The sequence below is a fragment of the Bradyrhizobium sp. CCBAU 53340 genome (genome assembly GCF_015291645.1).
GTDB lineage: Bacteria > Pseudomonadota > Alphaproteobacteria > Rhizobiales > Xanthobacteraceae > Bradyrhizobium.
Map to the genome: position 1 here is coordinate 114,942 of NZ_CP030055.1, position 56,912 is coordinate 171,853.

Genomic DNA, 56,912 nt, shown 5'->3' on the forward strand with positions numbered 1-56,912 from the left:
GACGGTCGTCTGATCGGCCGGTGAATTGGCTGGCCCGGGATCCCCCTCGGGCCGGCCGCTTCCGCGAGATTTCCCACGCCGCGGGATTGCGCGGCGACGCATACGCCCCCACGCGGCAAGCCATTGCTGGCGCGCACGAACCTCGCTAGGCCTGTGATCAATATCGATACAGGGGAAGCGAAGGCATGACTGAAGCGGCATTGGGCGCAATGAGCGGACTGCGCGTCATCGATCTCACGCGCGTGCTCGGTGGTCCCTACTGCACCCAGATCCTCGCCGACCATGGCGCCGACGTGATCAAGGTCGAGCCGCCGGCGGGCGACGAGGTGCGTGAATGGAGGCCTCCCTTCCACGAGGACGATGCGGCCTATTTCATCGGCATCAACCGCAACAAGCGCTCGATCGGCCTCGACCTCGCTTCCGAGGGCGGCCGTGTCGTGCTGCTCAAGATGCTGGAGACGGCGGACGTCCTGATCGAGAATTTCAAGCCGGGCACGCTGGAGAAATGGGGCATCGGCAACGAGGTGCTCAGCGAGAAATTCCCGCGCCTCGTGCATTGCCGGATCTGCGGCTTCGGCGCCGACGGCCCACGCGGCGGCAATCCCGGCTATGACGCCATCATCCAGGCCATGACCGGCATGATCGCGGCGACCGGATCGGCCGAGAGTGGCCCGATGCGGATCGGCGTGCCGCTGGTCGACATCACCACCGGCCTTTACGCGGCGATCGGCATCCTGATGGCGCTGTCGGAGCGGCAGCGCTCGGGCAAGGGCCAGTTCCTGGAGACGACGCTGTACGAAACCGGCCTTGCCATCATGCATCCGCACACCGCGAATTATTTCATGCACGGCAAGCCGCCCGGCCTCACCGGCAACGAGCATCCCAACCTCGTGCCTTACGCCATCTTCCCGACCAAGACCGACAACATCTTCATCGGCGTCGGCAATGACGGCACCTTCCGCAAGCTCGCCAAGGAAATCGGCAAGCCCGAGCTCGGCACCGATCCGCGCTTTGCCCGCAACAAGGACCGCATCGCCAATCGCGAGGCGCTGCGCGCAGTGCTTGCCGCGGTGTTCAGCCAGCATGAGGCCGAGCCGCTGTGCAATCGCCTGCTCGCCGCCGGCCTGCCTGCAGGCCCCGTGCAGAAGATCGACCAGGCGCTGACCAACCCGCACACGATCGCCCGCGGCGATGTCATCGAGAAGGACTGGTACAAGGGCGTGGCCTCGCCGATCCGGCTCGACCGCAGCAAGCCGAGCCTGCGTCGGCTGCCGCCGAAGTTCAGCCAGCACTCCCAGGAGGTGCTGGGCGAGTTCGGCTACTCAAAGGCGGAGATCGACGCGATGATCGCCAAGGGCACGGTCTGTGGGCCCGAGCGCAAGCGCTAGGACGCGATCAGAACAAGACCGAGCGGCAGCGCAGGTGCGCTCCCACTCCCGCTTGCGGGAGAGGGTCGGGGAGAGGGTATCTCCACGGCGGGACAATCCCCTAGAGGAGAAAGCCCTCACCCGCGCTACGCGCGACCTCTCCCGCAAGCGGGAGGGGTTTTCGAGCCCGCGGCCCCATCGTCCTGACATCACGCGATTCCGCAGTGCGGCGCGGGCACACATGTGCGCCGCGAACGAAGCAGGCCGCGCGCGCCGCCTCCGCCTATTTGATGGCTTCCCTTTTCCAGCGCTTGCCGCTTTCGTTTCGGCCGCTTACACAGTCATGTGAACGTCATATGGCGCTGCTAGCGCAAGCGCTTCTTTATTGACGGCTGAGGGAGGTTTTCTTGATGGCTCTTCGATTTCTTGGGACAGCTGCCGCTGTTGCACTCACTGTCGGCATGACGGCTTCGCCGGCACTGGCCGTGACCGAAATCCAATGGTGGCACGCGATGACGGGCCCGAACAACGATGTCGTGGTCAAGCTCGCGAACGATTTCAACGCGTCGCAGAGCGACTACAAGATCATCCCCACCTTCAAGGGCAGCTATGCCGATACGCTGAACGCGGGCATCGCGGCGTTTCGCGCCGGCAGCGCGCCGGGCATCATGCAGGTGTTCGAGGTCGGCACCGCGACCATGATGGCAGCCAAGGGCGCCATCAAGCCGGTGTCCGATCTGATGAAGGAGCAGGGCGAGAAGTTCGATCCGCAGTCCTACCTGCCCGCGATCACGGGCTATTACTCTACCGCGAAGGGCGAGATGCTCTCCTTCCCCTTCAACTCGTCGAGCATGGTGATGTGGGTCAACCTCGACGCGCTGAAGAAGGCCGGCATCGAAAACCCGCCCAAGACCTGGCCGGAAGTGTTCGAAGACGCCAAGAAGCTGCACGCGACGAGCCCGACCTGCGGCTTCTCGTCGAGCTGGGTCACTTGGGGCTTCATCGAGCAGTTCTCGGCGTGGCACAACGTCGCGATCGGCTCCAAGGCCAACGGCCTCGACGGTTTCGACACGGTGCTGGACTTCAACAACCCGCTCGAGACCAAGCTGCTCGAGAACCTCGTCGAGCTCCAGAAAGACAAGAGCTACGATTATTCGGGCCGCACCAACACCGGCGAAGGTCGCTTCACCTCCGGTGAATGCGGTCTCTATATGACGTCCTCGGCGTTCTATCCGAACGTCAAGGCCAACGCGAAGTTCAACTATACGGCGGTTGCGATGCCGTACTTCCCGGACGCCAAGGACGCGCCGCAGAACTCCATCATCGGCGGCGCTTCGCTGTGGGTGATGGGAGGCCGGTCGGCCGAGGAATATAAGGGCATCGCGAAGTTCTTCACCTTCCTCTCCGATACCGATCGTCAGGTTTATCTGCATGAAGTCTCGGGATACCTGCCGATCACCAAGGCGGCCTATGAGAAGACCAAGGCGTCGGGTTTCTATGAGAAGAATCCGATCCTCGAAGTGCCGCTGAAGGAGCTCACCAACAAGCCGCCGACCGAGAATTCGCGCGGCCTGCGCTTCGGCGGCATGGTTCAGATGCGCGACGTCTGGTCCGAGGAAATCGAAGCGGCGCTCGCCGGCAAGAAGCCGGCCAAGGCGGCGCTCGATGCCGCGGTCTCGCGCGGCAATCAGATGCTCCGTCAATTCGAGCGGACCGCGACCAAGTAAGGCCGCTTCAATCGTGGCTGCGGCCCTTCCGCAGCCACGATCTCGCACGACACGATCTCTCGAGATGAGGCGGGGGGCTTCATGGAGAACCGGGCCATCTTTTCAGGCAGGCTGCTCGCCTGCCTCCTGGTGTTTCCGCAACTTGCGATTTCGCTGATCTTCTTCTACTGGCCGGCGGCGCAGGCGCTCTGGCAATCCTTTCTGGTGCAGGATGCCTTCGGACTCTCGACCGAGTTCGTGTGGTTCGAGAACTATGTCAATCTGCTGAACACGCCCGAATATTATCAGGCGATCGGCACCACCTTCTTCTTCTCGCTGCTGGTCGTGTTCTTCTCGCTCGCCATTGGCCTTCTGCTCGCCGTGATGGCGAACCGCAACATCGCGGGCGTGCAGATCTATCGCACCTTCCTGATCATCCCCTACGCGGTCGCGCCTGCGGTCGCGAGCGTGCTCTTCATCTTCATGTTCCAGCCGGGCCTTGGCATGATCGCGCGCGCCCTGCAGCGCAACGGCGTCGACTGGAATCCCGTGCTCAACGGCAATCACGCGATGATCCTGATCGTCATCGTCGCCGTCTGGAATCAGATCAGCTACAATTTCCTGTTCTTCCTCGCAGGCCTGCAGGCGATCCCGAGGAGCGTGATCGAGGCCGCCGCGATCGACGGCGCGAGGCCGATGCGGCGGTTCTGGACCATCGTCTTCCCGCTGCTGTCGCCGACGACGTTCTTCCTGATCATCGTCAATATCACCTACGCCTTCTTCAACACGCTCGGCATCATCGACACCGCGACCGAAGGCGGCCCGAACGGCTCCACGGCAACGCTGGTCTACAAGGTGTTTCTGGACGGCAAGGCCGGCTCCGATCTCGGCGGTTCGGCGGCGCAATCGGTGATCCTGATGATCATCGTCATCGTGCTGACCGCGATCCAGTTTCGCTACGTCGAAAAGAAGGTGCACTACTAGCCATGGTCGAGCATCGGCGCTTTGGAAATCTGTTGCCGCACCTCGTGCTGATCGCCGGGGTGATCGTCGTCGCCTTCCCGGTCTATCTCGCGATCATCGCCTCCACCCACGACAATTCCGTCATCGCCAACGGACAGATGCCGCTTTATCCGGGCAGCCACGGGCTCGAGACCTACTGGAACACGATCATGTCCGGCACGGGCAAGACCACCCGTGAGCCCGTCGGCGGCATGTTGCTCTCGAGCTTCATCATGGCGGTCGGCATCGCGGTCGGAAAGATCGCGATCTCCATCATCTCGGCCTACGCCATCGTGTTCTTCAACTTCCCGTTCCGGATGGCGACGTTCTGGACCATCTTCATCACCCTGATGCTGCCGGTCGAGGTGCGCATCTTCCCGACCTACAAGATCACCTCCGACCTGCACATGCTGGATTCCTATTCCGGCCTGATCCTGCCCCTGATCGCCTCCGCAACCGCGACGCTCCTGTTCCGGCAGTTCTTCATGACCGTGCCGAAGGAGCTGGTCGAGGCCTCGAAGATGGACGGCGCCGGCCCGATCCGCTTCTTCTTCGATACGCTGTTGCCGCTCTCGGTCACCAACATCGCCGCCCTGTTCGTGATCCTCTTCATCTACGGCTGGAATCAATATCTGTGGCCGCTCCTGATCACGACGCGCGACGACATGCAGACCATCGTGATCGGCATCAAGAAGATCATCGACGTCAAGGACGCGCTCACCGAATGGTCGGTTGCGATGGCGACGGCGGTGCTCGCCATGCTGCCGCCGGTCGCGGTCGTCGTCCTGATGCAGCGCCTGTTCGTCAAGGGCCTGATCGAAACGGAGAAGTAGGCCGATGGCCAATGTAACGCTGCGCAACGTCCGCAAGGCCTATCCGAACGGTTTCGAGGCGATCAAAGGTGTCGATGTCGACGTCGCCGATGGCCAGTTCTGCGTACTGGTCGGACCAAGCGGCTGCGGCAAGTCCACGCTGCTGCGCATGGTCGCGGGACTCGAGACCATCACTTCGGGCGAGATCGACATCGGCGGACGCATCGTCAACCAGGTCGAGCCCGCCGATCGCGACATCGCGATGGTGTTCCAGAACTACGCGCTCTACCCGCATATGAGCGTCTACAACAACATGGCCTACGGCCTGCGCAATCGCGGCATGAAGGAAGACGAGATCAAGATGCGGGTCGAAGAGGCCGCGCGCGTGCTCGAGCTCGGCACGATGCTGACCCGCAAGCCCGGACAATTGTCCGGCGGCCAACGCCAGCGCGTCGCGATGGGCCGCGCCATCGTGCGCCAGCCGAAGGTCTTCCTGTTCGACGAGCCGCTCTCCAACCTCGACGCCAAGCTCCGCATCGCGATGCGCGTCGAGATCCGCAAATTGCAGCGCCGGCTCAATGTCACCTCGATCTACGTCACCCACGACCAGCTCGAGGCGATGACGCTCGCCGACGTCCTCGTCGTGATGAACGGTGGCCAGGTCGAGCAGATCGGCAATCCGCTTGATATCTACGAGAAGCCGGCGACGACCTTCGTCGCCTCCTTCATCGGTGCGCCGCCGATGAATCTGATGTCGACGCGTGCCGACGAGATCAAATCGCAGCTCGGCGGCAGCGCCGGCGGATCCGGCATCCTCGGCATCCGCCCGGAGGATTTCGTCGTCACCGACCAGACGCCGCCGGGCGGCGTTGCGCTTGGGCTTACCGTGGAAGCGATCGAGCGCGTCGGCGCGGAGACCTTCGTTTACGGCGCGCGGGCGCAGGAAGACCAGCGTGTCGCCGCCACGCCTGGCGAGCTGCCGCCGGGCGAGGTGATCGTCCGCATCCCCGGCACCGAGGCTCCCGCCATCGGCGCGAGGATTCGTGTCGCCGCAGTCCGCGCCAAGCTGCATCTGTTCAGCTCCGACGGCCGCAAGCGAATCGAGGCCTGACGGGTTCCAGCCCTATCGGCGAAAACAACCCCATGCACAGTAGGAGGGGGTCTGTTTTCATTGGGATAATCGCCCGGCAAATCCGACAGTGCCGCGCGAGGGCGGAAGCAGTGAATCCGCAGCCCTCTGCTACGTCCTTGAACCACCAAGGCGATATGCCCATATTGCTGACCAAGGGGTGCCTTGATCGGGCCCCGAAACACCAAAGTCGCTTCGAGAGGACTTTGTAAACTATGTCTCGTGTTCCCACGCTTTCCAGTCCGTTCCTTCTGGGCTTCGACGAAATCGAGCGCGTGCTCGATCGCGTCGTCAAAGGCGCCGACGGTTATCCTCCCTACAATATCGAGAGGTGCGGCCAGGCCGACGGCCAGCCCGAACGTTTGCGCATCACGCTGGCGGTCGCCGGATTCACCCGCGACCAACTCGATGTAACCATTGAGGAAAACCAGCTCGTGATCCGCGGGCGGCAGCAGGACGACAAGACCCGGCAATACATCCATCGCGGCATCGCCGCGCGCCACTTCCAGCGCACTTTCGTGCTGGCGGAGGGGATGCTGGTGCTGGGTGCGGATCTGAAGAACGGGTTGTTGTCGATCGACCTGGCCCGGCCTGAACCGGAGAGGATCGTTAAGACAATCGCTATCAATGAGCACGAATAATGGAACGAGTAGCGGACTCGACCGCTTAGTTTCTGTGAAGGAGTCGAGACCATGAGTGAAGGTCACGTTGTATTCGAACACGAAGCCAGGAACGCCTCGCCCGAGACGCTGGCGAACCTTGGCGAAGGCCACATCGCCTATGTGAAGCAGATCCGCTCCGAGGATGTGCCCGGCCTGTTCCCCGAAGCCCCGAAGATTGCGCCCGGCCTCAAGCTGTTCGCGCTCCACGCCGCCGACGGCACGCCGATCATGCTGACCGACAGCCGCGAAGCCGCGGTCGCCAACGCCTGGAGCAACGAGCTGCAAGCCGTCAGCGTGCACTGAGCGCACGTCGCACGAAGAGAGTTTCAAGCGGGCATTCCTTCAGACGAAGGCATGCCCGTTTTCATTTTGGGCAATGAAGCTTCCACGTCGTCATTGCGAGGAGCTCGCGACAAAATTGCGTAGCAATTTTGCGCTGATGCGACGAAGCAATCCAGAATCCCTCCGCAGAAAGATTCTGGATCGCTTCGCTGCGCTCGCAATGACGGTGTCGAGAGACCTGCACTGGCAATGACCGTAGACATGGTCGCAGCCATGCAACGATTTTCGCCTCACTTCAAAAACCCCAGCCCCTCGCGCGCCGTATCCACGGCCCATTTGTCGGTCGGCGGCAGTGCGAGGACGCTATTGAAATCCGCGCGTGCGCGTTTGGCGTCGGATAGTTTCATGTAGAGGATGCCGCGATTGGCCAGCGCGAGCTGGTTGCCGGGATCGAGCCGGATCGCCTCGTTGAAGTCGGCGAGCGCGCGATCGCTCTCGCCCATGTCGCGAAACACGGAGGCGCGATTGTTGTAGGCGGTCGAATTTCCCGGCTGGAGCCGGATCGCTTCGTCGTAATCGGCAATGGCGCGTTTGTCGTCGCCCTTTCTGTGCCAGGCGAGGGCGCGAGCGAGATAGGCCTTCTCGAACGACGGCATGATCCTGGCGACGTCATCGAGCTCTTGGATGGCGTTGTCGGTGTCGCCCTTTTTCAGCAGAACGACGGAGCGGCAATAGTGGCCGCCGGCACTGCCGGGCTCGAGGCGAACGGCGGTGTTGCAATCGTCGAGAGCCGCGTCGATCTCACCCTTGTCGAAATGGATGGTGCTGCGCAGCTCATAAGGCAATGCTGCGGCGGGATTGCGTTGCATCGCCTCGTTGTAATCGGCCACGGCATGATCGCTGTCGCGCTTCTCTGCGTACGCCTCGCCCCTCTTGATGAAAGCAAGATAGGCTTGCTTGGGATTGCGTTCGATCGCCTCGGTGAAGCCGGCGATGGCGAGATCGAAGTCGCCTTTGCTGTAATATTCGAGCGCGCGCGAAGTGTAGGACGGTCCGTAAGCAGGATCGAGGCGAATGGCCTCGTTGTAGTCGGCCAAGGCGTGATCGCGGTCGCCTTTGGCGGAATGGGCGCGGCCGCGGCAATGATAGGCGCGCCCGAAATTCGGATCGATCCGGATCGCGGCGCTGCAATCCTCTAAGGCGCGATTCCAATCCCGCTTGAGATAATAGGCCTCGCCGCGCTTTTCAAAGGCCGCCGCATTGCTCTGATCGGCGGCGATGATCTCGGTCATCTCCGCGATGGTGCGATCGTTCGACGCGTCGTCGGCGCGGGCCGCGGCGGTGACGGCGAGCGCGACAATGCAAATCAGGCCGAAGAAGCGCCCCGCCGAATCGCAATTCATGGCTCGATATCCCCGCATCGGCCCCGCGCCGTTTGCGGGATGCCTGATCGAGCCGGGCGAGGAGAAATCCTCGCGGATCGCATCACGGCCCGGCTGTGACATTAGTCGCAACCGGCGCAGCTAACGTTCGATCCGGAACGAGAAATCAGGCCGCAGCCGAGACCGGCTACCAGGCGTAGCGGATCGCGGCCTTGCCGGCATAGCTGCGCGTGAGATTGGAGAACTCGCCTTCGAAGCTCGCTGCCGCGGACCAGCCGCTGCTCCACTTCATTTCGGCAGAGGCCGTCGTCAGCGCTGAGTCACTTGCCTGCGCCGCGCCGCCAACAACGAAGCTCGCGGCCGGCAGCGACTGGAAGGTCGCCCCGATGGAGCGGTCCGAATTGAAATCATGGGCCCAGGCGAGACGCCCGCGCAGCGTGAGAATGCCGTCCGTCATCGCGAAAGACTTGTCGGTGCGCAGACCAAGCTCGCTGCGCGGATCGGTGACGCTTTTTGCCCCGTAGGCGAGCGCGAAGTTCGGCGTGCCCGTCACCGCGCTTTCGGCATAGGCCGGCAGATCGAACGTCGTGAACTGTCCCGCGACATAGGGCGTGATTCCGACGCCGCCGATCCAGGGCGCAACAAAACGATAGCCGCTTTCGAGCCGGCCGGAGAAGGCATTCGCCTTGAACTCGGCGCGGAGCTGATCGAGTCCAGCGATAGTTACCGTGCGGTTGGTGGTGATGTCCTGCCAGCCGTAGGCGAGGGCGCCAGTGACATAGGCGGCCTCATTGGTGTGGCGCATGTAGGCGCCGGCCTGGAACAGATCGGAGCGTCCGCCACCGAGATTGTTGACGCTGAAATTGGTGCCGCCGCCGGCAAGCGCAAAGCCCGCGAGCGTATTCGGCGAGATCTGATAATTGGCGCCGACGGCGGTTCCGAAAATGCTGCTGCGCGTGTCGTTCGATCCCGTCAGCGCATTGCCATCGGCGGTCTGCGAGCCGCCGTAGCCCGCCGCCCACACGCTCCAGCGCGGCGCGAAGGGGATCGGCCGCGCCTTGGTGAACATCGCAAACGCATCCTTCGGCGTCCGGCTCGCCGCATAGGCGCTGCTCTCCTCCACATATCCGGGCGTAGAGGTCGCGCCATTGATGGCGTTGCCGCGCCCCGCGTGGGGATCGGTCAGGAAGCCCATGAACTGGGTCATGGCGTTGAACGTGGTCTGCTGCGAGCCGGTCGCACTCTCGCCGGAGGCTTGCGACAGCGCATTGAGCAGAGGATTGCCCGACAGGGCGAAGAGCGCATTGAACGCGGCCGGCAAGGACGCGCCACCGACGAGCGCGTTGTCGATGGCTGTCGCGATTCTCATCTGATTGAGGTTGGCATTGCCAGGCAGAGAGGGCGACAGCAGGCTGGGGTCGAGCATCAGCAGCACGTCATTGCCGACATAGCTCAGCCGCGCGTTACGGGCAAAGTTGTTCGCAATTTCCACACCGGAGTAGGTGCCGCTGACGGTGCCGGCCGTCATGATCGTGTAGCTCGTCGTCGTCGTAACCCATGCCAACGGATCGACGACCACCTTCCCGCCGAGAGTCGCAAGGCCTGTGACGATGGTCTTGTCGGCGCTGCCGCCAGACACCTGCACCAGGTAAGCCGATGCGGCGGTCATTGTCAGGTTGCCGATCGTCAGCGTGCCGATCGAATGACCCGGCGCCAGTGTACCGCCGTTGACGAGGACGGTGCCGAGGATGCCGTTGCCTCCGAGGGTCGCGCCGGCATTGACCGTCAGCAGGGTGGACGTTGCGATCGAGCCGTCCACCGTCAGCGTGCCCGCATCGACCGTGGTCGTGCCGGTATAGGCGCTGACGCCGGACAGGGTCAGAGCACCGGCACCAGTCTTGGTGAGGGAGCCGCCGGTGCCGCCGCCATCACCGCCATCCTGGATGACACCGGAAAACGTGGTGGAGAGATTGTTGCTGCCGACCACGAATTTTTTCGAGCCCAGAAAGACGCTGCCAGTGCCCTCGATCGAGCCGGCCGTGGTGCCGCCGGTCGTGAGATATGAAAGGTCGAGAAAACCAATGCTGGTCAGGATAAACCGTGCAGCTCCTCCGCTGGCGCCGTCCCTTATCCAACTGTAGCCAGTGTTGATGATGGTGGCACTACCGGCCGTGCTTGAGTTCTTGAAAGTTATTCCGCTGAGGATGGTGGCGCTGCCGGCCGTGCTGGTGTCGGAGAAGGTGAAAAGGCCGCTGCTGGTGATGTTGGCGTTGCCGGCCGTGCTGCTGTTGGTAAAATTCAGAATACCGGCGTTGGTGATGCTGGCGTTGCCGGCCGTGCTGCTATCGGCGAAATTCACAGCACCGGGCCAGGTGTTGGTGATGCGGGCGTTGCCAGCCGTACTGCTATTGGTGAAGTTTACAGTGCCGGTGTCGGTGTTGGTGATGCTGGCGTTGCCGGCCGTGCTGCTATTGGTGAAGTTCACAGTACGCGTGTTGATGATGTTGGCACCGCCGGCCGTACTGTTATTGGCGAAGTTCACAGTCCCGCTGTTGGTAATGCTGGCATTGCCGGCTGTGCTGCTGTCGGCGAAGGACACATAGCCGCTGTTGTCAAAGTTGGCGTTGCCGGCCGTGCTGGTGTCCCGGAAATGCACACCCAATCCGTGGGCGGCGGCAGTGTTGATGAAGCTGGCGCTGCCTGCTGTGCTGGAGTTGTCGAACTCAATGTAATAGTCGTTAGTGAAGGTCGCGCTACCACCATTGATGATGATGCCGGCGCCGGTGAAGATCACGCTGGCGCCCGTGATCCACGGGAGGTCGAACGTGTAATTCGACGCTCCAGCATTGAACGTCCAGCCATCGACGAAGTTTGCGCTGAGCAAGCCGAACTGCAGCGTGGTTACCTTGGCCGAGCCGAAGAAGGCGGTGTCGCCATAGCCTGGCGCGCGGTTAGTCCAGTTTGCATCGACAGGATAAAAGTTGTTCCCGAGGCTGGCGAGGCCAGTCCAGGTCGTATCGTCCGCCCTCGCCGCGGTGGCGCCAAGCCATACCCCGGAGAGCAGCGCCGCAGCGGCGCTCGTGCGCGCGAGCGCGGTGCTCGACAGCAAGCTGCGGATTCTCGCGCCTAAGGCAGGCATCAACGAGGGGAGAAAGAGCGGAGCGCGACTCGTCGCCCGAGATCTACCAAGAGTTGCGATCCGGCGCTGCAACTGGACTGAACGAACGACCATACCCGCCCCTTGCGCGTTGACCGGCAAGGTTCCCGCCGGTCAGCCGTCGCTAGCAGGCAATTGTTTGGACAATATTTGAGAGGTTCGAGAGGTGCCCTGTTCGGGCTGCTTGTAGACAAGATCAGCGCGCCGATGCGGCGCGCGTGCAACAGCTCAGGCTGCGACGATTGAACCGATGCTCCTGAGAACAAACGCGGGAATTGCCTGCTCTCCGTGCAGCCTTCTCGCATGCGTGATCAGACCGCGCATGACATTGGCCCGCGCCTGCTCCGAGACGAGGTGACGCGCCGAGGTGAAGTAGAGATATTCGATCGCATTGCTGGCACCGGCCGAGCTGATCGCGGCCAGCGCATCCGCCGATGCCGCCGGCAGTGCCTGGACCGGCGAGGCGACCATCCAGCCGATGGTCAAGCCGATGTCGCGCGGGCAATGCGGACTCTCCCTGGCCGCATCGGCAACGGCGGTGTCCAGCGACGCGCGGTCACCGGATGCCAGCACGGCAATGGACTTCAGGACGCGCATATGCAGATGCAGGTTGGAATCCGGTGTGGCGATCGCGATGCCGCGGTCAAAAAATCCGACAGCTTCGTCGAACCGGCCGCGCGCATAGCGCAATTGCCCCAGGATCGGCAAAGCCGCGGCAAAGTCCGCAGTCCGGGCAAACGCGCGCTCGGCAATGTCCTCCGAAAGATCGAGATGACCCCGATCGATGAAGTAGAGCAGCTTGGCGGCCGTCAACATCAGCAGCGGGTTCGCCTCGATGGCGGGCAGGCACTCCAGGACCGTCGCGTCGATCTCGCTTTCAATGCGGTAGCGCTCTTCCAGGCTGATCACACCGAACGGGCTGGTATGCACAAGGCGCGCGAACAGATGCAGGCACCATTGCAGGGCGATGTCCGCATTGAGCGGATCCTCCTCGCGCGCCCTTTCCAGCCGTTCGCCGCTTGCCAGCCATCCTCGATTTGATGCCGACAGCAGGCTCGACGCCTTGTGAAGGCGCGTCTCGAGCGGCTCGTCCTCGGGGATGCCAAGACCGGTGGACGCGTCGATGAGCCCTTGCGACAGGATCCCGACGATACCATTGGCGACCCTGCCCAATTCGGCCGTGGATGATGCGGCGTCCGTCATGTCGAGCCGGAGCCGGAACGCCTTGGCGATCCGCTTCGACGGCATCTCTCGCAAAGTGGCAGCACAATCCAGATGGTCGTTGCCGGCGAGAAAGCTCATCTGGAGGAGATAGCGCAGCTTGTCGGTGGCGCCGGCGGACCAGTTCTCGGCAACCACCACCTTGCGACCGCCGCCGACGCCAACGGAGATCATGTCACCAAGCTGAGCGAGCAGCGATGAGGTTTGCTGGCTGAAGGGATGTGCCTGCTGTGCGAGGCTCGCCCCGATCACCAGGAACGCATCGATTGGCGCCGCTGGAGATGGCGCGGCGATCCAGACATAGCCCTCGCCATATTGCGTGGCGATGTACCTTGGCGATTTGGCGCTGTCGCCGAGCTTGGTGCGCAACCTGTTCACCAGAAAGTCGATGTTGCGATCGGATATGTCGGACTCGGAGGCGATCTCGTCGAGCAGACGGGCGCGGCGCATGAGGCGATGCGGATTGCGCGTCAGGGCCAGCAGCAGCGCGCGCTCGTTTCTGGTGAACTTGATCGTCTGGCCGTTGCGGCGCGCGAACAGGCACGTCTCGTCGAGGATCAGATCTCCAAAGCGGAGATCCGGCACTTTGCTCACTGCTACCCCCATCAGGCAATCGGTCGCCGGCTGGAGACAGCTACCCTCTCGAACGGCTCCGCCGCAAGTCTTGCTTGGAACGGCACGCGTTCGCTGGCAGGACGGCTTGGTGAGGAGCGTTACGCCGCGGTCGCCGGCGGCAGCGCCAGCACAGAATAGATCGCCTGGGCATCGCGCGAGGCGCGCAGCTTTTTGGCAATGTCCTGATCACGCAGCAGGCGGGCGATGCGGGCGAGCGCCTTCAAGTGATCGGCGCCGGCGCCTTCGGGGGCGAGCAGCAGGAAGACGAGGTCGACCGGCTGGCCGTCCATCGCCTCGAAATCGATCGGGCGATCAAGCCGGGCGAACAGGCCAAAGATCTTTTCCAGCTTGGGCAGCTTGCCGTGGGGAATGGCAACGCCATAGCCGACCGCAGTGGTGCCGAGCTTCTCGCGCTGGAGCAGCACCTCGAACACCGCGCGCTCGTTCTGGCCGGTCAGTTCGGCGGCCTTGGCCGCGAGCTCCTGGAGCGCCTGTTTCTTGCCATTGACCTTCAATGCCGGGAGAATCGCCTCGGGTGCGACCAGATCGGTAATCGGCATGGAGGTGTTCCGAGGTGAATTAAACCGTCAGGTTCCGAAATGGCCGGCTCGCGAGACGCGAGCCCGACCGGCGTCAAGAAGGTGAAGCAGGAGGCGGACTTAGCCCCGTTCCTGATGTGGGGCGCTTCTACTCCAACGCAATCCCGGTGCCAACTCCCGCGTACGGCTTTGCCCCGGTCATTGTTAAGGGCTGTGGTTGATACGGGGTTGCACCCGCGCAGCCCTAGCCCCCGGTTTTGGCGCCCGGCGGGTCGATCCAGCCGACATTGCCGTCGGCCCGGCGGTAGATGATGTTCACCCGGCCCGAGGAGCCATGCTGGAATACCAGGCAGGGCGCCCCGCTGAGGTCAAGTTCCATCACCGCCTCGCTGACCGACAGCTGCTTCAGCGATGTCGTGGACTCCGCGATGATCACCGGGCTGTAGCCGGTGACTTCGTCCTCGTCCTCGCCTTCGCCCGGCGCCTCCAGCACGTAGCTGGTGGCATCGAGGGCCGCGAGGGCGGCGGAGGCGACATGGGCCTTGCGCGCCGAGCGGTCCTTGAGCCGGCTCTTGTAGCGCTTGAGCCGCTTCTCGATCATGATCAGGGCTTGGTCGGCGCTGGCATAGGCGTCCTGCGCGTTCGAATCGGCTTCCAGCGTGATGCCGGAATCCAGATGCAGCGCGCAGTCGGTGCGGAAGCCGAAGCCGTCCTTGCTGAGCGTGATGTGGCCGGAATAATTGCCGTCGAAATATTTGCGAAGGACCTCTTCGGTCCGGTCGGTCACGCGGCCGCGGAGGGCCTCGCCGACGCTAACGCTCTTGCCCGAAATCCGAAGAGTCATGTGATGCCTCGCTTGGTTCAATTGGCCTAGCTTGGATCGGTCGCAGTGGGGGGAGGAGAGTAGCGCGATTTCGCGCCAGCGCAATCAGGCCGGTTCGGTGTTGCGGGAGCGATCGGACATTGCGGTGGAAAGGACGTTACCAAGAGCGCTCTGCTTGTCGCGACGGCGTTGCACCGAGGACGGAATGCGCATGGCTTCGCGGTACTTCGCGACCGTGCGGCGGGCAATATCAATGCCTGAAGCGCGTAACCGTTCCACGATCGTGTCGTCGGACAGGATCGCCGCGGGCTCTTCCGAATCGATCAGCTGCTTGATGTGGTGGCGTACCGCTTCGGCTGAATGCGCCTCGCCGCCATCGGCCGAGGCGATCGAGGCCGTGAAGAAATATTTCAACTCGAATGTGCCGCGATTCGTCGCCATGTATTTGTTGGCGGTGACGCGCGACACCGTGGATTCATGCATCTGGATGGCGTCGGCCACCGCCTTCAGATTCAGCGGCCGCAAATGCGCGACGCCATGGGTGAAGAAGCCGTCCTGCTGGCGCACGATCTCGGTTGCGACCTTCAGGATGGTACGGGCGCGCTGGTCCAGCGCGCGCACCAGCCAGGTCGCGTTCTGCAGCGCGTCGGTGAAATAGGACTTGTCACCGTCCTTGCCGATCTTCTTCGACAGCTCGGAATAGTAGGTCTGGTTGACCAGCACGCGCGGCAGGGTGTCGCTGTTGAGCTCGACATGCCAGCCGCCGTCCGGACCCGGGCGGACATAGACGTCGGGCACCATGGTCTGCAGCCGCGCCGAGCCGAACTTCATGCCGGGCTTGGGATTGAGCCTTCGGATCTCGCCGATCATGTCAGCGATGTCCTCGTCGTCGACGCCGCAGAGCTTGCGCAAGGACGCGATGTCGCGCTTGGCGAGGAGGTCGAGATGCTCGACAAGCGCCTGCATCGCAGGATCGTAGCGGTCGAGCTCGCGCAGCTGGATCGCCAGGCATTCGCTCAAAGATCGCGCGCAGACGCCGGGCGGATCAAATTTTTGCAGCACGGCAAGAACGTCCTCGACGTCCTTTTGCGTTGCGCCAAGACGTTCGGCCGCCTGGCCGAGATCGGGTGGCAGATAGCCGGCCTCGTCGACGAGGTCGATCAGGTACTGCCCGATCATGCGCTGCGCGGCGCCGGTGAAGGCGACCGAGAGCTGCTCGGCAAGATGGTCGCTGAGGGTGGTTTCCGCGGCGACGAAGGCTTCGAGATTGTAGTCCTCGTCACCGGAGGCGCCGCCGCCCCATTCGGTGTAGGTGGTCGGCGCGGCGTCCTGGGCATTGCGCGCGGCCGCCTCGGCCGGCTCCTCGGAGAAGACGTTGTCCAGGCCGGTGTCCAGGGTCTGCTCGATCTCGGCGCGGGTGCCGAGATCCTTGCTCATCCATTCTTCCTGGCCGGGCTCGAAGGCATTGCCGCCAAAGCCGTCGGCGTCGCCCTGACCGTCCCCCTGGCTGCCCGATTCCTCGCCATCCCGGTCGCCGAACTGGGCGGCCTCGGCCGGGGCTTCGCCGCCAGCCTCGTCATTGGCCCGTTCCAGCAGGGGATTGCGCTCGAGTTCCTCCTCCACGAAGGTCGTGAGATCGAGATTGGACAATTGCAGCAGCTTGATCGCCTGCATCAGCTGCGGCGTCATGACCAGCGACTGCGATTGCCGGAACTCTAATCTCTGCGAAAGCGCCATCTAACAAGAACCGTTCCCGAAAATTGGTCCGATTCTTGCTTATCCTAGTCCCGGCCCGATGTACACGTCTTGACGAAACGGAAAAAAGGGCTAGAGGCGGAATTCCTCGCCAAGGTAAAGGCGGCGGACATCGGGATCGGCGACGATCTCGTCCGGGGTCCCCTCGGTGAGGATTTCACCGGCATAGACGATATAGGCGCGATCTGTGAGGCCGAGCGTCTCGCGCACATTGTGGTCGGTGATCAGGACGCCGATGCCACGATTGGTGAGATGGCGGACGAGGTCCTGAATGTCGCCGACCGCGATCGGATCGATGCCCGCGAAGGGCTCATCGAGCAGCATGTAGTTCGGACGCGTCGCGAGCGCGCGCGCGATCTCGACGCGGCGGCGCTCACCACCGGACAGCGCGATCGACGGTGATTTTCTGAGGCGCGTGATGTTGAATTCGTCGAGCAGCGAGTCGAGCTGCTCCTCCCGCTTCTTGCGCGAGGGCTCGACCACTTCGAGCACGGCGCGGATGTTCTGCTCGACGGTGAGGCCGCGGAAGATCGAGGCTTCCTGCGGCAGATAGCCGATGCCGAGCCGTGCGCGCTGATACATCGGCAGCTTGGTGACGTCGTGGCCGTCGAGCTCGATCGCGCCGCGATCGGCCTTGATCAGGCCGGTGATCATGTAGAACACGGTGGTCTTGCCGGCGCCGTTCGGGCCGAGCAGACCGACGGCTTCGCCGCGGCGCACATAGATGCTGACACCCCGCACGACCTGCCGGCTGCCAAAACTCTTTTCCACGCTATGCACAGCCAGGAAGCCTGGCCGCCGCAGCAGCTGCGGTCCGCCCGATCCATTGGTCTTGGAACCGGACTTGGAATCGGATTTGGCTTTGGGAGGCTGCGCCGGGGCCGGCCGCGGCCGCGGCGGCGCCTCGACGCCATAGGGATCCGAGGCCTGCATGGGCTGGTTGCGGGCGATCGGCGGGGCGTCCCTGACAGGGCTCGCCACCAGACTGCCGACGCTGTCACCGAGCGCGGTGATGTCCTGACGGGCAAATCCTGGCCGGCCGCGCTTGGCGGGGCGCCGACGGAACATGCTGAAGAGATCGACCATCCCCGCCTTCTAGCCTTCTACGCTGACCCTGCGCGGTGCTCGCGCGGTCTGCCGCGCCGGCCTGTTCGATTCGCCGACGCAGCATGAATGAAGGGATGTCTCATGCCCAGTGAAACACGCCCGAAAAGCGGCGGACCCCGCTTCGAAAGCCCTGCGCGCTAGATACAGTCTCGTCGCGCAAGCTTCAACCTCGGATCGGCCGCGTCAGAGCCAAGCCGTTGAAGTTCCTTTTGGAATTTACTTTTGCTTGGTCAGGCCGGGCAATTGCAGCGGAGGGGGCGTGGCCGGCTTTCCGGTGCCGGCGGGACCACAATCATCCTTGCCCCCCTGCGGCAGCAGGACCTGAACCCGGCCACTGTCGGACTCGACGCGAGACACGCCGGTCGTCATGTCGACCTTGAGCCGATCGCCGCGCATCACGTTCTTGCATTGGGTCATGACCACCTGGCCCGAGCCGCCGCCGAACATCGTGATGAGGTTGGACTTGGTGTCGAACACGGCGGTCTCGCCTGTGACCACCTGATCCTTCTGGGTGACCACGACATTGCCATGCGCTTCCAGCCGCTTGATCGAGGAGGCGCCGCCCGGCCCCGGCGTCGCCGATTGCATCGGTGCGGCCTTCGCGCCCTTGGCTGGCGCTGCCTGCGGCGCGGCCGGCTTGTCGCTATTGGATTCGTAGAACACCACCAGCGTCTTCGAGGTCATGGTGGTGTCGCCCTGGACGACCTTCACATTGCCGGAGAAGGTCGCCTCCTTCTTCTTGTCGCGCATCTCGAGCGTGGCGGCTTCGATCTGGATCGGCTGATCACGGTTCTGCGTAAAGCCTTGCAAAGCGTTGTTGGGCGCAGTCGCCGAGCTCTGCGCGCGGCCTTCACCGGACGCGATCAAGACAGCAATGGCAAGCGCGGCTGCGCTGACGATGGCCCTGCGCTTGTTGTCGTGGCGCGAGAAAAACCCGATCATGAAAATCACTTTGAGTTCGCAGATTTGTTCTTCTTCGCCGGCGGCGGTGCCGGCTGCTCGGCGGGCGCTGGCTGGACGGCCGGGTCGTCCAGCTTGTCCAGATGCATCACCACATTGCCTTCGAAACGAATGACGTCGCCGCCCTCCGTGATGCGCAGACGGTCGGCGGTGAGCGTGCCGTTGGTCAGCTTGACGTCGACATGCTCGTCCGAGGAGACCGTGCCCTTGTTCATGTCGACGAAGGCCGAGTTCAGCCGCGCCTCGTAGCCGGTCGAGGTGCGCACGAAGACGTCCTTGTGCAAATCGAGCTGCTGCTGCTTGTTGTCGAAGCGGCCGGTGCGGGCATCGAGGAACACGGTCGACTGGTCTTCCATCAGCACTTTCGCACGCAGATCGGCGAGATCGACATGGTCAGGGTCGGTGATGTCCTGCGTCGCGGTCTTGGCCCAGAGCTCGTAGGGCCGCTGGTCCGGCGTGAAGCCCGAGAGGTGCGGCGATTCCATCGTGATCTTGGTGCCTGTCACCACGAGGTTTCCGGAATCGACCTTGATCGGGATCATGGTGAAGGGGTTGAGGAAGGTCGAGATCGCGACCAGCGAGGCCATGGCCAGAACCACCGTCACCGGCACGGCGATGCGTAGAATCCGCACCAGGCGGCTGTGGCGCGCCGCGCTGGCAAACTTCGCCGCAAGCGCGGCGTCGTAGGTGGGATTCTGGGCCGAATTCACCTGGGCTCCTGAGGTGTCGCTCGCCTTGTCCTGATAAAGGCCGCGCCATTGTACCCGGCAGCGCCCGAATGTGCAGCCTTGGACAGGCCGCAGGAAAGTGTCCGAAACGGGGCGGTTGCCCGAGCCTGGTCGCCCCTGACCGGGTCTTTAGTTATTGTTTGAGCATGATCTTTTCGGAAAACCGCCGCACACTTTTCCGGATCATGCTCTAGGAATGCGCGAAAATGTCCTCTTCCTCCCAGCCCTGCAGGTCGAGCAGGGCGCGGGTCGGCAGGAAGTCGAAACAGGCCTTGGCGAGCGCGGTGCGGCCCTCCCGGACCAGCATCGTGTCGAGCCGCTCGCGCAAGGCATGCAGATGCAGCACGTCGGAGGCGGCGTAGGCCAGCTGCGGCTCGGTCAGGCTGTCGGAGCCCCAGTCGCTGGATTGCTGCTGCTTGGAGAGGTCGACATTGAGGACCTCGCGGACGAGGTCCTTGAGGCCGTGGCGATCGGTATAGGTGCGGGTCAGGCGGGAGGCGATCTTGGTGCAGTAGATCGGCCCGGTCATCACGCCGAAGGTCTGGTACAGCACCGCGACGTCGAACCGGGCGAAATGGAAGATCTTGGTGTTGGCCGGATTGGCCAGCAGGGCCTTCAGGTTCGGCGCGTCGGTATGCCCCTTGGGGATCTGGACCACGTCGGCGCTCCCGTCGCCCGGCGAGAGCTGGACCACGCAGAGCCGGTCGCGGTGCGGGTTCAGACCCATGGTCTCGGTGTCGATCGCCACCGCGCCGGTATAGCGGGAGAGATCAGGCAGGTCGCCGCGATGCAGGCGTACGGTCATGGCGTTTCAAAACCTCGGGTCGAATCGGTCGCGTCGGCATCATAGGCCAATCGGATGGTCCGCGATTTAGCCACTAGGGGGGCCCTGCGCAAGCGGCCTCAGATCGCCGCCAGCATGATGCAGACCATCGCCGCCACGGTTAAGCGACTCGCGCCATCCCGGAAGGCGTAGATGATGGGGTCATCGGGCATCTCGCGGCGATGCGCGATCATCAGGGCCCGGCCGAACCAGTAGAGCAGCAGCGGCGCGAGCAGCCAGAGCATCCAGGGGCGGCTGTAGAGCGGCGTCACCGCGGAGGAGGAGACGTAGAGCGCGAACACCGTCACCGCATTCATGGCGCTCGCCGCGGCCATCGCAGCGATGATGTGGAGATCGCTGATGCGGTAGTCGCGGTTGGAGGGATCGGCAAGGCCCTCGCCCTGACGCATGCTGAGCTCGCTGAAGCGCTTGATCAGCGCGAGCGAGGTGAACACGAACAGCGAGAACACCATCAGCCATTCCGACAGCACCACGCCAGCCGCGACGGCGCCGGCAACGATGCGCAAGGAATACAGACCGGCGAGCGTGACGACGTCGACCAGCATCTTGCGCTTGAGCGCGAGCGAATAGGCGATGGTGGTGGCGAGATAGGCGGTGAGCACACCAAGAAACAGCGGCGAGATGCAGAGACTGGCGACCAGCGCGAAGCCCCACAGCGCAGGGATCGCCGACAGCGCCGACGAGATCGGCAAGTCGCCGGCCGCAAGCGCGCGATGGCGCTTGGTCGGGTGCTGACGATCGGCGGCGAGATCGAGCAGATCGTTCATCAGATAGGCGCCCGACGCACAGGCCGAGAACGCCAGGAATGCCAGCAGCGTCGCACCGAGCGTCGCCAAATTCATCTGGTGCGCGGTGATCACGGGCACGAACAGCAGCGTGTTCTTGGCGTATTGATAGACCCGCAGCGCCTTCGCCCAGGTCTTCAGGCTCGCGCGGGTGCGGCTGACGCTGTCGATGCGCTCGATCGATGCGCGATCGAACGGCAGATGATCACTAGCGGCAAGGCTGGCCGAAGTCACCACGCCGTCGAAGCCGAGATACGCGGCGATGCCGGCGGCATGGTCGGCGAAGCGGTCCGCGACCAGAAAGATCCTGGCGCCGCGCGCGCGCGCTGCGAGCGCCTGGTTCAGCACGTCGGCATCGTAGGGCAGGTGGGCATAGTCGAGTTCGGCGCGCGCCAGGACGTCCGTGAGCGCCGCCATGCCGGCGCGTCCGCCGGCGCCGAAGCGGGCCAGCAGGCGGGCAGGGGCAGAGAACAGCGCTTCCATAAGCAGCTCGGAGCGCAGCAGCGCGCCTTCGAGATCGATGACGAGGGTGCGGGCCGGCGCCGGGGCAGAACCCGGCGCGGCCTCACTCCGATCGACCTGCCTGACGGGCTGCTCCATCCGAAAACGCTCTGACTGATCGCAACAGGCCGCCCAATGGGCTGGCCGGATGGCGGAAAAGGACGGCCGCGAGCCTAGGCGGCATTGGCTAAGGGCGGCTTAACCCGACTGGAAGCCGGCCCGCCGCCAAGCTGTTGCAGGGATCCCACAATTCCTCGCGGTCGCGATATACCAGCGGAACTTGATGCACGCGGCGGTGGAAATCGCTCCGATCCACCCTATCTGAGGCCAGCTTCTCATCACGCCTCAGGTGCCATGACAGACCAGACGCTCGCCGCACCGATCGACGATCAGCAGGAACGCCAGCGCGGCTTTACGCGCTATCAGTCGCTTCTCGTGGCGCTGCTCGCATTCGCGCAGTTCACCATCATTCTCGACTTCATCATCATGTCGCCGCTCGGCGCCATCATGATGCCATCGCTCAACATCACGGCCGGACAATTCGGCGTCGCGGTGTCGGCCTATGCCTTCAGTGCGGGATTGTCGGGCATCCTCGCCGCCGGCTTTGCCGACCGGTTCGACCGCAAGCGGCTGCTGCTGTTCTTCTATATCGGCTTCACGCTCGGCACGGCGCTCTGCGCGATCGCGCAGGATTATCATGTGCTGCTGCTCGGCCGCGTCGTGACCGGATTGTTCGGCGGCGTGATCGGCTCGATCGTGCTGGCCATCGTCACCGACCTGTTTCCGCTGCATTTGCGCGGCCGCGTGATGGGTTTCGTCCAGACCGCCTTTGCCGCGAGCCAGGTGCTCGGCGTCCCGGCCGGACTATTCCTCGCCAATCACTGGAACTGGCATGTCTGTTTCGCCGCGATCGTTGGCCTCGCGATCGTGACCATCGCCATCATCGCCTTCGCCATGGAGCCGGTCGACGCGCATTTGAAGCTGAAGCAGGACCGAAACCCGTTCCACCACCTGGTCGCGACCGTGTTGGAGCCGCGCTATACGCTCGCCTTCGCGGTCACGACCTTGCTGGCGACCGGCGGCTACATGCTGATGCCGTACTCAAGCGCCTTCACCGTGAACAATATCGGCATCGACATCGTGAACCTGCCGACGATCTATCTGGTCTCCGGCCTGTTCAGCATCGTCACGGGGCCACTGGTCGGCCGCGCCAGCGACACATTCGGCAAATATCCGACCTTCATGTTCGGCTGCGCCATGACCGTGCTCATGGTGCTGATCTACACCCATCTCGGCCACGTCTCGCTGGTGACCGCGATCACCGTCAACGTGCTGCTGTTCGTCGGCATCTTCTCGCGCATGATCCCGTCGCAGGCGATCATGTCGGCGATCCCCGATCCCACCCAGCGCGGCTCGTTCAGCGCCATCAGCGCCTCGCTGCAGCAGCTCTCCGGCGGCATCGGCTCGGTGCTCGCGGCCGCGATCATCTCGCAGCAAGCGGACGGCTCGCTGCTGCATTTCGAGCGGATCGGCTACGTCGTCGTCACCACCACGATCGTCACGCTGGTGGCGATGTACTTTGTGCAGAAGGGGGTGGCGGCGCGGACGGGGAAGAGCGTCGTCTGAGGGCGAGACCCTCTCGGCGGCGAGTCGATATCGCCGCCCCGCCCAGGAAATCCTCGAGGCCTGTCTTATTGCAGGGCCGAGAAGCTTGTTGGGCTCATGAAAGAGCTCGTGATATTCGCGAGGATTGGCCCGTCGACCTCCGAGGCCGCGGCTGCCTCCAGCCATTCGGGATCTGCTGCGAAGGCATTCCAACGACGCTCCCGCTCCGCGAGCGAGTCCCAGACAAGGATGTAGACGAGATCAAGGTGTGACGGTCCGACCGTGGTCCGCCAAAAGCCAAGCTGGCGAATGCCCAATCGCTCCCAAATCTTCAGTGTCCGCGTTTCAAAGCGCTTCAGCAGTGCCGGCATCCGGTCCGGAAGGGTGCGATAGGTGCGCAACTCGTAGATCATCTGTCGTCCTCGCCTGGTTCAAACCTTGTCCGAGTTACGCCTGTTACGATTGGCATATTTGCCAAACTTGTCGTATTTTCTGCCAATGCTCACACCGGCCTCGGCAATTCCTCGGCATATTGTCTTTGTGGCCTTTGAGGGCTTCCAGGTGCTCGATCTCGCCGGCCCGATGCAGGTGTTCCTTTCGGCGAGCGAACATGCGCGGGATTCCACAACAGGGCTGCCGATCGATTACCGGGTCTCGGTCGTGTCGTCCGGTCCCAACAGGGTACAGGGCTCCTTGTCGCTGGCGATCAATGCCGAGCCTTTGCCGTCCACGTTGATGCCCGGAACGACGGTCATGGTGGTTGGAGGAAAGGGCGTCGGAGCGGCGTCGCGCGATCGCCTTCTGATCGACTGGTTGCGGAGCCACATGGACGAGGCGGAGCGGATCTGCTCCGTCTGCAACGGTGCACTCCTGCTTGCACGGGCCGGGTTGCTTGCGGGCAAGCGAGCAACAACGCATTGGGTCGAGTGCGACAATCTCCAACGGAACTTCCGCGATGTCACGGTCGACCGCGATGCCATCTATGTGCGCGACGGCAAAATCTGGAGTTCCGCAGGGATAAGCGCCGGCATCGACCTCGCCCTTGCGCTCGTCGCTGACGATCACGGTGAAGCAGCCGCCGCAGTCACGGCCAAGTGGATGGTCCTCTACGTCAAGCGACCAGGCAACCAGTCGCAATTCAGCGAATTCATCGAGACCATTGACCCTGACAAAGCGGGAGCCTTTGGGGAGCTGCACCAGTGGATCCTGGGCAATATCAGCCGCGACCTCAGCGTTCCCGAGCTTGCGGCTAAGGCGGGCATGAGCGAGCGGACATTCGCACGCAAATATCGAACGTTGATCGGCGTGCCGCCCGCCGAGACCGTCAAACGGCTTCGTGCCGATACGGCACGTCACTATCTTCGGACCTCGACATTGCCGCTTAAGACGGTTGCGGCCAGGTGCGGCTTCGGATCAGTCGAGCAGATGAATCGGGTTCATCTGAAATTCTACGGTCTGACCTCGCGTACATTACGCGACATCGGATAGCCGGGTGTTGTGCTGCTAACCGGACCACGTGAATGAATCTCGACTCCGGGAAGTCGAGGGGTGTCCGCGTCGTGAAGCTGTAGAACGAGGAGTCGGTATCTTTCGAGGTGGGCCGTTCGATAATTCTTCGCTGCAGATGAGCGATTTCAACCACTTGGGTTGGGGGTGGTGCCCAGGAAAGGACTCGAACCTTCACGGCCGTTAAGCCACTGGCACCTGAAGCCAGCGCGTCTACCAATTCCACCACCTGGGCATGCCGTTTGGGGCACGGAGGCGGTTACTACGGTTCGGTGACGCCGTTGTCAATTCATGGTTCTGGATGCCGATTGCGCAATGCAAACCGGGCCGTTAGAAGCCTGATATCACGCACCTCTTCCGCAGGAACGCAGCCATGGCATCGAATCTGGAAACGCTCGTCACGGTTTTCGGGGGATCGGGCTTTTTGGGCCGGAATGTCGTCCGCGCGCTGTGCCGGCGGGACTACCGCGTCCGCGTCGCGGTGCGGCGGCCGGAACTAGCCGGATACCTCCAGCCCTCGGGCAAGGTCGGCCAGGTCCACACCATCCAGGCCAATCTGCGCTATCCGGCCTCGGTCGAGGCGGCGGTGCGTGATTCGCATGTCGTGATCAACCTGGTCGGCATCCTCACTGAGGGCGGCGCCCAGACCTTCGACGCGGTCCAGGCCAAGGGCGCCGAGACCGTCGCCAAGGCGGCCGCCGCCGTCGGCGCCAGCCTGGTGCACGTCTCGGCGATCGGCGCCGATGCCGAATCGCCCTCGCACTATGCCAGGGCCAAGGCGGCCGGCGAGGCGGCGGCGACGGCTGCGGTGCCGTCGGCCACGATTGTCCGCCCCTCCGTGATGTTCGGCCCCGAGGACCAGTTCACCAACCGCTTTGCGGCCCTGGCCCGGATGTCGCCGGTGCTGCCGCTGATCGGCGGGAGTACCCGGATGCAGCCGGTCTATGTCGGCGACGTCGCCACCGCGATTGCCGATGCCGTCGACGGCAAGGCCAAGGCGGGCGCGACTTACGAGCTCGGCGGGCCGGAAGTGCTGACCATGCGCGAGATCATCGAGGCGATCCTCGAAATCACCGACCGCGAGCGGATGCTGATTCCGCTATCGTTCGGCCTCGCCCGCCTCCAGGCCGCCTTCCTGCAATTCGCCCCGGGCGCGTTCAAGCTGACGCCGGACCAGGTGACGCTGCTCGAGCGCGACAATGTCGTGTCTGATACGGCCAAGGCTGCGGGGCTGACCCTGGAAGGCCTCGGCATCACGCCCGATTCGCTGGAAGCGATCGCCCCGCAATATCTCTGGCGCTTCCGCCCGCAGGGTCAGTTCCAGCGCAAGAGCGCGTGATGTGTTCACCTCTCCCGCTTGCGGGAGAGGTCGCCGCGTAGCGGCGGGTGAGGGCTCTGTCCTCTTGGGGAAATCTCTTTGGGGAGACACCCTCTCCCCAACCCTCCCCCGCAAGCGGGGGAGGGAGCGCACCGATCGCGCGGCGAAGACTGGTGCGCCCCACCAACGCTCAAAACTTCAGCTTCTTGAACAACGCCTCCGGCAGCGTCTTGATGATGAACATCACCAGACGCCATTTTCCGCTGACGTAGATCACATCGATCTTCTTCTCGACGGCATTGAGGATCGCATCGCCGACAACAGGCGCCTCGACGGTGAGGGGGCCGATCAATTTCAGGCCTTCCGTCATCCTGGTGCGAACGAAGCCGGGCTTGACGGTGACGACGTGCACGCCGCCGCGGCTGGTGCGGGCGCGCAGGCCCGACAGGAAAGCGGAGAAGCCTGCTTTCGCCGAGCCATAGACATAGTTCGAGGCGCGGCCGCGATCACCGGCGACGGATGAAACGCCGACGATCGTGCCGCTCCCTCGCGCCAGAAACTTCTCCGCGAACAGGCCGAGGATCAACGCCGGACCCTCGTAGTTCGAGCGCATGATCGTGGTGGCGTGGGCGAGATCGCTCTCGGCGTCTTGCTGCACGCCGAGGAGGCCGACGATCGAGATGACGACATCAGGCAAAGCGGGAAGGCCGGCGACAAAGCCGTCAAAAGACGCGGTGTCGAGCACGTCAAAGGTCCGTGTGCTCGCTTCGATATTGTAGCGCGCGCGCAAATCCGCCGCGTCAGGCTCGAGCGCGGCGACATCGCGGCCGGCGAGGGCGACATCGTATCCCGCCTTGGCAAAGGCGCGCGCTGCGGCGCGGCCGATATCGGAGGAGCCACCGAGCACCAGAACGGATTTGCGTGACGTCACGGCTTGACCTCATCGAACAGGCGCTGTGAAAGTTTCGAACGGATGTTGCAGGCGGGATCGAGCGATCTGCGGATCGCCTTGAAGCGCGACAGCGCGGGATAGCCGGCCTCGAAGGTCGCGCGCGACTGCCTTGCGTCCTTGGCGAGATAGAGCCGGCCGCCGGCGGCAACGACGATGCGATCGATCTCCTCGAGGAAGTTCAGGATGTCGCCCTTGACAGGGAAATCCAGCGCCAGCGTATAGCCAGGCTGCGGAAACGACAGCAGACCGTCGCCGTAACCGAGCTTCTTGAGCACCGCGAGGAACGACGCATCGCCGCGCTTTGCGACGCGCTCGAGGATCTCGCCCAGCACCTCGCGCGCGCCGGCTTCCGGGATCACGCATTGATGCTGCAGGAAGCCGCGTCGTCCATAGATGCGATTCCACTCGTTGATGCTGTCGAGCGGAAAGAAATAGGGATAGAGCGAGACCACATGATCGGCGCCGGCGCGCCGCGCGCCCATGCGGTAGTAGAGCTCGTTGAAGGCGCGGATGCTGTAGCGGTTGAGCGTCATCGACGGCAGGTCGACGGGTACCGTGAGACCCGGCTTCTTGCCGACGGGAAATCGATCGGCCCGTTCGGCAAGCTCGTCGGCGCGCGCGTGCTCACCGAGATAGATCAGCGAGCGACCGAGGTCGCGCCCGCGCGCCGCGCAATCGATCCACGCCACCGAATAGGTCGCGGAATTGCCGGCCTCGAGCGCGCGCATGGCGGCGTCGAGATCGGAGGCGGAGACGACGCGCTCGCGGATCCAGCCGGTCTCGACACGACGCAGCCGCATCGCGGCATCCAGGATCACGCCGGTGAGGCCCATGCCGCCGACGGTCGCGAAGAACGCATCGGAATTTTGCTCGCGCGAGACTTCGATGGTCTCGCCCGCCCCGGTCCGCAGCAGAATGCTGTCGACATAGCGGCCAAAGCCACCCTCGCCATGATGGTTCTTGCCGTGAACGTCCGCAGCGATGGCGCCGCCGACCGAGACGAAGCGCGTGCCGGGAACAACGAAAGGCAGGAAGCCCTGCGGGCCGAAGGTGTCGATCAGGTCCGACAGCAGCACACCGGCCTCGAGACGAATGCGCCCGGTCGCCGGATCGAACGACCTGATCCGGTCGAACCCGGTCATCGCGATGGTCCTGGCAGCGCCGATCGCGGCATCGCCATAGGCACGGCCGTTGCCCCGGGCGACCGAGCCGGCGACGACAGCCGCGTCCACGGCCCCGAACGACCGCGGCCGCAGCACTTCGCTATCGACGACCGGGAAGCGCCCCCAGCCGCTGACTGACGTCATCGTTCAGCTCCGTCCGCGGGCCAGCCCCGCTTTCGGAACCTGCCTAGCGGCCAAAAGCTGATATTGCGTTGAGGCGCGTCAGTGAGTTTTGCGGCAGCAGCGCCGGTGTCCACCTCTCCCCGGCGGGGAGAGGTGAAACAGGAACACTTCCATCGGTGTTGGGGCCCGAGGGTTAACGCCCCAGCGCCAGCGCGATCAGGCCGAGGGTGCCGACGATGACGCGCCACCAGGCGAACACCGCAAAGCCGTGACGGGTGACGTATTCCAGGAACGTCTTCACCACGATGATGGCGGTGATGAACGACACCACGAAACCGATCGCGACGATGCCAATGTGGTCCATCGTCATCTCGGCGCGACTTTTATAGAAGTCGTAAGCGAACGCCCCGATCATGGTGGGGATGGCGAGGAAGAACGAGAACTCCGCCGCCGCGCGCTTGTCCGCGCCCAGAAGCATGGCGGCAACGATGCTGGCACCGGAGCGCGATACGCCCGGAATCATCGCCACGCACTGCGCGATACCGATATAGAGATACGTCAGCAGCGGAAACTTGGTGGCGTCATGCTCGCGCGGCTTGAGATCGAGCCGGTCGATCCAGAGCAGAATGGCGCCGCCGACGATCAGCGTGAAACAGACGACCCAGGGATTGAACAGCACGCTCTTGATGTATTTGCCGGCGATGAGGCCGACGACGACAGCGGGCAGGAACGCAACCAGCACGCCGATCACGAAGCGGCGCGCATAGGCATCGCCCGTGAACATGCCGATCGCGACATCCCACAGCTTCTTGAAGTAGAGCCCGACGATCGCGAGGATCGCACCTAACTGGATCAGAACCGTAAACGAATCCCAGAACGCGCCCTCGCCGAGGCCGAAGAAGCGTTCCGCGAGCAGGAGATGTCCGGTCGAGGACACGGGAAGGAACTCGGTCACACCCTCGATGATGCCGAGGATCACTGCCCGTATTGTATCTGACATATTTACGGTCCATTTCCGCTGGAAAAGCGGGGCTCTTCTCGCCTATTCGCCCCCATGCCGCAATCGCAAAATGCGCCATCGTGCCCTTGCCTCGCGGTTTTGAAGAACTAGTGTGGCGCCGCACAAACATTGATGGATTCTTAAGCACCATCAAATAGTCAAAGGCTTCATGTTTACGCTGTTTCATCATCCGTTCTGTCCGCATTCGCGCTTCATTCGTCTGATCGCGGGCGAATACGGGCTCGAACTGAAGCTGGTCGAGGAACGCAGCTGGGAACGACGCGAGGCATTTCTGCTGCTCAACGCCGCCGGCACGACGCCTGTTCTGGTGGACGACGAACAGCCGCCAATCCCGGGCGGGGCCATCATCGCCGAATATATCGATGAGGCCTACGGCGCCGAGATGGGCCCCAAGCGCCTGATGCCGGAGACAATCGCCGAGCGCGTCGAGGTGCGCCGGCTGATGGGCTGGTTCAACGAAAAGTTCTTCGAGGAGGTCTCGCACCCGCTCGTCACCGAGCGCATCTACAAGCGCTTCATGAGCGAGGACAATGGCGGCGGACCGCCCTCGCCCGACGTGATGCGCGCCGCCAAGGCCAACGTGCGCTATCATCTCGCCTATATCGGCTGGCTGGCGCAGACACGCAATTTCCTCGCCGGCGACCGGCTCACCTACGCGGATCTCGCCGCCGCGGCGCATCTGTCGGCGATCGACTATCTGGGCGACGTGCCATGGAGCGAGGACGACGCGGCAAAGGCGTGGTACGCGCGGGTGAAATCCCGCCCGTCGTTCCGTCCGCTGCTGAGCGAATGGCTGGCGGGCGTGCCGGCGTCGCGGACCTACGTGGACCTGGATTTCTAGCCCGCGCCGTCATGCCCGGGCTTGTCCCGGGCATCCACGTACTTTCTATTTCCTTGAATGCTAAGCAAGAACGTGGATGGCCGGGACAAGCCCGGCCATGACGAGTGTGGATGCATCGGTGACTAAGTCCAGCATCGTCATTGATGAGCTTCGGAACGCGCTGACGCGCGAAGCGCGCGCGCTCGGCTTCGACTGTATCGGCATCACCGAGCCCGGCACGATCGAAAGCGCCGGACACCACTTCCTCGAATTCCTCGCCTCCGGCGGCCATGGCGACATGGACTGGCTCGCGAACCAGCCGGAGCGGCGCGTCGATCCGCGCGGACTGTGGGCCGACGTGCGCAGCGTCATCATGCTCGGCGTCAATTACGGTCCCGACCAGGACCCGCTCGCGATCCTCAAGCAGCGCACACGCGCCGCGATCTCGGTCTATGCGCAGGGCGACGACTATCACGACCTCATCAAGAAACGGCTGAAAGCGCTGGCGCGCTGGCTGGTGGCGGCCGCGCCGTCGGAGGTGAAGGTGTTCGTCGACACCGCCGCAGTGATGGAGAAGCCGCTCGCGCAGGCCGCGCATCTGGGCTGGCAGGGCAAGCACACCAATCTGGTCTCGCGCGAATTCGGCTCATGGCTGTTTCTCGGGGCGATCTACACCACGCTCGATCTGCCGCGCGATGATGCCGAGATCGATCATTGCGGCTCGTGCCAGGCGTGCCTGGACATTTGCCCGACCTCGGCGTTTCCCGCACCCTACAGGCTCGATGCGCGACGCTGCATCTCCTATCTCACCATCGAGAACAAGGGGCCGATCCCGCAAGAGTTTCGCAAAGCCATCGGCAACCGCATCTATGGCTGCGACGATTGTCTCGCGGCCTGCCCCTGGAACAAGTTCGCGCAAGAGGGACGCGAGGCCAAGCTCGCCGCGCGTAATGAATTGCGTGCGCCGAGCCTTGCCGAGCTTTCACGGCTCGATGACGCCGCGTTTCGCGCACTGTTCACGAAGTCGCCGGTGAAGCGGATCGGCCGTGACCGGTTCTTGCGCAATGTGCTGATCGCGATCGGCAATTCAGGTGATGCGGCGCTGGCAGAGGAGGCGCGGCGATTGCTTGAGGACGCAAGCCCGCTGGTGCGTGGAGCCGCGGTGTGGGCGCTGGGGCAGTTGGTGTCGCGGGATGAGTTCGAGGCGATCAAGTCCGCCGCGGCGAGCAACGAGCACGACGAGAGCGTGCGCGAGGAGTGGCAAACCGTTCTGTGGCCCTCATCCTGAGGAGCGCGCCCTAAGCGCACGTCTCGAAGGATAGAGGCCGAGATGCAGCAGCGGGGGCCTGCATCCTTCGAGACGGCGCTTCGCGCTTCCTCAGGATGAGAATCGCAGACCTTGATTTCCCCATCCATTCCCGCAAAGTCGCGCATCATGACAAACATGCCTTTCTTCACCCGCGACGGCGATACATTCCATCCGACGGAAGTGGCCAACGGCCCCTGGGATCCGAAATCGCTGCACGGACGGGTCATTGTCGGTCTGCTCGGCTTCGCCATCGAGGAGCGCCATTCCGGCCCTGAATTCGTGCCGGCTCGGCTGACCGCCGACATGTTCCGGCTGCCGACCATCGACAAGCCGATTCAAGTGACGACGCGGCTGGTGCGCGACGGCATGCGCATCCGCGTGGTGGAGGCGGAGCTCTTCTCCGGCGGCGTCAGCATGGCGCGCGCCTCCTGCCAGCTGCTGCGCCGGACGCAAAATCCTGATGGCAATGTCTGGTCACCGCCGAACTGGGACGTGCCGAAGCCATCGGACATTCCAAAGCCGACCGATCCCCGGCTCGGCATGAACGGCAAATGGACGACGCGCCCCATTGTCGGCCATATGGGCTCGCTCGGGCCACGACGGCTGTGGATGAGCGAGGTCCGCGAGCTCGTTGCGGGCGTGCGGATGACGCCGTTCGTCCATGTTGCCGTGGGCGCCGATTTCGCCAGCCCCTTTGCCAATGCCGGCGACAAGGGGCTTGGCTATATCAACAGCGACGTCACGATCTATCTGCATCGTCTGCCGGTGACGAACTGGATCGGGTTTGACGTGGTGAACCATCAGGCGACCGACGGTGTCGCGATCGGCGAATGCTGGCTCTATGACGAGCAGGGCCCGATCGGCAGCGCGACGGTCGCCGCATTGGCCCAGCGCAAGCCAATGACGAAGGTGCCGCCGCCCTAACCGTCATTCCGGGGCGCGCCACTTGGCGCGAGCTATGGTGCGCAATTGCGCACCTGAGAATCCATACTCCCGATCGTGGTTATGGATTCCGGGCTCGTGCTTCGCACGCCCCGGAATGACAAGGGCGAGAGAGAGCCTACACCAGATGCCGCTTCATCTCCGGTCGCGCCTTCAACTCCGCACCCTGCTTGCCGGCGATCTTCGCAATCCGCTCGGCTGAGAACTTCAGATCGACGAATGCCGGCGCAGTGTTGGCGACCTCGTGATATCCAGCGATCTTGCCGTCCTTCAGCGTCATGATCGCAACGCCCTCGAACATCGCCCGTGCGCCGTTCGCTTCCGGCAGGGTTGATTTGTAGCTGAAGGTGTAACGCGCATAGAGCGTGGTGCCGTCCGAGACGGGATCATGCATGTCCCAACGGAAATCCGTCGCCGTGCGATAGAACCAGTCGTCGATCATCGCCGCGATTTTTGTCCGGCCTTCGAACGCGCCATAGAAGACGTCGTGATAGACACCGTCCTCGGTGAACAGTTCGGCAAAAGCGCGGCCGTTGCGCTGCTCGACGGCATCGCAGAACGCGCGCAGCATGGCTGTGGTGGTCATTGGCGCTTCTCCCAACTTCTTGGTCATGCCCTGCGAAAGCGGGGCATCCAGTACGCCGCGGCCTGTCGATTGAACCACAACTGCCTCAGAGTACTGGATCGCCCGCCTTCGCGGGCGATGACACCGAGTGCTTGGCAATACTTCACCCGATCTCCGCCACGGCGGCAAGAATACGCGCGATATCCTGCGGGCGGGAGAGGCGGTGGTCGCCGTCCTGGATCAGGGTGAGCACGACGTCGTCGGCCGGCAGCCGATGCGTCAGTGCAAACGCGTGCTGCCACGGCACATCCAGGTCCTGGGCGCCTTGCAGGATGCGGACGGGACAGCCGAGATCGATGGCGCTGCCGAGCACGAGATGGTTGCGTCCCTCCTCGATCAGCCTGCGCGTGATCGGATAGGGCGTGCCGTCGCCATATTCGGATGGCCTGAGCCAAAAACCCTTGGTCTCGATGTCTTTCTTCACCTCGGGCGAAAAATTCTTCCACATCAGCTCTTCGGTGAAGTCGGGCGCCGGCGCGATCAGCACGAGGCCCGCCAGTGAGGCCTTACCGGAACGCTTCCTGATCTCGCGCGCGAGCAGCAGCGCCATCCAGCCGCCCATGGAGGAGCCGATCAGGATTTGCGGACCGGTGCAGAAGCGCTCGAACACCGCGACGCTGTCCTCGAGCCAGCTGCCGATGGTTCCGTCGGCGAAATCGCCGCTGGATTCACCATGGCCGGAATAATCGAACCGGACCACGGCACGGCCATGTTCTGCGGCCCAGCCGTCGAGCGCCACCGCCTTGCCGCCCTGCATGTCCGACTTGAAGCCGCCGAGCCAGACGAGACCAGGCCCTTGATGATCAGGCCCTTGCCCGGCACGGTGGCGCACCGCGATCGTGCGCGCCGACGGACCCTCGCCAACATCGATGAAGTCGAGCACGGCATCGGGAATTGCTGAGGTCATGGAACGTTTTCTCTTGCTGTGGGGTTTGAGGTCTCAGGCCGTATCTTCCGCAAGGCAACCCTATATCGGCATTGTCCCTTTGGGACGCTTGCGGAACAGGGACAAGGTGTCTATGTCGAGCACCGTGCCGATGGGCGTGACCAAAATGCCTCGCATTTGAGGGTTTTTCGCTTCTCGCACGGGCGACTTGCTTGCCGGCATCAGTATCTTCCTTCAAAATAGCCGCTTCCTTCCACAGCTTTGGAGAACCACCCATTCGCCGTCCCAATAGAGCCCCGGCCCCTTCCGCAAAAGACGGGCCGCGCATCAATGATGATATTCGCAACGCGCAGATCCAGCTGATCGACCAGAACGGTGACAACAAGGGCACCGTCGAGACGATAGTGGCCGTCCGGATGGCCCAGGAAGCCGGCATGGATCTCGTCGAGATTTCGCCGAATACCAGCCCTCCCGTCTGCAAGATCATGGACTACGGGAAGTATAAGTATTCCGCCCAGAAGAAAGCCGCTGAAGCCCGCAAGCGGCAGAAGACCGTCGAGATCAAGGAGATCAAGCTCCGCCCGATGATCGACGACCATGATTACGACGTGAAGATGCGCGCGATGCTGCGGTTCTTCGAGGAGGGCGACAAGGTCAAGATCACCCTGCGCTATCGCGGCCGCGAAATGGCGCACCAGGAGATCGGCACCAAGCTGCTTGACAAGATCAAGACCGACGTCGCCGAGCTCGCCAAGGTCGAGCAGGACGCCCGGTTCGAAGGTCGTCAGGTCGTCATGGTGCTGGCGCCGCGCTGACACCGGCGCGCTGCAGCCGAAGTTTCAACGGCCCGTCCGGATCTCCGGCGGGCCGTTTTATTTTCAGGTCCGTGTCGCCTGCCAGGTGCCGCTGCACTGGTCGCCGGAGATGATGCCCCTCCAGGAACCCGCCCCGGCTGCACCACCGAGCCGGCCACCGCCGCTGGCGTGGGAGGCACCGACCGACACCTGGACCGCGACGGCGCCGCCGCGATTGACGGTGCCGGAGACCCGGCCGCCGCCGGCGGACGACACCCTGCTGCCCGTCACGGTAAAGGGGACGCTGTAGCCCGAGCTGCAATTGCCGCGCGTGGTTGCGAAGGTCACGTTCCAGACGCCGTCATAGCCGCCGACGCGGGCATCGGCGGTCGACGGGACGACGGCCGCGGCAAGCACGGCCAACAGTGCAAGGTGGCGGGGACAGGCGACGACAGACAAAAGCGATTGGGAAAAATGGGCCATTTGGTCCTGCTCCGGACGGGACGGCGTGAACAAGGGGGTGGCAACTCCCAATAGTCGGCGCGCGGGTTCCACCGGTTCATCGTTGCCATCCGGCCCGTTCTCTGTCATAAGCCCGGCCTTCATCGCCCGGCTGATTTAGGGCTGCCGTGGCGATGTTCGTGCGGGTTTCGCGCTAGTTCGCAGAAACTTGAGCACAATCAACGCTCTAACGAGCATTTTTGACGGCCAGGCCGCCTTCGCGGGCGGTTTTCTTTGGCCATGAGGAGAGCCAAATGCCCAAGCTGAAGACCAAATCGGGCGCTAAAAAGCGCTTCAAGGTGACTGCCACCGGCAAAGTGATGTTCGCCCATCGCGGCAAGCGTCACGGCATGATCAAGCGGACGAAGAAGCAGATCCGTCAGCTGCGCGGCACCTCGGTGCTGTTCAAGACCGACGGCGACAACGTCAAGAAGTACTTCTTGCCGAACGCCTGATCGCGTTCACGATCATTGCCATCTCCGCCGCGTCTTGCGCGGCGATCCGAAAACCAAGTCATCTTCGAAGGATATTTGTCATGTCTCGCGTCAAACGCGGTGTGACCGCCCACGCCAAGCATAAGAAAGTCTACAAGGCCGCCAAGGGCTTCTACGGCCGCCGCAAGAACACCATCCGCGCCGCCAAGCCGGCCGTGGAGAAGGCCCAGCAATACGCCTTCCGTGACCGCAAGCGTAAGAAGCGCACCTTCCGCGCGCTCTGGATCCAGCGTCTCAACGCGGCGGTCCGTCCGTTCGGCTTGACCTACAGCCGATTTATCGACGGTCTCGCCAAGTCGGGCATCACCGTGGACCGCAAGGTGCTGTCGGATCTCGCGATCCACGAGCCCGCGTCGTTCCAGGCGATCGCCGAGAAGGCCAAAGCCGCGCTCGCGGCCTGATAAGGCCTGCGCTAGCGGGCCTTCTGGCCCGCCTTCAGCGCGCGCTCCGAGTAACGCTGGGCGACCTCCGCCCGGCAGAATGCCGTGAACGAGAGATACATGGTACCGGACTTGTTCCGGTACTTGATGTCGCATGCGTGCATCTCGCGCTTGTAGGCCTGTGTCTGCGCGGCACTGAGGCCGGGCTTGAAGTCCGCCTCGCACTTCTTTTCGACGGCGGCGCCGAGCTGGACGTCGCCGCTCGCGGTCAGCTCGCAATCCTTGAACACCTTCATCGCGCTTTCGCAGCTCTTCTGTGCGCTGATGGCATCGACGACCTCGTCCAGTGTCATGGATGTATCCATGCAGACCATGGCACGCGCCGGGCCGGCGACCGACAGAACGATGGCCGCAGCGGCCAGAGAAGCAGCAAGAACGGATTTCGAAAGCATCGCAAAGGTCTCCTCGTATCCTGTCTTGGTGCCGGGTCCCCGCGCGAGGTTCAACCCAGCCGCTCGAGAAGCCGAAAACACCGGCTTTTTGCTTGACGTTACGCCCTTCGGGCGGCGACAACCCAGCCGAATTTGGAGCCAAGGATTTGCCTGTGTCCGACCTCGCAACGCTTGAACCATCCATCCTCGACCAGATCGCCGCCGCCGGCGATGAAGCGGCGCTCGAAGCGGTGCGCGTCGCAGCGCTCGGCAAGAAGGGCTCGATCTCGGCGCTGCTCGCCACGCTCGGCAAGATGTCGCCCGACGAGCGCAAGACGCAAGGCGCGGCGATCAACCAGGCCAAGGACAAGATCACCGAGGCGCTCGCCGCACGGCGCGACGTGCTGAAGTCGGCTGCGCTCGATGCGCGGCTCGCCTCCGAGACCGTCGACGTCACGCTCCCCTTACGCGATGCACAGGCCGAGGCCGGCCGCATCCATCCGCTCAGCCAGGTCTGGGATGAGCTGACCACGATCTTCGCCGACATGGGATTCTCGGTCGCCGAAGGTCCTGACATCGAGACCGACGACTACAACTTCACCAAGCTGAATTTCCCGGAAGGCCATCCGGCGCGCGAGATGCACGACACGTTCTTCTTCCATCCGAAAGAGGACGGCTCGCGCATGCTGCTGCGAACCCACACCTCGCCGGTGCAGGTGCGCACTATGCTGAGCCAGAAGCCGCCGATCCGCGTGATCTGCCCGGGCCGCACCTACCGCATCGATTCGGACGCGACCCACACGCCGCAATTCCACCAGGTCGAAGGCCTCGTCATCGACAAGCATTCGCATCTCGGCCACCTCAAATGGATCCTGCACGAGTTCTGCAAGGCGTTCTTCGAGGTCGACCACATCAACATGCGCTTCCGCCCGTCGTTCTTCCCGTTCACCGAGCCGTCGCTGGAAGTCGACATCCAGTGCCGCCGCGACAAGGGCGAGATCCGCTTCGGCGAGGGCGAGGACTGGCTCGAGATTCTCGGCTGCGGCATGGTGCATCCGAACGTGCTGCGCGCCTGCGGCATCGATCCCGACGAGTACCAGGGCTTTGCCTGGGGCATGGGCATCGACCGCATCGCCATGCTGAAATACGGCATCGCCGATCTGCGCCAGCTGTTCGACAGCGACGTCCGCTGGCTGAGCCATTACGGCTTCAAGCCGCTCGAAGTGCCGACTCTCGCGGGAGGGCTGAGCTCGTGATGGCGCTGCTCGGCCATACGCCGACTCTCTCCGTTCCCTCCCCCCTTGTGGGGGAGGGTCAGGGAGGGGGGTAGCCGCGGATGCCGCACGCAGTTGTGAGCGAGCGTCAGCGCAGCCGGGCGAAGCAACTTCGCCGGACGATGACGCGTGCTGAGACACAGCTGTGGCGCTACCTGAAAGCCAATCGCATGGATGGCGTGGGCATTCGCCGTCAAACGCCGATCGGAAACTACGTCGCCGATTTTGTATGCTTCGCCTCGAAGCTGATCATCGAGATCGATGGCGAGTCACACGACTTTGAAGAGCGGCAAAAGGCCGATCAGCGTCGCGACGCGTTCTTCGCCGCTGAGGGCTTTCAAGTTCTGCGCTTCACCAATGAGCAGGTGATGTCGAATCTAGAGGGAGTTGTTGAGGCAGTCCGCCAAGCGGCTTCTGCCGCCGCCCGCGGCTCACCCCCCTCCCTGACCCTCCCCCACAAGGGGGGAGGGAACACTAACACCGATCAAAGCAATTCAACCGACAAGAGCCGAGGCACACAGCCATGAAATTCACCCTCTCCTGGCTGAAGGATCATCTCGACACCGACGAGCCGCTCGAAAAGCTCGCCGACAAGCTCACCATGATCGGGCTCGAGGTCGAGAACATCGAGGACAAGGCGAAGGCGCTCAAGGCTTTCACCATCGCGAAGGTGATTTCGGCCGAGCAGCATCCGAACGCCGATCGCCTGCGCGTCTGCATGGTCGACACCGGTGACGGCGGTGCGCCGGTGCAGGTGGTGTGCGGGGCGCCGAACGCGCGCGCCGGGCTCGTCAGCGTGTTCTCTCCGCCCGGCACCTACATTCCCGGCAAGGACATCACGCTCGGCGTCGGCACCATCCGCGGCGTCGAGAGCCGCGGCATGCTGTGCTCGGCGGCCGAGCTGCAGATCTCCAACGACCATGACGGCATCATGGAATTGCCGGCGGATGCACCAATCGGCGCCGGATACGCCGAATGGGCCGCGCTCGGCGATCCCGTGATCGAGATCAATCTGACGCCGAACCGGCAGGATTGCACCGGCGTGCACGGCATCGCGCGCGATCTCGCGGCCGCCGACATGGGCAAATTTAGGGATCCCGGGATCAAGCAGATCAAGGGAGAATTCCCTTGCCCGGTGAAGGTCACGGTCGAGGACGCCAATCTGTGCCCCGGCTTTGCGCTGCGCCTCGTGCGCGGGGTCAAGAACGGCCCCTCGCCGGAATGGCTGCAGAAGCGGCTGGCCGCGATCGGACTGCGGCCCATCAACGCGCTGGTCGACATCACCAACTTCATGACCTACGACCGCGCGCGCCCGCTGCACGTGTTCGACGCCAAGAAGGTGAAGGGCAATCTCGTCGTGCGCCGAGGCCGCGACGGCGAGACGCTGCTCGCGCTCGACGGCCGTACCTACAATCTCGATGCTTCGATCTGCGTCATCGCCGATGAGCACGGCGTCGAATCGCTCGCCGGCATCATGGGCGGCGAGGCCTCCGGCTGCGACGAGAACACCACCGATGTGCTGATCGAATCGGCGCTGTGGAACGAGATCAACATCGCCCAGACCGGCCGCAAGCTCGGCATCAATTCGGACGCACGCTACCGCTTCGAACGCGGCGTCGATCCCGCCTTCATGGTGCCGGGGCTGGAGCTCGCGACCAAGCTGGTGATGGAGATATGCGGCGGCACGCCGTCCGAGAACGTGGTGGTCGGCAAGGCCTTCGGCGACGACCGCATCATCGAATTCCCTGTGACCGAGGTGAAGCGTCTGTCCGGCATCGAGGTGCCGATGCCGGAGATGAAGCGCATCCTGAGCCATCTCGGCTTCATGATGGCGGGTGCAGGCCCGGTGGTGAAGGTTGCGGTGCCGTCGTGGCGCATCGATGTGCACGGCAAGGCCGACATCGTCGAGGAGGTCGTCCGCATCTACGGCGTCGACAAGGTGCCGATGACGCCGTTCGAGCGCGGCGAGGACGCGCGCAAATCGGTGCTGACGCCGCTGCAGCTTCGTACCCGCCGTGCGCGGCGCGCTCTGGCGAGCCGCGGCATGGTCGAAGCCGTGACGTGGTCGTTCATCACCAAGCCTGCGGCGCAATTGTTCGGCGGCGGACAGCGCGAGCTCGAAGTGGCCAATCCGATCGCCGCCGATCTCTCCGACATGCGGCCGACGCTGCTGGCGGGCCTGGTCGCGGCCGCGCAGGCCAATGCCGATCGCGGCTATGGCGATGTTGCCCTGTTCGAGGTCGGGCAAGTCTTCAAGGGCGATCGCCCGCAGGATCAGTTCATGGCCGCGAGCGGCTTGCGCCGCGGACTTGCATCCTCGGAAGGTCTCGGCCGGCACTGGACGGGCTCGGCGCAGGCTGACGTGTTCGATGCCAAGGCTGATGCACTGGCCGTGCTGGCTGCAGCCGGCGCACCGATGCAGGCGCTTCAAATCGTCGCCGGCGGTCCTGCATGGCTGCATCCGGGCCGCTCCGGCACGATCCAGATCGGGCCGCAGAACGTGCTCGGATACTTCGGCGAGATGCATCCGCGCGCGCTGGAGGCGCTCGGCGCCGACGGCCCGCTCGTGGTGTTCGAGGTGACGCTCGACCGCATTCCAGAAGCCAAGAAGAAGCCGACCCGCGCCAAGCCGCTGATCGAGCTGTCGGCGTTCCAGCCTGTCTCGCGCGACTTCGCCTTCATCGTCGACCGCACCGTCAAGGCCGGCGACATCGTCCGCGCCGCGCAAGGCGTCGACAAGAAGCTGATCACCGGCGTCAACGTCTTCGACGTCTATGAAGGCAGGGGCATCGACGACGGCAAGAAGTCTGTTGGCATCGCAGTGACGATCCAGCCGCGCGAGAAGACGCTGACCGACCAGGAGATCGAAGCCGTGGCCGCGAAGATCGTGGCGGAGGTCACGAAGAAGACCGGCGGCACCTTGAGGGCGTGATGCCCTGGAATGACAGGGCATGAGTATCACCGACTTCCTCTCGAAGGACGTCAGTCTCTCTATTGCGATGGCGCTCTGCGCCATCGCTTTCGTTTCGGGCACCGCGCGCGGCTTCTCAGGTTTCGGCTCGGCGCTGATCTTCATGCCGCTGGCGAGCAGCGTTGCGGCGCCGCGGCTGGTCGCGGCACTCCTCCTCGTCATCGACTTCGTTGCCGCCGCGCCGCTGCTGCCTGACGCGTGGCGGAAGGCGGATCGCAAGGCCACCGGCGTGATCGTGCTCGGCGCGCTGGTCGGCGTACCCCTCGGAACCTATTTCCGCAGCGTGCTTCAGCCCGTTACCACGCGCTGGATCATCTCCGGTTTCGTCACCGCCCTGCTGCTTCTGCTGCTGTCGGGCTGGCGCTATCGCGGCAAGGACCACCTTTGGCTCTCGGTCGGTATCGGTGGCCTTTCGGGCTTCTGCAGCGGCCTGGCGCAGACCGGCGGGCCGCCGATTGTCGGCTATTGGCTCGGCCGCCCCATCGCACCGATCGTCGCGCGCGCCAATATCCTGCTGTTCTTCGGCGCCTCGGATTCCTTCTCGATGGTCAGCTACGCTACATCAGGCCTGATCTCGCGCGAGTCGCTGCTACTGTCGCTGATCGTTGGTCCCGTTTACGCGATCGGCGTCGGCTTCGGTGCTTCGCTGTTCGGCCGCGCCAGCGAAACGGTGTTTCGCAGAATCTGCTACGCCCTGATCGCGATCGCGGTGATGACGGGGCTGCCGGTGCTGGACAGGGTGTTGCGCTAGGGTCGTCCCGGCGAAGGCCGGGACCCATACCGCGTGATCTGTCGATGTGGCCGGTCAAAGTACCGAACTTCGAGTCTTCGCCAAACCACCATTCGTGGTTATGGGCCCCGGCCTTCGCCGGGACGACGGCGGAGTTTGTTGCGGCTTTGTTGTCTCTGCCCCTACCGCCGCGGCGCACGCCGCCGCTTCGTCGATTGCGTCGGCACGTCGGCCGGCTCGTCCTTCAGCGCACCGATCTTGCGCAGCGCGGCGTCCGCGGCGCGCTCGCCACTGTCCCAGGCGCCGTCGACGGTGCCCCACAGCGTCTCATGCGTGGCTTCGCCGGCGAGGAACACATTGCCGATCGGCTCGGTCAAAATCTTTCGCGAGAGCTGTCCGCCGGGCGAGGCTGCCGACATCGCGCCCATGACATAGGGCGAGGCATTCCAGCGCGTTGCAGCGGTCTTCTGCACCGCGGCAGCCGCCTCGCTGCCGAACAGCTTCGTGATCCACTCCTTGGCGAAGGCCGCCATCGCCTTCTCGCCCTGCTCTGAGAGATCGCGACCGAACGAGCCGCCGACGTCGATCGAGCACAGCGAGGATCCCCCGATATTGGCGTACATCAGCGCGGTACGCGTCCCGTTGCTCTGCTCGATCAGGATGTCGTCGCGCGCGAGGCCGAGCGGGTTGCCCGGCAGTTGCAGCACGATGTGATCGTAAGTGCCGAGCGAGAGCTTTGACGCCGCGTCGAGCGCGCGCTTGGGGATGTCGGGCGCGAACTTGATCGCGCCCGATGTGAGCACGTTGGTCGAGACCGTGATGATGGCGGCACGCGCGGCGATCTTGCCGGCTTGCGTCTCAACGCTGACATCGCGATTGCTCCAGACGATGCGGCTGGCCGGCGTCGACAGCACTGTCGGCACCTGCTCGCCGAGCCTTGTGATCAGCGTGCCCAGACCCTGGCGGCAGGCGATGGGGGAGTTGCGGTCCTGTGCACGCGCCTTATCGATCGCCGACAGCTCCTTCAGATCCTTGCCGGCAAAGCTCGCACCGAGCACGAATTCGGCGGCGCCCGCCCAATCACCGAGATCTTTCGGCAGGACCGAGGCGCAGGACGTATCGAGCTTGCCGCGCGCCGCTTCGTCGACGGCACGGTTGGCGCGCACCAGCGCCGCCAGAAAGTCCTCGGTCTCGCCCGCGCGCGCATTGCGGCGGCCGATGCGCATCTTCTGGCCCGACGGTGCCGGCGACACATCGAGCCCGGCGCTGCGCGCCAGCCGGATCATCGGATTGGTATCGGGATTGTGCATCCAGCGCGCGCCGCGATCGAACGGCACGTCGAAGGTCGAGCTGTCGGTGATGCAGCGCCCACCAATTTGCGACGCCGCCTCCACCACGACGACCTTGCGATTGGCCGCCATGATCCGCCGCGCCGCAGCGATGCCGGCCGCACCCGCACCGATCACGACGATGTCAGCATCGCGCGGCAGGGGCGCGGCGGTTGCGCGCAGGACCGGCGCTGCAGCAAAGACCGCCGACGCCGATAGGAAGCTGCGGCGGGTGATTGTCATGTCATGGTTTCCGGAGACTTGCGACGAACGGGAACAGCCGGCGAACCTTGCCGCATCTGATGTTGCGCAGCAACCATCATGGTGAATCAATCGTGCTTGACCTCACAGAGGCCATGAACCGAATTGCAACGGGTTTCGACCATGATACAGATGGAAAAAAGACGGCCAGAAAGGCCCCCGGGGGAGTTCATGGGGACGGTCCTAGATTCAGTCGGAAAGGTGATAGCCGCCTACCTCTCGAAAGAGGTGCCGGGCTATGAGCCGTTCACACCCAGCGACCCCGAGCATCTGCGCGGCGTGATCCAGCCCGGCGACGTCATGCTGGTCGAGGGCAACAACCGCATCTCCGGCATCATCAAATACCTGACGCAGTCGACCTGGTCGCATGCCGCGCTCTATGTCGGACCGGTCGAGGGCGCGGTCGAGCCCGACGGCGAGCCGCATGTGCTGATCGAGGCCAATATCGGCGAGGGCGTCACCTCCGCGCCGCTGTCGAAATATTTCCCCTATCACACCCGCATCTGCCGTCCGGTCGGACTGTCCTACGAGGACCGCACCACGGTGTGCCGCTATGCGATCAACCGCATCGGTTTCGGCTACGACACCAAGAACATCATCGATCTGATGCGCTTCCTGTTTCCGCTGCCGGTGCCGCAGCGCTGGCGGCGGCGCATGATCGCGCTCGGCTCGGGCGATCCGACCAAGATCATCTGCTCGGCGCTGATCGCGCAGGCCTTCGATGCGGTGCGCTATCCGATCCTGCCGAAGATCACCAAGGCCGGCAGCCGCGCGGCGCGCCGCGAGATCCTGCACATTCGCGACTCCTCGCTCTACATGCCCCGCGACTTCGATATCTCGCCCTATTTCGAAGTGGTCAAACCCACCATCGTGCACGGCTTCGACTACACGGCCTTGCACTGGGCCGACAAGCAAAAGCCGCTCGAGGAGGTAGCGGGCTCGTTCGGTGTGTTTCCAGAAACGTTCCGTGCGCCGCCGCTCGTTCCTGAAGCGATTGACGAAGAAGCGCCGGCTTCGGCTGAGCAAGTGAGCGAGGCGACCGCCGAGACGGTTGAACGCGGCTCCGAACATGTCCCGCTGCTCAAGAGACTCGCGATGTACCGGCCGAGACGCCGAGGACGTGCGCGAGAGCGGGCCGCGTAAGGCCTCCGCTGTCGTCCTGGCGAAAGCCAGGACCCATTACCCCACAAGCAGTTTTGCGAAGACCCTGCGTTCGGTACGACCATCGAGCGCCATCGATAGATTCCGCGGTATGGGTCCTGGCTTTCGCCAGGACGACGCTGGGGGGAAACGGCGCCAGTCACTCTCCACGTCATTGCGAGAGGCTCTTGCGACGAAGCAAGCCAGATTGCCTCTGCCGAGGGACTCAGGATTGCTTCGCTTCGCTCGCAATGAGGGTGCGGCGGCCGCCTTCTCTACCGCTCCGCCCGCCCGATCACCGCCATCAACTCCGCGATCTTCTCGCGCTGGTCGGCCTTGTCGCCGCTGGCGATTGCGTGCTCGACGCAATGGGCGACGTGGTCCTTCAGGATCTCTTCCTCGACCCGGCGCAGCGCGGCGCGCACCGCCGAGATCTGCGTCACGATGTCGATGCAGTAGCGGTCTTCCTCTACCATTTTCTGGAGGCCGCGAACCTGGCCCTCGATCCGGCCAAGACGTTTTCCGACGGATGCCTTGATGTCCTTGCGCATGGGGTCTATATACCCCTACCGGGTATGGGTTGCAAGGGGCCGGAGCAGGATAATGCACGACGAGAACCACACGCATCACAACGACGGCAGCGCGCATCCCGGATGCGGCTGCTCCGCCAAGGCCGCGCCGCCCGCTGCCAAGCCTGCCGCCTCGTCCTGTTGCGGCGGGCACGATGATCACGCCGGCCCTGCGCACCATCACGGCCATGACCATGGCGCCGCCGCGACAAAGGTTCTCGATCCCGTTTGCGGCATGACGGTCGATCCAGCGACGTCGAAGCATCGCTTCGAGCACCACGGCGAGACGTTCCATTTCTGCTCGGCCAGCTGCCGGACCAAGTTCGCCGCCGATCCCGCAAAATACCTCACCAAGGACAAAGCGCCCGAGCCCGCGATGCCCGCGGGCACGATCTACACCTGCCCGATGCATCCGGAGATCCGCCAGGTCGGACCCGGCAGCTGCCCGATCTGCGGCATGGCGCTGGAGCCGGAGGTCGCAAGTCTGGAGACCGGCCCCAACCCGGAGCTCGCCGACATGACGCGGCGATTCTGGATCGGCGGCGCGCTGGCGCTGCCGCCTGTCGTGCTGGAGATGGGCGGCCACCTCGCCGGTCCGCACAATTGGATCGACCCGACTCTCTCGAACTGGATCCAGCTCATCTTTGCCACGCCCGTGGTGGTGTGGGCCGGCTGGCCATTCTTCGTCCGCGGCTGGCAGTCGCTGCTGACGCGCAATCTCAACATGTTCACGCTGATCGCGATGGGCACTGGCGTTGCCTATGTCTACAGCCTGATCGGCACCATCGCGCCGCAGATTTTCCCGGAGACCTTCCGCGGCCATGAGGGCGCAGTCGCCGTCTATTTCGAAGCGGCGGCCGTCATCACTGTGCTGGTGCTGCTCGGCCAGGTGCTGGAGCTGCGCGCCCGCGATGCAACATCCGGGGCGATCAAGGCGCTGCTGCAGCTTGCGCCGAAAACCGCACGGCGCGTCGACACCGATGGCAGCGAGCATGAGGTCGAGATCGATACGCTGCATGCGGGCGACCGCTTGCGCGTTCGGCCCGGCGAGAAAGTGCCTGTTGACGGCGTGATCCTGGAAGGCCGCTCCTCGCTCGATGAGTCCCTCGTGACAGGCGAATCCATGCCCGTCACCAAGGAGACTGGCGCCAAGGTCATCGCCGGCACGCTCAACCAGTCCGGCAGCTTCATCATGCGCGCCGACAAGGTCGGCCGCGAGACGCTGCTGTCGCAGATCGTGCAGATGGTCGCGGACGCACAGCGCTCGCGCGCGCCGATTCAGCGGTTGGCCGATCAGGTCGCGGGCTGGTTCGTGCCATCAGTGATCGCCGTCGCCATCGTTGCCTTCGCCGCCTGGGCCTGGTTTGGGCCGGAACCGCGGCTGGCCTTCGGCCTCGTCGCCGCCGTCAGCGTGCTGATCATCGCCTGTCCCTGTGCGCTGGGTCTTGCGACCCCGATGTCGATCATGGTCGGCGTCGGCCGCGGTGCGCAGGCCGGCGTGCTGATCAAGAACGCCGAAGCGCTGGAGCGGATGGAAAAGATCGACACGCTCGTGGTCGACAAGACAGGCACGCTGACCGAAGGCAAGCCCAAGGTGGTCGCGATCGTCCCGGCATCAGGCTTTGCCGAGGATGACATCCTGCGGCTTGCCGCCAGTGTCGAGCGTGCCAGCGAGCATCCGCTGGCCGACGCGATCATGCGCGCCGCGAAGGGGAAGCAGCTTGCACTCGGCCAGGTCGAAGGATTCGACTCGCCGACGGGCAAGGGTGCCGCCGGCAAGGTCGATGGCAAGACCATCGTGCTCGGCAACGCCAAGTATCTGACGTCGATCGGCATCGACACCAAGACGCTCGATGCGGAGGCCGAGCGCCTGCGTGGCGATGGCGCCACCGTCATCAACATGGCCATCGACGGCGCACTTGCCGGCCTGTTCGCGATCGCCGATCCGGTCAAGGCATCGACCCCTGACGCGTTGAAGGCGCTCGCCGCCGAAGGCATCAAGGTGATCATGCTGACCGGAGACAACCGCACCACGGCGGAGGCCGTCGCGCGCCGGCTCGGCATTGCCGATGTCGAAGCCGAAGTGCTGCCGGATCAGAAGAGCGCGGTGGTGACGAAGCTGCAAAAGGCCGGTCGCAGCGTCGCGATGGCCGGCGACGGCGTCAACGACGCGCCGGCGCTGGCCGCGGCCGAGGTCGGCATCGCCATGGGCACCGGCACGGACGTGGCGATGGAAAGCGCCGGCGTCACCCTTCTGAAGGGCGATCTCACCGGCATCGTGCGGGCGCGAAAACTGTCGCAGGCGACGATGAGCAATATCAGGCAAAACCTGTTCTTCGCCTTCATCTACAACGCCGCCGGCATTCCGATCGCCGCTGGCATCCTCTATCCAACCTTCGGCCTGCTGCTGTCGCCGATCATCGCAGCCGCGGCGATGGCGCTGTCCTCGGTGAGCGTGGTCGGCAATGCGCTGCGGCTGCGCGCAACGCGGCTATGAGGGAGCGGAGCGTTGCGTGCGCTATGGGCAGGTGGTGATGAGTTCGCGGAGGCAACCCCTCATCCGGCGCTTCGCGCCACCTTCTCCCACAAGGGAGAAGGAAGGAAGAAAGAGTCCTACGCCGCCTTCGCTGCACTCCCGCCCGGCAACCCGGCCCGCGCCAGGCCGCCGTAAAGCTGCTCGTTCGGCATTTCCTCGCGCAGGATCTTGCGCACCGCGATCAGCCTCTCGAGATCGATCCCCGTGGCAAAACCCTTGCTCTCGCACAGGAATACGAGATCCTCGAACACGACATTGCCGGTCGCGCCCGGCGCGAAGGGGCAGCCGCCGAGGCCGCCGAGCGAGCCGTCGAGAATGCGGACGCCTTCATCGAGCGCGGCGGCTGCGTTGGCGATGCCCATGCCGCGGGTGTCGTGGAGATGGATGCAGATCGGCTTTTTCCCTGCGAGCTTGACTGCGGCGCGCGATAATTCACCAACCTGTTTCGGCCCGGCATAGCCGACGGTGTCCGCAATCGCGACGAAATCGACCTCGGCTTCGAGGCATTTGTCGACGAGCCGCAGCACCTCTTTCGGGTCGACCGCGCCCGTGATCGAGCAGCCAAGCGCCATCGAGATCGCGGCGTTCACCAGCGGCTTGTGCGCGCTGGCGTCGCGCAGCTCGCAGAGGCGCTTGATGTTGGCGATCGCGGACTCGCGCGACCGGTGCGCATTGGCCTGGCTATGCTCCTCGGTCGCCGACACCACCGAGGCGATCTCGCCGACGCCAGATTCCAGGGCCTCGTTGACGCCGCGCTCGTTGAGCGCAAGCGCAATGCCATGAGCACCCGGCAAGCTCGCCACCGTCGTGATGACGTCGCGAACATCGACGAATTGCGGAAAGGTTTTGGCCGGCAGGAACGAGCCGACCTCGAAATGCCTGACGCCAGCGGCATATTCCTCGCGCACCCAGCGCTGCTTGGCCTCGGTGGACGGAAATTTCTTGACGAGCTGGAGCCCGTCGCGCAGGCCGACTTCGCGCAAGCTGACGCGGTCAGCGGGATAAATCGTCTCGATCCGGCTCATGCGCGCCTCCCAGCGGCTTTTGACGTGACGTCGTTGTTGTCATCGATCTCGGCGCGGACCGCCGAGGTGTCGGCGCCGAGCGGTGCGACCTTCAGGCCTTCGCCGAGGTGGTTGCCGTTCCACTCGATCGGCAGCGTCGGGACATGGAATGGTTTGCCGTCAGCGGCAACATTGGTGACGAGACCACCGGGCCGCAGCACGTGCGGGTCGGTGAGGAGATCCTCGGGCCGGTTGATCGGCGAGAAGCAGATGTTGAGTGCGTCGAGCTTCTGCGACAGCTGCGCCACGTTCTGCTGCCGGATGATCTCAGCCACACGCGGAAGGATCCGTGGCCGCGCCAGGATACGGTCGGTGGTGGTGCGCAAGCTCGGGTCATCGAGAAACTCGCTCAAGCCGAACTCGCGGCAGAACGCCTGCCAGTGGCCCTCGGTCACGACGCCGATGAAAATGCGGCCGTCGCCAGCGGCATCGAAGATGTCGTAGATCGGCCAGGCATGCTCTCGCTCCGGCATCGAGCGCGGCTTGTTGCCGGTCATCTCGTATTCGACCATGTGCTGGGCGACCAGGAACAGGCAATTCTCGAACAGGCCGATGCGGATGTCGGCGCCGTCGCGCTTGCCCCCGCGCTTCTGACAGAGCGCGGCGAGAATCGCGATCACGCCGAACATGCCGCCCATGATGTCGTTGGCGGAGGAGCCGACGCGCTGCGGCTTTTCTTTCGTGCCGGTCATGGCAGCGAGGCCCGACATCATCTGCACGACCTCGTCGAGCGCGGGACGATGCTCATAGGGGCCGGATAGAAAGCCCTTGTGACCGGCAATGATCAGATGCGGATGAATGCGGCGCAGTTCGTCAGCACCAAGGCCCTGCTTCTCGAGCTGGCCGTCGCGAAAATTCTCCAGGAACACGTCGGCCATCTGCAGCAGCCGGTGCATGGTATCGCGGTCTGCAGCCTTCTCGAAGTCCAGGACGACACTGCGCTTGCCGCGGTTGAACAGCGGAAAGAATGCCGTGCCCATGCCGCCGAGGGAGCGGGTCTTGTCGCCGGCGGGCGGCTCGACCTTGATCACCTCGGCGCCCAGCTGCGCGAGGATCATGCCGCAGGTCGGGCCCATCACCATGTGGGTCATCTCGACGACCCGCACGCCTTCGAGCGGCAGTCCGGTCTCAGCCATGCGTCACTCCCTGTCCGTTCGGCAAAAGACTAGGTCTTCACAAGCCTTCTTAAAAATATAATCTGTCGAAGATTGCCTTCGCAGTTCTAGAACGCTGGACCCCCATGGATTCGCGCCAGCTCCGCTATTTCATTGCCGTCTACGAGCAGCGGAACCTGTCGCGCGCGGCGGACCAAGTGAATGTCGCGCAGTCCGCGCTCAGCCATCACATCTCGAATCTGGAGGCCGAGTTCGCAACGCCGCTGTTCGAGCGCAAGTCGCGCGGCATGGACCCGACCGCGGCCGGCGAGCGGCTCTACGAGCACGCCCGCATCATCCTGCGCGCGATGGCGGAGGCCGAGACCGAGGTGCGCGAGGGCGCCCGCGTCATTGCCGGTGAGATCTCGATCGGCATGGCCAATTCCGGCGTCAAGGCGATCGGCGTCGAGCTGATGCGCACGGTGCTGACCAAATATCCCAAACTCAAGCTGTCGCTGACCGAGAGCCTGTCGGGCGCGACGCTGATGCATCTGATGGTCTCCAATGTCGACCTCGCGCTGGTCTACAATCCGCCGTCGGAGAAGGAGCTGATCACGGAAGCCGTGCTGGAAGAGGAGATGTTCCTGGTCGGCATTCCCAAGCTGGTCGGCAAGGGCAAGGCGCCGATCCGCTTCGAGGAGCTGAGCCGGCTGCCGCTGATCCTGTTGCGCTACGGCCTCGGCCTGTCCTCGCGCGCGCTGCTCGACGATCCCGTGCTGCTCAAGCGGCTGGAGGGCGGCGCGATCCTGCACGCCAATTCGATCACCGGCATGACCGGCGCGCTGGTCGAGGGACTTGGCTGCACCATCGCGACAAAGCTGTTCGCGCGGGAGGAACTCGCCGCCGGCCGCCTGGTCGCGCGCCGGGTGATCGATCCAAAGCTGACCCGCACGCTCTATCTCTGCCGCCTGCGCAACCGCCCGATGACTTACGCGATGGAAGAGATGCGGCGGCTGATGCTGTCGCTGATCGCCGAGCAGGTGCGCAGCGGCAGCTGGCAGGCGGAGCTGGCGGGGTGACAGACGACCGCCAACTCCGGCGTCATGGCCGGGCTTGTCCCGGCCATCCACGCCTTGCCACACAGCACGAAAAACGTGGATGCCCGGGACAAGCCCGGGCATGACGACCCCTCTGCCCGCCTTCGAAAATCTCGAACGCTTCCATCGATATGTTCTTCTGGATTTCCGCTCCCGACCCGCCAAACATGGCGCGGTCCGGCAGAGCTTGCGAAACCTCAGAGACGAGCCGCCGGGAACCGCGCGTCGAGCGCGCCACGGGAGGACATCATGAGCGTTGTCGGCATCGACACAGGCTTTGAGCTCGGCGCTGCACCGTCAGGCCCGGACGAGATCTCGCGGCGGCTCGAGGCGATGCCGGCGACAAGCCAGGTCTGGAAGCTGGTCATCCTGCTCTCGCTCGGCGGCTGCTTCGAGATGTATGACCTGTTCCTGACCGGCTACATCGCGCCAGGCCTCAGCCGCAGCGGCCTCTTGAGCACGACGACCCAGGCCTTCTTCGGCTTCTCCGGCATCGGCGCCTTCGTCGCCGCAACCTTTGCCGGCCTGTTCGTCGGCACCTTCTTCCTCGGTTTCCTTGCCGACCGGTTTGGCCGGCGCGCGATCTTCACCTATGCCCTGCTCGCTTACACCACCGCGTCCGTGATCATGGCCTGCCAGACTTCCTCCGGAGGTCTTCTGTTCTGGCGCTTCCTTGCCGGGATCGGCATCGGCGTCGAGGTCATCACCATCGATGCCTACATCACCGAGCTGGTGCCAAGCCGGATCCGCGGACGCGCCTTTGCGGTGAACCAGGCGATCATGTTCATCGCCGTGCCCGTCGTCGCCTTCCTCGCCTGGTGGCTGGTGCCGCTCGCGCCCTACGGCGTCGAAGGCTGGCGCTGGGTAGTGCTGATCGGCGCCGCCGCCAGCATGATCATCTGGGTGCTGCGGCTGTTCCTGCCCGAGAGCCCACTTTGGCTGGCGCGCCACGGCCGCACCGAGGACGCGTTCCGGATCGTCGCAACGCTCGAAGCCAGAGGCGGCAGCGCGGCAGCGGGACCCGCAGCTTCGCTCGCGCGACCGACGGCGCAGGCGACCCGGCAGGTCAGCTTTGGCGATCTGTTCAGGCCGCCCTACCTTTCGCTCGTCGTCCTGTTCATGGTGTTCAACCTCTGCCAGGCCTTCGGCTTCTACGGCTTTGCCAATTGGGTGCCGACGCTGCTGGTGGAGAAGGGCATCACCGTCACCAAGAGCCTGCAATATTCCTTCATCGTCGCCTTCGCCTATCCGATCTCGCCGCTGCTGGCCGCGAGCTTTGCCGACAAGTTGGAACGACGCTGGATCATCGCCGGGGCCTGCATCGCCATCATCGTGTTCGGCCTGGCGTTCGCGCAATTGACCGAGCCCGTACTCTTGATCGTCTGCGGCGTGCTGCTGACGGCGAGCAACACCACGATGTCCTACGCCTATCACGCCTACCAGACCGAGGTGTTTCCGACCCAGATCCGGGCACAGGCATCCGGCCTCGTCTATTCCATGAGCCGGCTCTCCGCGACCTTCTCGGGCTTCATCGTCGCCTACATGCTGAAGGAGGCCGGTGTCATCGGCGTGTTCGGCCTGATCACCGTGGCGATGCTGATCGTGGTGATCGCGATGGCGCTGTTCGGACCTGATGTTCGCGGCAAGGCGCTGGATACGGTCTGATTCTCAACTCCCTCTACGCGTCATTGCGAGGAGCTCTTGCGACGAAGCAATCCAGGATCTTTCCGCTGAGACAGTCTGGATTGCTTCGCTGCGCTCGCAATGACGGAGGAGAGAGCCTCTCCCCGCAAGAACGGGGAGAGGGAGAACATCAGCTCACGCCGCCAGCAGATCCTGCAACGCCGCGCCGTTGGGAACGCCGAGACCGGAGCAGGCATCCCAGCCGGGACCGGCCTTGTACATGCCGTGCAGCGAGCCGGTGATGTCGTTGTTACCGTCCGTGATGTCGCGGAACACGCCATGCGCATGTGAGGCATAGATCAGCGGGTTGATGAAGCCGACCGTCTTGCCGAACTTCCTGGTCGTGGCCTCGTTGATGCGGGCGATCAGGCCGGCCATCAACGGGGCCACTGCACTGGTACCGCCGATCGTGGTCATGACGCCGTTGAGGAAGATCTGATAGCCGGTCGCGGGATCGGCATCGCCGGCGACGTCAGGAACGCCGCGGCCGCTGCGGTGGGCCGGCGATTTCGGCACATGCGCATTGGCCTGATATTTCGGCTCCGCGAACATCACGCTGACGCCGCCGCCGCCGGCGCCGTCCTGCGGACCGCCGTTCCAGACCACCTCCGTGATCTTGCCGTTCGACGCCCTGAGATTGGTGCCGCCGCAGGCGAGCGCAAACGGGCTGGAGGCCGGGAAGTCGGCGTGCGGCTTGCCATCCCACCCGTCAGCCATGTCGGCCGAGCCGTTGTCGCCGGACGCGACACAGACGGTGACGCCCATCGCCGCAGCGTCGCGGATCGCTTCGTTGAGACCGTCGACGAATTGCTGCGAGCTCTCGGGATCCTCCGGTCCGCCCCAGCTGATCGAGATCACCGATGGCTTTCGCGCGGAGTCGTGGACGGCGGCCTTCACGGCGTCGATGAAGCCGTTGGTGGTGTTGGGCGCGAAATAGACCACGATCTTGGCGCCGGGCGCGATCGCGCCGGCCACCTCGATGTCGAGCACGACCTCGCCGTCGGCCTCGGAATGGCCGGGCTTGTTGGCGCCGCCATCAACGCTCGCGGGCGCGATCTGCGGCATCGGGATGCCGGCCTTCTTGAAGAAGGTTTTCAGATCCGACGTCTTGTAACCGGCCCCGGTGGGATGGCCCTTCTGGTCGATGTCGTTGAGCTCGATGATGGCGATGCACTGGCCGGCGCCGGTTTCTCCGCCGGGGAAGTTGTAGAGCTTTGCGATCTCTTCAACGGAGAAGCTGCCGCCCTGCGCCGCGCGTGCGGTCGCTCCCTTGCGCGGCGGCTTGCGCCGGAAATGCGGCTGCGCCACCGGCCGGTTGTCGAGGCCATGCACTCCGACCACGATACCCTCGAGCTCGGCCGGAATCTGCACGTTGCCCTTGCGCATGCGGTAGGTCGCGCCGTCGTGTCTGACCTTGTTGAGCTTGACGCCGAAGGCGGCATTCATCGCCTTCACCGTGCCGGTCAGCTTCACCGTGCGGGAGGCCAGGTGCACGCTCTTGACGTTGAGGTCGTGGTGATGGGCGAAATCGTCGATCTTGGCGACATCGGCCGTATCGGCACCCATCTGCTCGGCGAACTCGGCGCGGGAAAGATATTTCCGCTCGCGCGGTGGTTGTGCACCGAGCGCCATCACTTGTTCGTCGTCGGCACGCTTGGCGCGCAGACGAACGCTGATCTCGATTTCCTGCTTGGGATCAGCCGTGCCGACGACCTTGGCCCCCTTCGGCAATTTCCGGGCGCTGTTCACCAGCGTAACACGCTTGGTCGTGCTTGCCATGACTTCCTCCGTTTGTGATTGGAAGGCGGATTGTCGCGCCTCAACTATAGGTGTAATCTCAACAGAGAATTGGTTCAGATGATTGAGCGATTATTTTCAGAAAAATGCTTATCTGGCAGAGCCAGTGCTCTGCCGCCTCAAATCGGCACGGAATGGGTCAATAGCCACGACCATACCGTGAATAGGTTTTCGATCTAAGATTGTACCCGTCGGCTGATCTGGCCGACCAATGAAAGCTGTTTGTCCAAATCAATTGGCGGAGTACTGCGCAATGCCTGCTGACCGCAAATGGGTTGAGAGAAATCTCGGGTTCGATCCGATCACCACACCGCCGCCGCGCGCGACCTTCACGGTCAAGCGCATCGCGGATGCCGCCGTGAAGAAAACCGCGAAGGTCGCCTCCGAAGATTTCCAGCGCGAGATCATCGATTTCGATTCGGAGGGCACCGAAGGCCGCGAGTTCTTGGCCTTTTCCACCTCGACCGGACTGTCGCGCTTCACCGACATCCCCTGGCCCAAGGGGCTTGCGCCGCAGACGGGGCCCAAGCCGGGCAACGGCAAGGGCCCGCTGCCCCGCGCCGACGTATTGGTGGTGACGTGGACCGTCGACGAAGGCCACGCGACCAGCCGCGTGCTGACGCCGGGCAAGGATTCGCACAATGACTACGTGCCCTATACGCACAATTACGCAACCATCTCGAAGAAGATGCGCAACGGCTGCCCGGCCAAGGAGCTGAAGCGGCTCGGCGCCTTCTGGACCACGACGATCGGCAAGAAGAAGGTCGTGGTGTTCAAATCCGACTCGCACATGTCGCAGGACGGCCCACAGCTGCCGAACATCGACGTCTGGCGTCAGATCATCGCCGAGGTGCAACCGACGCTCGTCATCACCACGGGCACGGCCGGCGGCATCGGCAAAGAGGTCGAGGTCGGCGACGTCATCGTCAGCCCGATCGTGCGCTTCGACTGCCTCTCGAAGTTCAAGAAGCAGCCGTTTGCGCAGGAGCATTTCTCCAGCAAGCCGGCCAAGACGAGCAAGTTTGCGCAGGCCAAGACGCTGTTCAAAGCCAATGCCGGGCAATTGCCGAAGGACAATGCACGGCCGCCAAAGATCTTCGTGGTCAAGCCGAGCGAGCTATCATCGTCCGTGGTGACCACCGATTTCTTCGGCTTCGACACCTCGGACAATCACTTCAAGCTCCAAGGCCTCGGCGACGTCTCCGAGATGGGCGATGCCGTCCTCGGTCTCGTCGCGCAGGAGATGGGCGACAAGGCGCCGCGCTGGCTCGCGATCCGCAACGTTTCCGACCCGCAGATCAAGGCCGAGGGCACGCTGAAGCAGCAGGAACAGATCGCCGCCCAGATCTACAAGGGTTTTGGCCGCTGGAGCACGGTCTGTAGCGCCATCGCCTGCTGGGCAAGCATCGTGGCGGAGCCATAGACCGCATGGCGCGCTAGGTCAGCCTCCCTTGCCGAAGCGCCCCGGGGTGTCTACCTCTCGCTGGTGGTTTCGTGAGAGGTTCCCATGCTGGATGCCGCCGTGAAGGCGCTGTCGCAAATGATGTCGCCGCCAATGCGCTCGATCCTGTGGCGATCGATCGGGCTCGCGCTGGTGCTGATCGTGGTGCTGGCGATCGGGTTGCAGCGGCTGCTGAGCTGGTTTGCGACCTATGGCGAGGTCTGGCTGGAGGGCCTGCTCGGGCCGAGCTGGCATGCGTCGCTGGAAGTGGTCACCTGGATCATCTCGATTGCGGCCGGGTTCGGCGTGGTGCTCGGCAGCGTGTTCCTGATGCCCGCGATCACCTCGCTGGTGGCGAGCTTCTTCGTCGACGACGTCGCCGATATCGTCGAGCGCGAATATTATCCGGCGGAGCGGCCGGGCACCGCGTTGCCGTTCAACCAAGCGATTCTCGAAGGCATCAAGACGGCGCTCTTGACCATCCTGGTCTATCTCGCTGCCTTGCCGCTGGTGTTTCTGGCCGGTGCCGGTTTTCTCATCTTCTTCCTCGCCGCAGCCTGGCTGCTCGGCCGAGAATATTTCGAGCTTGCCGCGATGCGCTTCCGCTCGCCCGAAGATGCCAAGGCGATGCGGCGCGACAACGCCGCGACGATCTTCACCGCCGGCCTCTTCATCGCCGCCTTCGTCTCGATCCCGGTCGTGAACCTGGCAACGCCGATCTTCGGCATGGCCTTCATGGTGCACATGCACAAGCGGCTATCAGGACCGCGTCCAGAGCTGATCGAGCCGGCGCGACAGATGTCCCCGAGAGGATAGAAGCCTCACCCGCCGCAGCGCGATCCTGTTTACACCGTCTTCTCCGGCCACCTGCAGAGATCGTTGATCAGGCAAACCTCGCAGCGCGGCTTGCGCGCGAGACAGGTATAGCGGCCGTGCAGGATCAGCCAATGATGGGCATGCAGCATGAACTCGGCCGGGATCACCTTTTCGAGTCCGAGCTCGACCTCGAGCGGCGTCTTGCCCGGCGCAAGCCCGGTGCGATTGCCAACGCGGAAGACATGTGTATCGACCGCCATGGTGTGCTCGCCGAAGGCCATGTTGAGCACGACATTGGCGGTCTTGCGGCCCGCGCCTGGCAGCGACTCGATCTCGGCGCGCGTGCGCGGCACCTCGCCGCCGAAATCGCTGAGCAGCTTGGCTGACAATGCGATCACGTTCTTGGCCTTGGTGCGATAGAGGCCGATGGTCTTGATGTAGTCGCGCAGGCGTTCTTCGCCGAGATCGAGCATTTTCTGCGGCGTGTCGGCGATCTCGAACAAGGCGCGCGTCGCCTTGTTAACGCCGGCATCGGTCGCCTGTGCCGACAGCACCACGGCGACCAGCAGCGTGAACGGATTGACGTGCTCGAGCTCGCCCTTCGGTTCGGGATTGGCCTTGTGGAAACGGCTGAAGACCTCGCGAATTTCGGCCGGCGTCCAGGGTTTCATGGCCTTGAGCGATTTCTTCGCGGACGCCGATTTTTGAGCGGACGCCTTCGGCTTCGCGCTGGCCGTCTTTGCCTTTTTCTTCGGCACCGCCGCTTTGTGCGGGGCCGGCTTACGGGTGATTTTCGCCATGATCGGGATATACTGAGGGACGATGAGCACAGGCAACGAAATTGAGCGCAAGGATTCTGACGAT

General features: G+C 64.0%; 53 protein-coding genes and 1 tRNA gene (2 of these 54 cut by a window edge). 28 read left to right on the forward strand and 26 right to left on the reverse strand.

The window, feature by feature from the left end; translation table 11 throughout:
- The 8 genes from XH89_RS00510 to XH89_RS00545 form a co-directional block, all read left to right on the forward strand.
- Positions 1-13: the 3' end of an organic hydroperoxide resistance protein gene (locus XH89_RS00510; protein WP_194465212.1), read on the forward strand. 413 nt of this gene lie to the left of the window's left edge; the window shows 13 of its 426 coding nt (coding positions 414-426); its start codon lies off the left edge, out of view; it ends in the stop codon at positions 11-13.
- A 172-nt stretch (positions 14-185) separates the two neighbouring features.
- Entirely contained in the window at positions 186-1,388 is a 1,203-nt protein-coding gene (locus tag XH89_RS00515; RefSeq protein ID WP_194465213.1) for a CaiB/BaiF CoA-transferase family protein, read from the forward strand.
- 389 nt (positions 1,389-1,777) lie between these two features.
- Positions 1,778-3,094, forward strand: coding sequence for a sn-glycerol-3-phosphate ABC transporter substrate-binding protein UgpB (gene ugpB, locus XH89_RS00520; protein WP_194465214.1), 1,317 nt, complete (start codon positions 1,778-1,780; stop codon positions 3,092-3,094).
- Positions 3,095-3,175: 81 nt separating this feature from the next.
- Positions 3,176-4,057 (forward strand): sn-glycerol-3-phosphate ABC transporter permease UgpA, encoded by an 882-nt coding sequence (gene ugpA / locus XH89_RS00525; RefSeq protein ID WP_194465215.1) that lies wholly within the window; start codon positions 3,176-3,178, stop codon positions 4,055-4,057.
- A gap of 2 nt (positions 4,058-4,059) precedes the next feature.
- Complete coding sequence (gene ugpE, locus XH89_RS00530; RefSeq protein WP_194465216.1) at positions 4,060-4,908, forward strand: sn-glycerol-3-phosphate ABC transporter permease UgpE; 849 nt, start codon at positions 4,060-4,062, stop codon at positions 4,906-4,908.
- Positions 4,909-4,912: 4 nt separating this feature from the next.
- A complete protein-coding gene (locus tag XH89_RS00535; protein ID WP_194465217.1) occupies positions 4,913-5,998 on the forward strand; it encodes a sn-glycerol-3-phosphate import ATP-binding protein UgpC in 1,086 nt (361 codons plus the stop codon).
- 233 nt (positions 5,999-6,231) lie between these two features.
- Positions 6,232-6,657 carry an Hsp20 family protein gene (locus tag XH89_RS00540; protein WP_008141238.1) on the forward strand — a complete coding sequence of 142 codons (426 nt, stop codon included), beginning with the start codon at positions 6,232-6,234 and terminating at the stop codon, positions 6,655-6,657.
- Between the two features lie 51 nt (positions 6,658-6,708).
- On the forward strand, positions 6,709-6,981 hold the full coding sequence (locus XH89_RS00545) for a DUF1150 domain-containing protein (RefSeq protein WP_194465218.1): 273 nt from the start codon (positions 6,709-6,711) through the stop codon (positions 6,979-6,981).
- A 269-nt stretch (positions 6,982-7,250) separates the two neighbouring features.
- Here the strand turns inward: XH89_RS00545 and XH89_RS00550 are convergent, their stop codons facing one another.
- The 11 genes from XH89_RS00550 to XH89_RS00600 form a co-directional block, all read right to left on the reverse strand.
- Positions 7,251-8,363, reverse strand: a complete 1,113-nt coding sequence (locus tag XH89_RS00550) for a tetratricopeptide repeat protein (protein WP_194465219.1) — start codon at positions 8,361-8,363, stop codon at positions 7,251-7,253.
- A 166-nt stretch (positions 8,364-8,529) separates the two neighbouring features.
- On the reverse strand, positions 8,530-11,601 hold the full coding sequence (locus tag XH89_RS00555) for an autotransporter domain-containing protein (protein WP_194465220.1): 3,072 nt from the start codon (positions 11,599-11,601) through the stop codon (positions 8,530-8,532).
- A 126-nt stretch (positions 11,602-11,727) separates the two neighbouring features.
- On the reverse strand, positions 11,728-13,314 hold the full coding sequence (locus XH89_RS00560; protein ID WP_194465221.1) for a helix-turn-helix domain-containing protein: 1,587 nt from the start codon (positions 13,312-13,314) through the stop codon (positions 11,728-11,730).
- A 119-nt stretch (positions 13,315-13,433) separates the two neighbouring features.
- Complete coding sequence (gene ptsN / locus XH89_RS00565) at positions 13,434-13,895, reverse strand: PTS IIA-like nitrogen regulatory protein PtsN (RefSeq protein WP_194465222.1); 462 nt, start codon at positions 13,893-13,895, stop codon at positions 13,434-13,436.
- 223 nt (positions 13,896-14,118) lie between these two features.
- On the reverse strand, positions 14,119-14,718 hold the full coding sequence (hpf, locus tag XH89_RS00570) for a ribosome hibernation-promoting factor, HPF/YfiA family (RefSeq protein WP_194465223.1): 600 nt from the start codon (positions 14,716-14,718) through the stop codon (positions 14,119-14,121).
- An 84-nt stretch (positions 14,719-14,802) separates the two neighbouring features.
- Positions 14,803-16,434, reverse strand: a complete 1,632-nt coding sequence (gene rpoN / locus XH89_RS00575) for an RNA polymerase factor sigma-54 (RefSeq protein WP_194465224.1) — start codon at positions 16,432-16,434, stop codon at positions 14,803-14,805.
- 90 nt (positions 16,435-16,524) lie between these two features.
- Positions 16,525-17,538, reverse strand: a complete 1,014-nt coding sequence (lptB, locus tag XH89_RS00580) for an LPS export ABC transporter ATP-binding protein (protein ID WP_194465225.1) — start codon at positions 17,536-17,538, stop codon at positions 16,525-16,527.
- 237 nt (positions 17,539-17,775) lie between these two features.
- Positions 17,776-18,501, reverse strand: a complete 726-nt coding sequence (locus XH89_RS00585; RefSeq protein ID WP_194465226.1) for an LptA/OstA family protein — start codon at positions 18,499-18,501, stop codon at positions 17,776-17,778.
- A 5-nt stretch (positions 18,502-18,506) separates the two neighbouring features.
- A complete protein-coding gene (lptC, locus tag XH89_RS00590; RefSeq protein WP_194465227.1) occupies positions 18,507-19,229 on the reverse strand; it encodes an LPS export ABC transporter periplasmic protein LptC in 723 nt (240 codons plus the stop codon).
- 208 nt (positions 19,230-19,437) lie between these two features.
- Complete coding sequence (locus XH89_RS00595) at positions 19,438-20,052, reverse strand: ribonuclease D (protein ID WP_194465228.1); 615 nt, start codon at positions 20,050-20,052, stop codon at positions 19,438-19,440.
- 98 nt (positions 20,053-20,150) lie between these two features.
- A complete protein-coding gene (locus XH89_RS00600) occupies positions 20,151-21,476 on the reverse strand; it encodes a UbiA family prenyltransferase (RefSeq protein ID WP_194465229.1) in 1,326 nt (441 codons plus the stop codon).
- A gap of 255 nt (positions 21,477-21,731) precedes the next feature.
- On the opposite strand from XH89_RS00600, the gene XH89_RS00605 reads away from it, so the two are divergent.
- Entirely contained in the window at positions 21,732-23,003 is a 1,272-nt protein-coding gene (locus tag XH89_RS00605) for an MFS transporter (protein WP_194465230.1), read from the forward strand.
- A 65-nt stretch (positions 23,004-23,068) separates the two neighbouring features.
- Here XH89_RS00605 and XH89_RS00610 read toward each other — a convergent pair whose 3' ends face one another.
- On the reverse strand, positions 23,069-23,395 hold the full coding sequence (locus XH89_RS00610) for an NIPSNAP family protein (RefSeq protein ID WP_194465231.1): 327 nt from the start codon (positions 23,393-23,395) through the stop codon (positions 23,069-23,071).
- A gap of 67 nt (positions 23,396-23,462) precedes the next feature.
- Here XH89_RS00610 and XH89_RS00615 point away from each other — a divergent pair, with 67 nt between their 5' ends.
- Positions 23,463-24,470, forward strand: coding sequence for a GlxA family transcriptional regulator (locus tag XH89_RS00615; protein WP_210345236.1), 1,008 nt, complete (start codon positions 23,463-23,465; stop codon positions 24,468-24,470).
- A gap of 166 nt (positions 24,471-24,636) precedes the next feature.
- On the opposite strand, the gene XH89_RS00620 is transcribed toward XH89_RS00615, so the two are convergent.
- Positions 24,637-24,723: transfer RNA gene (locus XH89_RS00620), tRNA-Leu, on the reverse strand.
- A 138-nt stretch (positions 24,724-24,861) separates the two neighbouring features.
- Here XH89_RS00620 and XH89_RS00625 point away from each other — a divergent pair.
- The gene (locus XH89_RS00625) at positions 24,862-25,827 is read left to right on the forward strand and encodes a complex I NDUFA9 subunit family protein (protein ID WP_194465233.1); all 966 of its coding nucleotides are present in this window, start codon (positions 24,862-24,864) and stop codon (positions 25,825-25,827) included.
- Positions 25,828-25,996: 169 nt separating this feature from the next.
- Here the strand turns inward: XH89_RS00625 and XH89_RS00630 are convergent, their stop codons facing one another.
- From XH89_RS00630 to XH89_RS00640, 3 genes are all read right to left on the reverse strand, one after another.
- The gene (locus XH89_RS00630) at positions 25,997-26,737 is read right to left on the reverse strand and encodes an SDR family oxidoreductase (protein WP_194465234.1); all 741 of its coding nucleotides are present in this window, start codon (positions 26,735-26,737) and stop codon (positions 25,997-25,999) included.
- On the reverse strand, positions 26,734-28,065 hold the full coding sequence (locus XH89_RS00635; RefSeq protein ID WP_194465235.1) for an FAD-binding oxidoreductase: 1,332 nt from the start codon (positions 28,063-28,065) through the stop codon (positions 26,734-26,736). The genes XH89_RS00630 and XH89_RS00635 overlap by 4 nt, the downstream gene beginning before the upstream one ends.
- A 172-nt stretch (positions 28,066-28,237) precedes the next feature.
- On the reverse strand, positions 28,238-29,044 hold the full coding sequence (locus tag XH89_RS00640; RefSeq protein ID WP_194465236.1) for an undecaprenyl-diphosphate phosphatase: 807 nt from the start codon (positions 29,042-29,044) through the stop codon (positions 28,238-28,240).
- A gap of 169 nt (positions 29,045-29,213) precedes the next feature.
- Between XH89_RS00640 and XH89_RS00645 the strand changes: the two genes are divergently transcribed.
- From XH89_RS00645 to XH89_RS00655, 3 genes are all read left to right on the forward strand, one after another.
- On the forward strand, positions 29,214-29,906 hold the full coding sequence (locus XH89_RS00645) for a glutathione S-transferase family protein (protein WP_194465237.1): 693 nt from the start codon (positions 29,214-29,216) through the stop codon (positions 29,904-29,906).
- A gap of 118 nt (positions 29,907-30,024) precedes the next feature.
- Complete coding sequence (gene queG, locus XH89_RS00650; protein WP_246767709.1) at positions 30,025-31,173, forward strand: tRNA epoxyqueuosine(34) reductase QueG; 1,149 nt, start codon at positions 30,025-30,027, stop codon at positions 31,171-31,173.
- A gap of 147 nt (positions 31,174-31,320) precedes the next feature.
- Entirely contained in the window at positions 31,321-32,118 is a 798-nt protein-coding gene (locus XH89_RS00655) for an acyl-CoA thioesterase domain-containing protein (RefSeq protein ID WP_194465239.1), read from the forward strand.
- Positions 32,119-32,254: 136 nt separating this feature from the next.
- Here XH89_RS00655 and XH89_RS00660 read toward each other — a convergent pair whose 3' ends face one another.
- The gene (locus XH89_RS00660; RefSeq protein ID WP_194465240.1) at positions 32,255-32,722 is read right to left on the reverse strand and encodes a nuclear transport factor 2 family protein; all 468 of its coding nucleotides are present in this window, start codon (positions 32,720-32,722) and stop codon (positions 32,255-32,257) included.
- Between the two features lie 142 nt (positions 32,723-32,864).
- Positions 32,865-33,668 carry a carboxylesterase gene (locus XH89_RS00665; protein WP_194465241.1) on the reverse strand — a complete coding sequence of 268 codons (804 nt, stop codon included), beginning with the start codon at positions 33,666-33,668 and terminating at the stop codon, positions 32,865-32,867.
- Positions 33,669-33,922: 254 nt separating this feature from the next.
- Here XH89_RS00665 and infC point away from each other — a divergent pair, with 254 nt between their 5' ends.
- Complete coding sequence (gene infC / locus XH89_RS00670; protein WP_194468327.1) at positions 33,923-34,462, forward strand: translation initiation factor IF-3; 540 nt, start codon at positions 33,923-33,925, stop codon at positions 34,460-34,462.
- A gap of 63 nt (positions 34,463-34,525) precedes the next feature.
- Here the strand turns inward: infC and XH89_RS00675 are convergent, their stop codons facing one another.
- Positions 34,526-34,924, reverse strand: a complete 399-nt coding sequence (locus tag XH89_RS00675; RefSeq protein WP_194465242.1) for a hypothetical protein — start codon at positions 34,922-34,924, stop codon at positions 34,526-34,528.
- A gap of 272 nt (positions 34,925-35,196) precedes the next feature.
- Here XH89_RS00675 and rpmI point away from each other — a divergent pair, with 272 nt between their 5' ends.
- Both rpmI and rplT read left to right on the forward strand, forming a co-directional pair.
- The gene (rpmI, locus tag XH89_RS00680) at positions 35,197-35,397 is read left to right on the forward strand and encodes a 50S ribosomal protein L35 (RefSeq protein ID WP_027535561.1); all 201 of its coding nucleotides are present in this window, start codon (positions 35,197-35,199) and stop codon (positions 35,395-35,397) included.
- Positions 35,398-35,477: 80 nt separating this feature from the next.
- Positions 35,478-35,837: a 50S ribosomal protein L20 gene (gene rplT, locus XH89_RS00685; protein ID WP_014490867.1), complete on the forward strand. Its 360-nt coding sequence runs from the start codon at positions 35,478-35,480 to the stop codon at positions 35,835-35,837.
- Positions 35,838-35,848: 11 nt separating this feature from the next.
- Here rplT and XH89_RS00690 read toward each other — a convergent pair whose 3' ends face one another.
- The gene (locus tag XH89_RS00690; protein WP_194465243.1) at positions 35,849-36,268 is read right to left on the reverse strand and encodes a hypothetical protein; all 420 of its coding nucleotides are present in this window, start codon (positions 36,266-36,268) and stop codon (positions 35,849-35,851) included.
- A gap of 152 nt (positions 36,269-36,420) precedes the next feature.
- Here XH89_RS00690 and pheS point away from each other — a divergent pair, with 152 nt between their 5' ends.
- From pheS to XH89_RS00710, 4 genes are all read left to right on the forward strand, one after another.
- Positions 36,421-37,503 (forward strand): phenylalanine--tRNA ligase subunit alpha, encoded by a 1,083-nt coding sequence (gene pheS / locus XH89_RS00695; protein ID WP_194465244.1) that lies wholly within the window; start codon positions 36,421-36,423, stop codon positions 37,501-37,503.
- An 80-nt stretch (positions 37,504-37,583) separates the two neighbouring features.
- Positions 37,584-38,048 carry an endonuclease domain-containing protein gene (locus XH89_RS00700; protein ID WP_194465245.1) on the forward strand — a complete coding sequence of 155 codons (465 nt, stop codon included), beginning with the start codon at positions 37,584-37,586 and terminating at the stop codon, positions 38,046-38,048.
- The gene (pheT, locus tag XH89_RS00705) at positions 38,045-40,453 is read left to right on the forward strand and encodes a phenylalanine--tRNA ligase subunit beta (RefSeq protein ID WP_194465246.1); all 2,409 of its coding nucleotides are present in this window, start codon (positions 38,045-38,047) and stop codon (positions 40,451-40,453) included. The genes XH89_RS00700 and pheT overlap by 4 nt, the downstream gene beginning before the upstream one ends.
- Positions 40,454-40,472: 19 nt before the next feature.
- The gene (locus XH89_RS00710; protein WP_194465247.1) at positions 40,473-41,243 is read left to right on the forward strand and encodes a sulfite exporter TauE/SafE family protein; all 771 of its coding nucleotides are present in this window, start codon (positions 40,473-40,475) and stop codon (positions 41,241-41,243) included.
- Positions 41,244-41,404: 161 nt separating this feature from the next.
- Here XH89_RS00710 and XH89_RS00715 read toward each other — a convergent pair whose 3' ends face one another.
- Positions 41,405-42,793, reverse strand: a complete 1,389-nt coding sequence (locus tag XH89_RS00715) for an NAD(P)/FAD-dependent oxidoreductase (protein ID WP_194465248.1) — start codon at positions 42,791-42,793, stop codon at positions 41,405-41,407.
- A 189-nt stretch (positions 42,794-42,982) separates the two neighbouring features.
- Between XH89_RS00715 and XH89_RS00720 the strand changes: the two genes are divergently transcribed.
- Entirely contained in the window at positions 42,983-43,954 is a 972-nt protein-coding gene (locus tag XH89_RS00720) for a YiiX/YebB-like N1pC/P60 family cysteine hydrolase (RefSeq protein ID WP_194465249.1), read from the forward strand.
- Between the two features lie 272 nt (positions 43,955-44,226).
- On the opposite strand, the gene XH89_RS00725 is transcribed toward XH89_RS00720, so the two are convergent.
- Positions 44,227-44,502, reverse strand: coding sequence for a metal-sensitive transcriptional regulator (locus XH89_RS00725; protein ID WP_194465250.1), 276 nt, complete (start codon positions 44,500-44,502; stop codon positions 44,227-44,229).
- 52 nt (positions 44,503-44,554) lie between these two features.
- Between XH89_RS00725 and XH89_RS00730 the strand changes: the two genes are divergently transcribed.
- The gene (locus XH89_RS00730; RefSeq protein ID WP_194465251.1) at positions 44,555-47,017 is read left to right on the forward strand and encodes a heavy metal translocating P-type ATPase; all 2,463 of its coding nucleotides are present in this window, start codon (positions 44,555-44,557) and stop codon (positions 47,015-47,017) included.
- 116 nt (positions 47,018-47,133) lie between these two features.
- Here the strand turns inward: XH89_RS00730 and XH89_RS00735 are convergent, their stop codons facing one another.
- Both XH89_RS00735 and XH89_RS00740 read right to left on the reverse strand, forming a co-directional pair.
- The gene (locus XH89_RS00735) at positions 47,134-48,081 is read right to left on the reverse strand and encodes a hydroxymethylglutaryl-CoA lyase (RefSeq protein WP_194465252.1); all 948 of its coding nucleotides are present in this window, start codon (positions 48,079-48,081) and stop codon (positions 47,134-47,136) included.
- Positions 48,078-49,256: a CoA transferase gene (locus tag XH89_RS00740; protein WP_194465253.1), complete on the reverse strand. Its 1,179-nt coding sequence runs from the start codon at positions 49,254-49,256 to the stop codon at positions 48,078-48,080. The genes XH89_RS00735 and XH89_RS00740 overlap by 4 nt, the downstream gene beginning before the upstream one ends.
- Positions 49,257-49,360: 104 nt before the next feature.
- Between XH89_RS00740 and XH89_RS00745 the strand changes: the two genes are divergently transcribed.
- Both XH89_RS00745 and XH89_RS00750 read left to right on the forward strand, forming a co-directional pair.
- Entirely contained in the window at positions 49,361-50,293 is a 933-nt protein-coding gene (locus XH89_RS00745; protein WP_194465254.1) for a LysR family transcriptional regulator, read from the forward strand.
- 267 nt (positions 50,294-50,560) lie between these two features.
- Positions 50,561-51,976, forward strand: coding sequence for an MFS transporter (locus tag XH89_RS00750; RefSeq protein WP_194465255.1), 1,416 nt, complete (start codon positions 50,561-50,563; stop codon positions 51,974-51,976).
- A 153-nt stretch (positions 51,977-52,129) separates the two neighbouring features.
- On the opposite strand, the gene XH89_RS00755 is transcribed toward XH89_RS00750, so the two are convergent.
- Positions 52,130-53,773, reverse strand: a complete 1,644-nt coding sequence (locus tag XH89_RS00755; protein ID WP_194465256.1) for a protease pro-enzyme activation domain-containing protein — start codon at positions 53,771-53,773, stop codon at positions 52,130-52,132.
- Between the two features lie 271 nt (positions 53,774-54,044).
- Here XH89_RS00755 and XH89_RS00760 point away from each other — a divergent pair, with 271 nt between their 5' ends.
- Together XH89_RS00760 and XH89_RS00765 are read left to right on the forward strand one after the other, a co-directional pair.
- On the forward strand, positions 54,045-55,214 hold the full coding sequence (locus XH89_RS00760; RefSeq protein WP_194465257.1) for a hypothetical protein: 1,170 nt from the start codon (positions 54,045-54,047) through the stop codon (positions 55,212-55,214).
- Positions 55,215-55,298: 84 nt separating this feature from the next.
- Entirely contained in the window at positions 55,299-56,048 is a 750-nt protein-coding gene (locus XH89_RS00765) for a sulfate transporter family protein (protein WP_194465258.1), read from the forward strand.
- 29 nt (positions 56,049-56,077) lie between these two features.
- Here the strand turns inward: XH89_RS00765 and nth are convergent, their stop codons facing one another.
- Complete coding sequence (gene nth / locus XH89_RS00770; RefSeq protein ID WP_194465259.1) at positions 56,078-56,848, reverse strand: endonuclease III; 771 nt, start codon at positions 56,846-56,848, stop codon at positions 56,078-56,080.
- 22 nt (positions 56,849-56,870) lie between these two features.
- Between nth and XH89_RS00775 the strand changes: the two genes are divergently transcribed.
- Positions 56,871-56,912 carry the 5' portion of a DUF2244 domain-containing protein gene (locus XH89_RS00775; protein ID WP_194465260.1) on the forward strand. It continues 492 nt past the right edge of the window, so only the first 42 of its 534 coding nucleotides appear in the window; it begins with the start codon at positions 56,871-56,873; its stop codon lies beyond the right edge, outside the window.

Coding starts and splice junctions, on each gene's coding strand:
- XH89_RS00745 (WP_194465254.1), top strand. CDS start 49,361: ATGGATTCGCGCCAGCTCCGCTATTTCATTGCCGTCTACGAGCAGCGG.
- rpmI (WP_027535561.1), top strand. CDS start 35,197: ATGCCCAAGCTGAAGACCAAATCGGGCGCTAAAAAGCGCTTCAAGGTG.
- lptB (WP_194465225.1), bottom strand. CDS start 17,538: ATGGTCGATCTCTTCAGCATGTTCCGTCGGCGCCCCGCCAAGCGCGGC.
- XH89_RS00595 (WP_194465228.1), bottom strand. CDS start 20,052: ATGACCGTACGCCTGCATCGCGGCGACCTGCCTGATCTCTCCCGCTAT.
- ugpA (WP_194465215.1), top strand. CDS start 3,176: ATGGAGAACCGGGCCATCTTTTCAGGCAGGCTGCTCGCCTGCCTCCTG.
- XH89_RS00540 (WP_008141238.1), top strand. CDS start 6,232: ATGTCTCGTGTTCCCACGCTTTCCAGTCCGTTCCTTCTGGGCTTCGAC.
- XH89_RS00515 (WP_194465213.1), top strand. CDS start 186: ATGACTGAAGCGGCATTGGGCGCAATGAGCGGACTGCGCGTCATCGAT.
- XH89_RS00760 (WP_194465257.1), top strand. CDS start 54,045: ATGCCTGCTGACCGCAAATGGGTTGAGAGAAATCTCGGGTTCGATCCG.
- nth (WP_194465259.1), bottom strand. CDS start 56,848: ATGGCGAAAATCACCCGTAAGCCGGCCCCGCACAAAGCGGCGGTGCCG.
- XH89_RS00545 (WP_194465218.1), top strand. CDS start 6,709: ATGAGTGAAGGTCACGTTGTATTCGAACACGAAGCCAGGAACGCCTCG.
- XH89_RS00700 (WP_194465245.1), top strand. CDS start 37,584: ATGCCGCACGCAGTTGTGAGCGAGCGTCAGCGCAGCCGGGCGAAGCAA.
- XH89_RS00740 (WP_194465253.1), bottom strand. CDS start 49,256: ATGGCTGAGACCGGACTGCCGCTCGAAGGCGTGCGGGTCGTCGAGATG.
- XH89_RS00610 (WP_194465231.1), bottom strand. CDS start 23,395: ATGATCTACGAGTTGCGCACCTATCGCACCCTTCCGGACCGGATGCCG.
- ugpB (WP_194465214.1), top strand. CDS start 1,778: ATGGCTCTTCGATTTCTTGGGACAGCTGCCGCTGTTGCACTCACTGTC.
- XH89_RS00715 (WP_194465248.1), bottom strand. CDS start 42,793: ATGACAATCACCCGCCGCAGCTTCCTATCGGCGTCGGCGGTCTTTGCT.
- XH89_RS00635 (WP_194465235.1), bottom strand. CDS start 28,065: ATGACGTCAGTCAGCGGCTGGGGGCGCTTCCCGGTCGTCGATAGCGAA.
- XH89_RS00675 (WP_194465242.1), bottom strand. CDS start 34,924: ATGGCCCATTTTTCCCAATCGCTTTTGTCTGTCGTCGCCTGTCCCCGC.
- XH89_RS00640 (WP_194465236.1), bottom strand. CDS start 29,044: ATGTCAGATACAATACGGGCAGTGATCCTCGGCATCATCGAGGGTGTG.
- ptsN (WP_194465222.1), bottom strand. CDS start 13,895: ATGCCGATTACCGATCTGGTCGCACCCGAGGCGATTCTCCCGGCATTG.
- XH89_RS00660 (WP_194465240.1), bottom strand. CDS start 32,722: ATGACCACCACAGCCATGCTGCGCGCGTTCTGCGATGCCGTCGAGCAG.
- XH89_RS00755 (WP_194465256.1), bottom strand. CDS start 53,773: ATGGCAAGCACGACCAAGCGTGTTACGCTGGTGAACAGCGCCCGGAAA.
- XH89_RS00585 (WP_194465226.1), bottom strand. CDS start 18,501: ATGATCGGGTTTTTCTCGCGCCACGACAACAAGCGCAGGGCCATCGTC.
- XH89_RS00655 (WP_194465239.1), top strand. CDS start 31,321: ATGACAAACATGCCTTTCTTCACCCGCGACGGCGATACATTCCATCCG.
- XH89_RS00735 (WP_194465252.1), bottom strand. CDS start 48,081: ATGAGCCGGATCGAGACGATTTATCCCGCTGACCGCGTCAGCTTGCGC.
- XH89_RS00645 (WP_194465237.1), top strand. CDS start 29,214: ATGTTTACGCTGTTTCATCATCCGTTCTGTCCGCATTCGCGCTTCATT.
- XH89_RS00665 (WP_194465241.1), bottom strand. CDS start 33,668: ATGACCTCAGCAATTCCCGATGCCGTGCTCGACTTCATCGATGTTGGC.
- XH89_RS00600 (WP_194465229.1), bottom strand. CDS start 21,476: ATGGAGCAGCCCGTCAGGCAGGTCGATCGGAGTGAGGCCGCGCCGGGT.
- pheT (WP_194465246.1), top strand. CDS start 38,045: ATGAAATTCACCCTCTCCTGGCTGAAGGATCATCTCGACACCGACGAG.
- XH89_RS00720 (WP_194465249.1), top strand. CDS start 42,983: ATGGGGACGGTCCTAGATTCAGTCGGAAAGGTGATAGCCGCCTACCTC.
- rplT (WP_014490867.1), top strand. CDS start 35,478: ATGTCTCGCGTCAAACGCGGTGTGACCGCCCACGCCAAGCATAAGAAA.
- XH89_RS00725 (WP_194465250.1), bottom strand. CDS start 44,502: ATGCGCAAGGACATCAAGGCATCCGTCGGAAAACGTCTTGGCCGGATC.
- XH89_RS00710 (WP_194465247.1), top strand. CDS start 40,473: ATGAGTATCACCGACTTCCTCTCGAAGGACGTCAGTCTCTCTATTGCG.
- XH89_RS00605 (WP_194465230.1), top strand. CDS start 21,732: ATGACAGACCAGACGCTCGCCGCACCGATCGACGATCAGCAGGAACGC.
- XH89_RS00730 (WP_194465251.1), top strand. CDS start 44,555: ATGCACGACGAGAACCACACGCATCACAACGACGGCAGCGCGCATCCC.
- XH89_RS00765 (WP_194465258.1), top strand. CDS start 55,299: ATGCTGGATGCCGCCGTGAAGGCGCTGTCGCAAATGATGTCGCCGCCA.
- rpoN (WP_194465224.1), bottom strand. CDS start 16,434: ATGGCGCTTTCGCAGAGATTAGAGTTCCGGCAATCGCAGTCGCTGGTC.
- XH89_RS00690 (WP_194465243.1), bottom strand. CDS start 36,268: ATGCTTTCGAAATCCGTTCTTGCTGCTTCTCTGGCCGCTGCGGCCATC.
- ugpE (WP_194465216.1), top strand. CDS start 4,060: ATGGTCGAGCATCGGCGCTTTGGAAATCTGTTGCCGCACCTCGTGCTG.
- XH89_RS00550 (WP_194465219.1), bottom strand. CDS start 8,363: ATGAATTGCGATTCGGCGGGGCGCTTCTTCGGCCTGATTTGCATTGTC.
- XH89_RS00625 (WP_194465233.1), top strand. CDS start 24,862: ATGGCATCGAATCTGGAAACGCTCGTCACGGTTTTCGGGGGATCGGGC.
- XH89_RS00750 (WP_194465255.1), top strand. CDS start 50,561: ATGAGCGTTGTCGGCATCGACACAGGCTTTGAGCTCGGCGCTGCACCG.
- XH89_RS00535 (WP_194465217.1), top strand. CDS start 4,913: ATGGCCAATGTAACGCTGCGCAACGTCCGCAAGGCCTATCCGAACGGT.
- hpf (WP_194465223.1), bottom strand. CDS start 14,718: ATGACTCTTCGGATTTCGGGCAAGAGCGTTAGCGTCGGCGAGGCCCTC.